This window comes from Lacticaseibacillus chiayiensis, from assembly GCF_004123795.1.
GTDB lineage: Bacteria > Bacillota > Bacilli > Lactobacillales > Lactobacillaceae > Lacticaseibacillus > Lacticaseibacillus chiayiensis.
The window spans coordinates 57,672-109,266 of the sequence record NZ_MSSM01000006.1 but is presented as its reverse complement, the minus strand read 5'-3'; the positions used below and the strand labels follow the sequence as shown (position 1 = coordinate 109,266).

General features: G+C 48.7%; 49 protein-coding genes, 1 tRNA gene and 1 pseudogene (1 of these 51 running past the window's edge). 34 read left to right on the top strand and 17 right to left on the bottom strand.

Going from position 1 to position 51,595, the window contains the following annotated elements; genetic code table 11:
* Nucleotides 1-206 (top strand): ISL3 family transposase (locus tag BVJ53_RS03945; RefSeq protein ID WP_016371970.1); only part of this gene is annotated, 206 nt, incomplete at its 5' end.
* A gap of 94 nt (nucleotides 207-300) precedes the next feature.
* Here the strand turns inward: BVJ53_RS03945 and BVJ53_RS15045 are convergent.
* From BVJ53_RS15045 to BVJ53_RS03935, 3 genes are all read right to left on the bottom strand, one after another.
* Nucleotides 301-471 carry a hypothetical protein gene (locus tag BVJ53_RS15045; RefSeq protein WP_167470162.1) on the bottom strand — a complete coding sequence of 57 codons (171 nt, stop codon included), beginning with the start codon at nucleotides 469-471 and terminating at the stop codon, nucleotides 301-303.
* Between the two features lie 84 nt (nucleotides 472-555).
* Nucleotides 556-1,752 (bottom strand): zinc-ribbon domain-containing protein, encoded by a 1,197-nt coding sequence (locus tag BVJ53_RS03940; RefSeq protein WP_129301250.1) that lies wholly within the window; start codon nucleotides 1,750-1,752, stop codon nucleotides 556-558.
* 3 nt (nucleotides 1,753-1,755) lie between these two features.
* Nucleotides 1,756-2,541: an SGNH/GDSL hydrolase family protein gene (locus tag BVJ53_RS03935; RefSeq protein WP_129301249.1), complete on the bottom strand. Its 786-nt coding sequence runs from the start codon at nucleotides 2,539-2,541 to the stop codon at nucleotides 1,756-1,758.
* Between the two features lie 287 nt (nucleotides 2,542-2,828).
* On the opposite strand from BVJ53_RS03935, the gene pcrA reads away from it, so the two are divergent.
* The 10 genes from pcrA to BVJ53_RS03885 all read left to right on the top strand — a co-directional run bounded on the left by pcrA (nucleotide 2,829) and on the right by BVJ53_RS03885 (nucleotide 16,548).
* Nucleotides 2,829-5,081, top strand: coding sequence for a DNA helicase PcrA (gene pcrA / locus BVJ53_RS03930; protein WP_129301248.1), 2,253 nt, complete (start codon nucleotides 2,829-2,831; stop codon nucleotides 5,079-5,081).
* Between the two features lie 45 nt (nucleotides 5,082-5,126).
* Nucleotides 5,127-7,151, top strand: coding sequence for an NAD-dependent DNA ligase LigA (gene ligA / locus BVJ53_RS03925; RefSeq protein WP_129301247.1), 2,025 nt, complete (start codon nucleotides 5,127-5,129; stop codon nucleotides 7,149-7,151).
* 12 nt (nucleotides 7,152-7,163) lie between these two features.
* Nucleotides 7,164-8,315 carry a CamS family sex pheromone protein gene (locus tag BVJ53_RS03920; RefSeq protein WP_129301246.1) on the top strand — a complete coding sequence of 384 codons (1,152 nt, stop codon included), beginning with the start codon at nucleotides 7,164-7,166 and terminating at the stop codon, nucleotides 8,313-8,315.
* A gap of 52 nt (nucleotides 8,316-8,367) precedes the next feature.
* Nucleotides 8,368-8,664: an Asp-tRNA(Asn)/Glu-tRNA(Gln) amidotransferase subunit GatC gene (gene gatC, locus BVJ53_RS03915; protein ID WP_129301245.1), complete on the top strand. Its 297-nt coding sequence runs from the start codon at nucleotides 8,368-8,370 to the stop codon at nucleotides 8,662-8,664.
* A 3-nt stretch (nucleotides 8,665-8,667) separates the two neighbouring features.
* Nucleotides 8,668-10,122 carry an Asp-tRNA(Asn)/Glu-tRNA(Gln) amidotransferase subunit GatA gene (gene gatA, locus BVJ53_RS03910; protein WP_129301244.1) on the top strand — a complete coding sequence of 485 codons (1,455 nt, stop codon included), beginning with the start codon at nucleotides 8,668-8,670 and terminating at the stop codon, nucleotides 10,120-10,122.
* A gap of 1 nt (nucleotide 10,123) precedes the next feature.
* Entirely contained in the window at nucleotides 10,124-11,554 is a 1,431-nt protein-coding gene (gene gatB / locus BVJ53_RS03905; RefSeq protein ID WP_129301243.1) for an Asp-tRNA(Asn)/Glu-tRNA(Gln) amidotransferase subunit GatB, read from the top strand.
* A gap of 216 nt (nucleotides 11,555-11,770) precedes the next feature.
* Complete coding sequence (locus BVJ53_RS03900; protein ID WP_129301242.1) at nucleotides 11,771-12,805, top strand: diacylglycerol kinase; 1,035 nt, start codon at nucleotides 11,771-11,773, stop codon at nucleotides 12,803-12,805.
* Nucleotides 12,798-14,168 (top strand): 23S rRNA (uracil(1939)-C(5))-methyltransferase RlmD, encoded by a 1,371-nt coding sequence (gene rlmD / locus BVJ53_RS03895; protein WP_331250552.1) that lies wholly within the window; start codon nucleotides 12,798-12,800, stop codon nucleotides 14,166-14,168. The genes BVJ53_RS03900 and rlmD overlap by 8 nt, the downstream gene beginning before the upstream one ends.
* Before the next feature lie 235 nt (nucleotides 14,169-14,403).
* Nucleotides 14,404-15,627: an MDR family MFS transporter gene (locus tag BVJ53_RS03890; RefSeq protein ID WP_238150131.1), complete on the top strand. Its 1,224-nt coding sequence runs from the start codon at nucleotides 14,404-14,406 to the stop codon at nucleotides 15,625-15,627.
* A 105-nt stretch (nucleotides 15,628-15,732) separates the two neighbouring features.
* Complete coding sequence (locus BVJ53_RS03885) at nucleotides 15,733-16,548, top strand: Cof-type HAD-IIB family hydrolase (RefSeq protein WP_129301240.1); 816 nt, start codon at nucleotides 15,733-15,735, stop codon at nucleotides 16,546-16,548.
* A 71-nt stretch (nucleotides 16,549-16,619) separates the two neighbouring features.
* Here the strand turns inward: BVJ53_RS03885 and BVJ53_RS03880 are convergent, their stop codons facing one another.
* On the bottom strand, nucleotides 16,620-17,495 hold the full coding sequence (locus BVJ53_RS03880; RefSeq protein ID WP_129301239.1) for a PPK2 family polyphosphate kinase: 876 nt from the start codon (nucleotides 17,493-17,495) through the stop codon (nucleotides 16,620-16,622).
* Nucleotides 17,496-17,621: 126 nt separating this feature from the next.
* Here BVJ53_RS03880 and BVJ53_RS03875 point away from each other — a divergent pair.
* Nucleotides 17,622-17,873 (top strand): annotated as a pseudogene (locus BVJ53_RS03875) (M13-type metalloendopeptidase); the annotation flags it as partial.
* 82 nt (nucleotides 17,874-17,955) lie between these two features.
* Here BVJ53_RS03875 and BVJ53_RS03870 read toward each other — a convergent pair.
* The 4 genes from BVJ53_RS03870 to BVJ53_RS03855 all read right to left on the bottom strand — a co-directional run bounded on the left by BVJ53_RS03870 (nucleotide 17,956) and on the right by BVJ53_RS03855 (nucleotide 20,754).
* A complete protein-coding gene (locus tag BVJ53_RS03870) occupies nucleotides 17,956-18,411 on the bottom strand; it encodes a GNAT family N-acetyltransferase (RefSeq protein ID WP_129301238.1) in 456 nt (151 codons plus the stop codon).
* A 115-nt stretch (nucleotides 18,412-18,526) separates the two neighbouring features.
* Nucleotides 18,527-19,399: a DegV family protein gene (locus BVJ53_RS03865; protein ID WP_129301237.1), complete on the bottom strand. Its 873-nt coding sequence runs from the start codon at nucleotides 19,397-19,399 to the stop codon at nucleotides 18,527-18,529.
* Nucleotides 19,400-19,598: 199 nt separating this feature from the next.
* Entirely contained in the window at nucleotides 19,599-20,522 is a 924-nt protein-coding gene (locus BVJ53_RS03860) for an SPFH domain-containing protein (RefSeq protein WP_129301236.1), read from the bottom strand.
* A 37-nt stretch (nucleotides 20,523-20,559) separates the two neighbouring features.
* Complete coding sequence (locus BVJ53_RS03855) at nucleotides 20,560-20,754, bottom strand: hypothetical protein (protein WP_129301235.1); 195 nt, start codon at nucleotides 20,752-20,754, stop codon at nucleotides 20,560-20,562.
* 347 nt (nucleotides 20,755-21,101) lie between these two features.
* Between BVJ53_RS03855 and BVJ53_RS03850 the strand changes: the two genes are divergently transcribed.
* Both BVJ53_RS03850 and BVJ53_RS03845 read left to right on the top strand, forming a co-directional pair.
* Nucleotides 21,102-21,827, top strand: coding sequence for a GH25 family lysozyme (locus BVJ53_RS03850; RefSeq protein ID WP_129301234.1), 726 nt, complete (start codon nucleotides 21,102-21,104; stop codon nucleotides 21,825-21,827).
* 130 nt (nucleotides 21,828-21,957) lie between these two features.
* The gene (locus tag BVJ53_RS03845; RefSeq protein WP_129301233.1) at nucleotides 21,958-22,314 is read left to right on the top strand and encodes a YxeA family protein; all 357 of its coding nucleotides are present in this window, start codon (nucleotides 21,958-21,960) and stop codon (nucleotides 22,312-22,314) included.
* A gap of 257 nt (nucleotides 22,315-22,571) precedes the next feature.
* Here BVJ53_RS03845 and BVJ53_RS03840 read toward each other — a convergent pair whose 3' ends face one another.
* The gene (locus BVJ53_RS03840) at nucleotides 22,572-22,928 is read right to left on the bottom strand and encodes a DUF4828 domain-containing protein (protein ID WP_129301232.1); all 357 of its coding nucleotides are present in this window, start codon (nucleotides 22,926-22,928) and stop codon (nucleotides 22,572-22,574) included.
* A gap of 209 nt (nucleotides 22,929-23,137) precedes the next feature.
* Here BVJ53_RS03840 and BVJ53_RS03835 point away from each other — a divergent pair, with 209 nt between their 5' ends.
* The 4 genes from BVJ53_RS03835 (at nucleotide 23,138) to BVJ53_RS03820 (ending at nucleotide 26,786) form a co-directional block, all read left to right on the top strand.
* Nucleotides 23,138-24,091, top strand: coding sequence for a Gfo/Idh/MocA family protein (locus BVJ53_RS03835; protein WP_129301231.1), 954 nt, complete (start codon nucleotides 23,138-23,140; stop codon nucleotides 24,089-24,091).
* A gap of 14 nt (nucleotides 24,092-24,105) precedes the next feature.
* Nucleotides 24,106-25,410, top strand: coding sequence for a DEAD/DEAH box helicase (locus BVJ53_RS03830; protein WP_129301230.1), 1,305 nt, complete (start codon nucleotides 24,106-24,108; stop codon nucleotides 25,408-25,410).
* A 37-nt stretch (nucleotides 25,411-25,447) separates the two neighbouring features.
* Complete coding sequence (locus tag BVJ53_RS03825; RefSeq protein ID WP_049173021.1) at nucleotides 25,448-25,777, top strand: PTS lactose/cellobiose transporter subunit IIA; 330 nt, start codon at nucleotides 25,448-25,450, stop codon at nucleotides 25,775-25,777.
* Nucleotides 25,778-26,084: 307 nt separating this feature from the next.
* Nucleotides 26,085-26,786, top strand: coding sequence for a histidine phosphatase family protein (locus tag BVJ53_RS03820; protein WP_129301229.1), 702 nt, complete (start codon nucleotides 26,085-26,087; stop codon nucleotides 26,784-26,786).
* Here BVJ53_RS03820 and BVJ53_RS03815 read toward each other — a convergent pair.
* Together BVJ53_RS03815 and BVJ53_RS03810 are read right to left on the bottom strand one after the other, a co-directional pair.
* Nucleotides 26,783-27,460: a YoaK family protein gene (locus BVJ53_RS03815; RefSeq protein WP_129301228.1), complete on the bottom strand. Its 678-nt coding sequence runs from the start codon at nucleotides 27,458-27,460 to the stop codon at nucleotides 26,783-26,785. The genes BVJ53_RS03820 and BVJ53_RS03815 overlap by 4 nt on opposite strands.
* A gap of 404 nt (nucleotides 27,461-27,864) precedes the next feature.
* Complete coding sequence (locus BVJ53_RS03810; RefSeq protein ID WP_010490883.1) at nucleotides 27,865-28,128, bottom strand: hypothetical protein; 264 nt, start codon at nucleotides 28,126-28,128, stop codon at nucleotides 27,865-27,867.
* Nucleotides 28,129-28,335: 207 nt separating this feature from the next.
* Here BVJ53_RS03810 and BVJ53_RS03805 point away from each other — a divergent pair, with 207 nt between their 5' ends.
* The 3 genes from BVJ53_RS03805 (at nucleotide 28,336) to BVJ53_RS03790 (ending at nucleotide 31,006) form a co-directional block, all read left to right on the top strand.
* Nucleotides 28,336-28,680, top strand: a complete 345-nt coding sequence (locus BVJ53_RS03805; protein WP_129301227.1) for a hypothetical protein — start codon at nucleotides 28,336-28,338, stop codon at nucleotides 28,678-28,680.
* Nucleotides 28,681-28,842: 162 nt separating this feature from the next.
* Nucleotides 28,843-29,655 (top strand): Cof-type HAD-IIB family hydrolase, encoded by an 813-nt coding sequence (locus tag BVJ53_RS03800; RefSeq protein ID WP_129301226.1) that lies wholly within the window; start codon nucleotides 28,843-28,845, stop codon nucleotides 29,653-29,655.
* 346 nt (nucleotides 29,656-30,001) lie between these two features.
* On the top strand, nucleotides 30,002-31,006 hold the full coding sequence (locus BVJ53_RS03790) for an aldo/keto reductase (RefSeq protein ID WP_129301225.1): 1,005 nt from the start codon (nucleotides 30,002-30,004) through the stop codon (nucleotides 31,004-31,006).
* Nucleotides 31,007-31,077: 71 nt separating this feature from the next.
* Here BVJ53_RS03790 and BVJ53_RS03785 read toward each other — a convergent pair whose 3' ends face one another.
* Both BVJ53_RS03785 and BVJ53_RS03780 read right to left on the bottom strand, forming a co-directional pair.
* On the bottom strand, nucleotides 31,078-33,606 hold the full coding sequence (locus tag BVJ53_RS03785; protein ID WP_129301224.1) for an excinuclease ABC subunit UvrA: 2,529 nt from the start codon (nucleotides 33,604-33,606) through the stop codon (nucleotides 31,078-31,080).
* 153 nt (nucleotides 33,607-33,759) lie between these two features.
* Nucleotides 33,760-34,176 carry a MarR family winged helix-turn-helix transcriptional regulator gene (locus tag BVJ53_RS03780; RefSeq protein WP_129301223.1) on the bottom strand — a complete coding sequence of 139 codons (417 nt, stop codon included), beginning with the start codon at nucleotides 34,174-34,176 and terminating at the stop codon, nucleotides 33,760-33,762.
* A gap of 136 nt (nucleotides 34,177-34,312) precedes the next feature.
* Between BVJ53_RS03780 and BVJ53_RS03775 the strand changes: the two genes are divergently transcribed.
* The 4 genes from BVJ53_RS03775 (at nucleotide 34,313) to BVJ53_RS03760 (ending at nucleotide 37,139) form a co-directional block, all read left to right on the top strand.
* Nucleotides 34,313-34,957, top strand: a complete 645-nt coding sequence (locus BVJ53_RS03775) for an HD domain-containing protein (protein WP_129301222.1) — start codon at nucleotides 34,313-34,315, stop codon at nucleotides 34,955-34,957.
* Nucleotides 34,958-35,106: 149 nt separating this feature from the next.
* A tRNA-Thr gene (locus tag BVJ53_RS03770) sits at nucleotides 35,107-35,179 on the top strand.
* Nucleotides 35,180-35,361: 182 nt separating this feature from the next.
* A complete protein-coding gene (locus BVJ53_RS03765; protein WP_129301253.1) occupies nucleotides 35,362-36,009 on the top strand; it encodes a CPBP family intramembrane glutamic endopeptidase in 648 nt (215 codons plus the stop codon).
* A 158-nt stretch (nucleotides 36,010-36,167) separates the two neighbouring features.
* Nucleotides 36,168-37,139, top strand: coding sequence for a TDT family transporter (locus BVJ53_RS03760; RefSeq protein WP_129301221.1), 972 nt, complete (start codon nucleotides 36,168-36,170; stop codon nucleotides 37,137-37,139).
* A 24-nt stretch (nucleotides 37,140-37,163) separates the two neighbouring features.
* On the opposite strand, the gene BVJ53_RS03755 is transcribed toward BVJ53_RS03760, so the two are convergent.
* Entirely contained in the window at nucleotides 37,164-37,988 is an 825-nt protein-coding gene (locus BVJ53_RS03755; RefSeq protein ID WP_129301220.1) for a LysR family transcriptional regulator, read from the bottom strand.
* Between the two features lie 72 nt (nucleotides 37,989-38,060).
* On the opposite strand from BVJ53_RS03755, the gene BVJ53_RS15445 reads away from it, so the two are divergent.
* On the top strand, nucleotides 38,061-38,189 hold the full coding sequence (locus BVJ53_RS15445) for a hypothetical protein (RefSeq protein WP_263932526.1): 129 nt from the start codon (nucleotides 38,061-38,063) through the stop codon (nucleotides 38,187-38,189).
* Between the two features lie 33 nt (nucleotides 38,190-38,222).
* On the opposite strand, the gene helD is transcribed toward BVJ53_RS15445, so the two are convergent.
* Complete coding sequence (helD, locus tag BVJ53_RS03750) at nucleotides 38,223-40,511, bottom strand: RNA polymerase recycling motor HelD (RefSeq protein WP_129301219.1); 2,289 nt, start codon at nucleotides 40,509-40,511, stop codon at nucleotides 38,223-38,225.
* 153 nt (nucleotides 40,512-40,664) lie between these two features.
* Between helD and BVJ53_RS03745 the strand changes: the two genes are divergently transcribed.
* The 7 genes from BVJ53_RS03745 (at nucleotide 40,665) to BVJ53_RS03715 (ending at nucleotide 49,027) form a co-directional block, all read left to right on the top strand.
* Complete coding sequence (locus tag BVJ53_RS03745; protein ID WP_129301218.1) at nucleotides 40,665-42,197, top strand: ABC transporter permease/substrate-binding protein; 1,533 nt, start codon at nucleotides 40,665-40,667, stop codon at nucleotides 42,195-42,197.
* On the top strand, nucleotides 42,197-43,153 hold the full coding sequence (locus BVJ53_RS03740) for an ABC transporter ATP-binding protein (protein ID WP_129301217.1): 957 nt from the start codon (nucleotides 42,197-42,199) through the stop codon (nucleotides 43,151-43,153). The genes BVJ53_RS03745 and BVJ53_RS03740 overlap by 1 nt, the downstream gene beginning before the upstream one ends.
* 5 nt (nucleotides 43,154-43,158) lie before the next feature.
* Entirely contained in the window at nucleotides 43,159-44,484 is a 1,326-nt protein-coding gene (locus BVJ53_RS03735) for a dihydrolipoyl dehydrogenase family protein (RefSeq protein WP_129301216.1), read from the top strand.
* A gap of 320 nt (nucleotides 44,485-44,804) precedes the next feature.
* Nucleotides 44,805-45,821, top strand: a complete 1,017-nt coding sequence (gene trpS / locus BVJ53_RS03730) for a tryptophan--tRNA ligase (RefSeq protein WP_129301215.1) — start codon at nucleotides 44,805-44,807, stop codon at nucleotides 45,819-45,821.
* Between the two features lie 138 nt (nucleotides 45,822-45,959).
* Nucleotides 45,960-46,568: a LemA family protein gene (locus BVJ53_RS03725; protein WP_129301214.1), complete on the top strand. Its 609-nt coding sequence runs from the start codon at nucleotides 45,960-45,962 to the stop codon at nucleotides 46,566-46,568.
* Nucleotides 46,569-46,576: 8 nt separating this feature from the next.
* Nucleotides 46,577-47,437, top strand: a complete 861-nt coding sequence (locus tag BVJ53_RS03720) for a TPM domain-containing protein (RefSeq protein WP_129301213.1) — start codon at nucleotides 46,577-46,579, stop codon at nucleotides 47,435-47,437.
* A gap of 234 nt (nucleotides 47,438-47,671) precedes the next feature.
* Nucleotides 47,672-49,027, top strand: coding sequence for an MATE family efflux transporter (locus BVJ53_RS03715; RefSeq protein WP_129301212.1), 1,356 nt, complete (start codon nucleotides 47,672-47,674; stop codon nucleotides 49,025-49,027).
* Between the two features lie 79 nt (nucleotides 49,028-49,106).
* Here BVJ53_RS03715 and BVJ53_RS03710 read toward each other — a convergent pair whose 3' ends face one another.
* Entirely contained in the window at nucleotides 49,107-49,613 is a 507-nt protein-coding gene (locus BVJ53_RS03710; protein WP_129301211.1) for a GNAT family N-acetyltransferase, read from the bottom strand.
* Between the two features lie 25 nt (nucleotides 49,614-49,638).
* Complete coding sequence (locus tag BVJ53_RS03705; protein ID WP_129301210.1) at nucleotides 49,639-50,463, bottom strand: class I SAM-dependent methyltransferase; 825 nt, start codon at nucleotides 50,461-50,463, stop codon at nucleotides 49,639-49,641.
* Nucleotides 50,464-50,913: 450 nt separating this feature from the next.
* On the opposite strand from BVJ53_RS03705, the gene BVJ53_RS03700 reads away from it, so the two are divergent.
* On the top strand, nucleotides 50,914-51,595 hold the beginning of the coding sequence (locus BVJ53_RS03700; RefSeq protein ID WP_129301209.1) for a Ppx/GppA phosphatase family protein. 848 nt of this gene lie beyond the right edge of the window; the window shows 682 of its 1,530 coding nt (coding positions 1-682); it begins with the start codon at nucleotides 50,914-50,916; its stop codon lies off the right edge, out of view.

The window sequence follows — 51,595 nt, the reverse complement described above, 5'->3', positions numbered from 1 at the left end:
CTTACGAGCCAAACGGTACGGCAATGGACATGACGATCGCGACGCTTAAGCGACACAAAGTCGCTGTTCTCGCCGCTGTCACCAGCCCTTATTCCAACGGTCCGATCGAAGGGGTTAACCGCCTCATCAAGTCACTCAAACGATCCTGTTTTGGCTTCAAGAATCAGCTGAACTTCTTCAAACGAATCTACCAAATCACGGCATAACATGACAAAGACGGCTCCCCAAATGGAGAACCGCCTCAAATGATAAATTTATTCTTCAACACCAGTTGACGCAGAGCCTCAAAATGTAAACCATTTAGCGCATGCAACCGCCCATGTGCCAGGACGAAATGCCGCGCATCATGCTGCCGTGGCCAATACCCATGCCGCCACTGTTGTTAAAGACTTCCAAGATGAACAAGGCGGCAAAGATGGCGGCAATGACGATTAACGTGACCACTAATGGCCGCCACTTATCTGATGTCATACTATCCGCCTCCTAACTAATTAAATTCGGATGCTGCCACTAGTATAACACCTTGGCATAAATGACAAAGGGGATGAGGACGAATCAGTCATCGCGTTCCCATTTGATTTTGAGATTGGTCTCAATCAAGTCGTCATCGTCGAGTGCAAAAGGTTCAACGATGCTGCCGCCATCAGACTTAGTGAACTTAATATTGAAGATATTGCCGTCGCGATAAACGACTTCCCACTTACCGTTGCTTGGTGTGCCATTATTGGTCGCTGTATAGGTGCCATCACTATTAAAAGTGAACGTTGCCTGGTCGCCTGATTCCCAGCGTCCCACAATGCCACTAGTGGAATGATTGTCGTTACGTTTTGATGTATCGGAAGGATACTGGCGGGTTGTCTTCGTGACGCCATTGTCATCATAATCGTCATCGTTATCATCGGCATGTGTATCGCTAGCCGGATGTGAATTTTGTGATGCGGTGGCACTGGAAGAGGGAGCCGTCGCGGCATCTAAAGTCAGATCCGATGCTTGGCCTTTTAGCGGGATCACCACTTCCCGCGTGAAGTCTTTGGTTGAGCCGTCATGCGTGCCGCTGAGTTTAAGCGTATAGACGCCTGGCAGTTGGCCGGTGATGATATATTGACCGTCATGCGCCTTAACCTGAGCCGGCGTGCCGTTCAAAGTGAGCGTGGCATTTTTAAGGTTGGTTTTGACGACGGCATCAGCTGTTCCCAGCTTGATTTTATATTTTGGAAAAATAAGTAGCTCATGGCCTGCTTTGACAATCTGAACCATGCCGCTGGTCGACTTGGCCATAATCATGTTATGCAGAAGGCCGCGATCGCTGCGGTTTTTGATGAGTTGCGCAAGTGGCTTCAAATCGTCCTCATGCAACGCCGTACCATCGCTGGCTACCGCGACTTCCGCCATATCATCGGCATCACCACTGGTCATTTCTTCGGCCAGCTCGGTTACTTGACGATCTTGACTGTAATAAGCAGCGCCCGCAAAATAAGCGATTCCCAGTATTAAAATCACGGCGATACCCGTGACGAGCAGCCAGCGCCGCGGTGACCGCGGTGATCGGGGACGCCCAGCAGTAGCCAATGTTGCAGAAGCGGTGGACGAAGGGGTGGCAGGTGACGATTGTGACTTGGCTGATTCTTTTTGACTGGTGTTTTGTGCCTGTTGCCGAGCAGTACGAAGATCAAAGCCACAGTTTGGGCAAAAGTCATCATCAGGGCCAATCGGTTGACCGCAGTTAGGACAAAATCTTAAGGATGCTTGCATGGATCATTCCTCCAAAGTTTTGATGAGTAGGGCAGCGATTTGATCATGCCCCCGTTGATTAGGATGAAATGTGTCGCGCGGACCATTAGCCGCAAAATCGGGAATGGCGGTACCAGCTGGGCCGGTCACATCATCATGGCCTTGCCAGATCGTCGCTAAGTCGGCCACCGGCACATGGTAGGAGCGGCCAATCTCTTTGACAACAGCGTCAAATTTTAAATCCGCGGCGGCATATGGCCCGTTGTTCGGCGACCAAGTTGTCATGAGGATCAATTGGGCGGTGGTCTTTTCCTGCAGTGTTGTCACAATGGTTGTGAAGGCTTGGTGGTAAGCGTTGAGCGCTGAGGGGGACGCGCCTCCCACAGCATCATTAGTGCCAAATTCGATCGTCACCACGTCTGGCTGCTGCGACACTAAGCTTGATAACGCCGGGATGCCGAGATTGGTGGCAGTTTTACCGACTTCCGCAATGCCTGCCTCAGTAACGGTTTTGCCGGTTAACTGTCCTAATTGCCGGGCAAAGAGTGAGGTGAAACGGCTGGCCTTTTTATCTGCAAAAAGCCCGACAGAAAGGCTGTCACCAAAAGGTGCATAAACTAAAGTGTCTTTTGAGCGAGCCTTTAATTTAGCTAACGGCGTCAGTGGTACCGATGATGCCTGTGAGGTACTTACTTGGCGCGAACTTGCGGCTGTCGATGCGCGAATAGATTTAGCTGTATGCCGTTGAACCCCGCAACCAGCAGCTAACAATAGTAATAAAAGTCCCAGTCCCAACCAAAGCTTTTTCATAAAACCACCTTTGTTGAATCAATGTGAGGCCGATTCATGTTTCTCCGACTGTTTTCTTTAAGTGTAGCAGAGTGACTCGCTGACGCAATGAATATGCAGTGCTAATAACAAGCTGTGTGTCATCATGAAGGGACAAATTGTTGTCATTTGTAAATTCAAAATAGGCTTACAAGCGCGGTGGTTTTGGCCAATACGGATCTTTGCCGACACTCACGCTCAGGCCCAAAGTTTGGTACAATAGGTCAAGGAATTTTTCACTTGGTTTTTCTGAAAGGACGATTCGTTAAATGGTAATGGATGCCGCATTAAAGGGTATGAACGATAAGCAGGCCGAGGCGGTTCTGGCCACTGAAGGATCGGTTTTGATTATGGCTGGCGCCGGTTCCGGCAAGACACGGGTGTTGACGCACCGGATTGCTTATTTGGTAGAAGAAAAAAACGTCAATCCATGGAACATCCTTGCCATCACCTTCACGAATAAAGCAGCTCGTGAGATGCGTGAACGGGTAGGGAAGCTCGTTGATCCCGAAATCGCTCGGGACATTTGGGTCTCGACCTTCCATGCGCTTTGTGTCCGAATTTTACGGCGGGATATTGACAAGCTCGGCTATAATCGCGCCTTTACGATTGCGGATCCAGCTGAACAGCTGACGTTGGTCAAACACATTCTGGCAGATTTCAATTTAGATCCCAAACGCTACGACCCTAAGTCGATCCTGGGAGCCATTTCGAACGCCAAAAATGATTTGATCGATCCACAGACTTATGCGGATGAACAGGCCAATAGTCCATTCACCAAAATTGTCGCGGAAGTTTATGCGGAGTATCAAAAAAGGCTCCGTAGCGATCAGGCCCTGGACTTTGACGATCTGATCATGCAAACCATCGTGTTATTTGAAAAGGACAAAGAAACGCTCGCGTTTTACCAACGTAAATTCCGTTACATCCACGTTGATGAGTATCAGGATACGAACGAGGCGCAGTATCGGCTTGTGCACATGTTGGCAGAAGGTTATCACAATCTTTGTGTTGTTGGGGATGCTGATCAGAGTATTTATGGCTGGCGCGGTGCCAACATGCAGAACATTCTGGATTTCAAAAAGGATTTTCCTAAGGCACGCGTAATTTTGCTTGAGCAGAATTACCGCTCGACGAAGACCATTTTAAGTGCGGCTAATGATGTGATTAAAAACAACCTGAATCGTCAGGTAAAGACGTTGTGGACCGAGAATGCTAAGGGCGACAAAATCACGTATTATCGAGCGCAGAGCGAAACTGACGAGGCGATTTTCGTCATTCGCCGCATCGAAGAGGAAATGGCTGAGCATCATCGCCACTATGGTGATTTTGCGATTTTGTATCGAACAAATGCCCAGTCGCGTGCGATTGAAGAAGCATTCGTTAAGTCCAGTATTCCTTACAAAATGGTGGGAGGCCACAAGTTCTACGATCGTAAGGAAATTCGGGATGCGCTTGCGTATTTCCGGTTAGTCGTCAATCCCGAAGACGATATGAGTTTCACGCGGATTGTTAACGAACCCAAGCGTGGCATTGGCAATACCAGTGTCGAAAAGTTGGAAGCATTTGCCAGCCAGCACGGTTGGTCGTTGTTGGAAGCAGCAGCCAATGCCGAACTCAGTCCCATTTCCGGTAAAGCTCGCGGTAATCTTGCAAAGTTTGGCAAAATGATTCAGGAACTCGGCACGCGTCGTAAGGATTTGAATGTCACGGACATGATGCAGGCTATTCTGGATGAGAGTGGCTATCTGGACGCCTTGCGGGCAGCGCACACACTGGAAGCCGATACCCGGATTGAAAACCTTGAAGAATTGCTATCGGTGACGCAAGGATTTGACGAACGTTATCAGCCGGAAAATGAGGACAGCGATATTTTTGTCGACTTTCTGGCTGAGTTGGCGCTGCTGTCGGATCAAGACGAAGTAGAAGAAGATGCTCAGGAAGTTACTTTAATGACGTTGCATGCGGCTAAGGGACTGGAATTTCCTGTTGTCTTTTTGGTTGGCATGGAAGAAGGACTCTTCCCGCTGAGTCGGGCGGCCATGGACGAAGGCGAGCTTGAAGAAGAGCGGCGCCTCGCTTACGTCGGCATCACGCGCGCTAAACAGAAACTGTACCTGTCCAATGCCTATGCCAGGATGCTGTATGGCCAGCGGCAAAACAATCCGGCTAGTCGTTTTATTGAAGAAATCGATCCGGATTTGCTTGAAGTCGTTGGTGGCAATCAGCCGAAAAGCGATATTCCGTTTATTAACCGAACCGATCGGGCGTTTAGTTCGCCATATAGTCGTCATGCCGATACTTCCGCAACGCCGGTGACGGTTAAACCGGCACCGACAACCGGCGCTGGTCAAACCAGTTGGGAAGCTGGCGACAAGGTAACGCATCGTAAGTGGGGAACAGGTACCGTCGTCAAGGTCACTGGAACAGGCGATGATCAGGAATTGGACATTGCCTTTAAAGCGATGGGGATCAAGCGGTTGCTAGCAGCGTTTGCTCCGATCAAAAAAATCGAATCTTAATGATTGGCTCGTGAGAAAGAAGTATGGTGTTCAAGGAGGTTCGCCGTGTTAACAAAACCAGCTGCTCAATTTACACTTGAAGAAGCCGAGGCGGAAGTCGCCAAGCTGCGTAAGCAATTAAATCAATGGCGTCTGGAGTATTACACCAAAGACGCACCGACCGTGACGGATAACGTTTATGACGATCATTATCGTGACTTGCAAGCGTTAGAAGTGGCATTTCCTAAATTGATCACCCCTGATTCGCCAACGCAACAGGTAGGCGATGTGATCAACTCGGACTTTGCCAAAGTTCAGCATCCGATTCCTATGTTATCAATGGGTGATGTTTTTTCATTTGAAGAACTTAGTGAATGGGATGCGCGAATGCAGGCCAATGTTGGGCATCCGGTTGATTACAATGTGGAGTTAAAAATCGACGGACTTGCCTTATCGCTTATTTATGAAGATGGTAAATTGGTCCAAGGTTCGACGCGCGGTGATGGTAACATTGGCGAAGATGTCACCAAGAATGTGCTGACGATTGATTCAGTTCCGAAAACCTTGAAGAAGCCGCTGTCACTCGAAGTGCGTGGTGAATGTTATATGCCTAAAGCGGCGTTTGCCAAATTGAACGCTCGGCAGGAAACTGAAGGCAATCCGCCATTTGCCAATCCGCGCAATGCGGCCGCGGGTTCTTTGCGTCAACTGAATCCTCGGGTCACGGCCGGACGCGAACTGGACACGTTTATTTACACATTAATTGATCCTGATCGATTTAACGTAAAGACACAACATGAAGCGATTGCGTTTATGCGCGACTTGGGTTTTACCACGAATCCCAGTTCTGAGGTCGCCAGTGATATGCAGGCGATTGACGCGTACATTACCAAATACACAAGTGATCGTGATGCGTTGCCGTACGGAATTGACGGGATCGTTTTAAAGGTCAATGATTTAGCGCTGCAAACCCAGTTAGGTAATACCGTTAAAGTGCCGCGGTGGGAAATTGCGTATAAGTTTCCGCCTGAAGAAGCCGAGACAGTGATCCACGAAATTGTTTGGACAGTCGGCCGAACCGGTGTTGTCACGCCAACTGCGGTGATGGATCCCGTTCAGCTGGCGGGGACAACGGTTTCACGGGCAACCCTGCACAATGCGGACATGATTCATGATAAAGATATTCGCATTGGCGATACGGTTATGCTGCATAAAGCTGGCGACATTATCCCGGAAGTTTCGCGGGTGCTGGTTGCCAAACGCCCAGCGAATACGCCGCCGACACCCATTCCGGAAAAGTGTCCATCGTGCGGTCAGAAACTAGTGCACCTTGACGATGAGGTTGCGTTGCGGTGCATTAATCCGATGTGTCCAGCACAGGTGCAGGAACAGTTGACCCATTTTGCTTCGCGTAACGCCATGAACATTGATGGCTTAGGCCCTAAAATCATTGCGCAGTTGCAGGCTAAACACCTGGTGCGGGATGTCGCCGATCTTTACCGCTTGACGGCTGCTGATCTGGCTCAGCTGGACAAGTTCAAAGAAAAATCAATTAATAATTTATTAAGTGCGATTCATAACAGTCGGCAAAATTCCTTGGAACGCCTAATCTTTGGATTGGGGATTCGTCACGTTGGCGGGAAAGCCGCGCGAATTCTTGCGGAACATTTTGGCAACTTGGATCACCTGATGGCTGCCAGTCAGGAAGACATTGCGGAGATCCCTAATATTGGGCCGACCATTGCCGAAGCAGTTGTGACTTATTTTAAGACTGATACAGTACGAAAACTGATTGATCAATTGCGTTCTGCGGGGGTCAACCTACGTTATACCGGTCCCACTCAGCCAGCGGTGAAAGATAGCTTTGTTTCCGGAAAAACCGTGGTTATTACGGGCAAATTTGCCGAGTTTTCCCGACCGGATCTGACAAAGCGGCTTGAAAAATTAGGCGCCAACGTTACCGGATCGGTTTCAAAAAAAACAGATTTGGTGATTGTCGGTGATGCCGCTGGCAGTAAACTGGCGAAGGCCCAGAAATTAAATGTTCCGACGATGAATGAAACAGAATTGTTGGCGAACTTGAAGAATTGAGGAACTTCATCAATGAAGAAATTTTTGACGTTAACCTTACTGACAGGTGCGGTTATGCTGTTGGCAGCGTGTGGCAAGTTGAATTTGGACAGCAATAGCAGCAGTACAGGCGGCACTAAAACAGGAAGCTATCAAACAACGGGTACTGTTGATAACAGTATGTATCAGGGAGTTATCAAAAATGGCCGATACCAGACAAGCAGTGCGCGCGGCTTGATGCTGCAGCAAAATAATCAAGGCGAAAACACCTTCAATATCAGGAGTATGGAAAGTGGCTTGCAGACCTTGGCGAAGGCTCAGTTTCCAACGGACAAGTATTCTTTTGAAGAGGGACAGCTTTTAAGCACCGCCACGGTCAAAAGCTGGCTAGCACGTAAATCAAAATCCAATGCAGAAGGTCTTAATCCGCCTAGCAATGGTAAAACGGATCCTGATACCCGTAATCCGATTTACCTGCAACAAATTCTTGAACAGGATTTTATGTTACCAGACGGTAATAGCATGAAATTAGGCGGTATTGCGATTGCTTTAGGCATGAACAAAGTCGACTATTATACAAAGACAGAGTACGGAGCCCAATATCAAACAGAAATTTCTAACGAGACTATTAAGAAACAAGGCGAGGAGATGGCAGCAAAAGTGGTCTCCCGTTTACGCAGTATGGGAAAAGTGCCAAACAATATTCCGATTGTGGTCGGCATCTATAAAAATGCTGAGCAGGATAGTCTGGTCGGTGGCGTTTATGTCGAACATGCGACCAGTAAGAGCGGCACCGATCTTGGTTCATGGAAAAAGCTTGATCAACAGAATGAAGTTTTACCGGTTGTTGACAATCACAAGCCGATTAACACCGCCGTCGCAAATGATTTTTCCAATTTTACAAATCAGGTGAAAGGCTTTTTCCCGACTTTAGCAGGGATTACAGCACAGGCACATTATGAAAATGGTAATCTAGCCGGACTGAATATCACAGTCAATACCCAGTTCTATGGGTTAACCGAAATTCAAAGCTTTACTCAATATATTTCGACTGCTGCCAACAAGTACCTGCCCTCAGGTGTACCAATTGAAATAACCATTCAAAGTACGCAAGGCACCCAGGCTTTTATCTCGCGCAATTCCGGTGACAAGGGCTTTTATACGCATGTATTTGGGAGTTATTGAGCTAATCTTATGGTAAACTACGAATGAAAAAGAAAATGAAAGCGGGGATTGCATGATTTCTAAAGACAGTGTTGCGCATGTGGCCAGTTTGGCCAAACTGCAATTTTCTGAAGCTGATTTGGAGAAGTACACCGATCAGCTTGCGGAGATTCTGGATATGGTCGAACAGTTGGAGCAGGTTTCGACCAAAGATGTACCGGTCACCACGCAAAGTATTCATCTGGAGAACGTAATGCGTCCAGATGTTGCCAAGCCAGCGGAACCGGTTACTGAATTGCTCAAGAATGTTCCGACCAAGAAAGGGACCTTGATTCAAGTGCCGGCGATTATTGATAAGGAGGACGATTGACGCGTGGATTACTTTAAGACCAGTCTCGATCAGCTTCATGAACAGTTGCGTGCTGGACAGTTAACCAGTCAGCAATTAGTTGATGAGACATTAGCCGGCATCGACAAAATCGACCCTAACGTTGCGGCTTTTCTTGCTGTGAATGCGGATGGAGCCAAGAAACAGGCAGCCGCTGTAGACGCTGCCGGGATTGATGCAGACCAACCGTTATCCGGGGTACCGATTGCCATTAAAGACAACATCGTGACTAAGGGTGTGGTGACGACCGCAGCCTCCAAGATTCTGGCTAACTTTAATCCGATTTATAATGCAACCGTTGTCGAAAAACTCGCAGCAGCAGGTGCGATCAATGTCGGGAAAACGAATCTGGACGAGTTCGCCATGGGTTCTTCAACTGAAAACTCGGCCTTTAAGACAACCAAAAATGCGTGGGACTACACCCGCGTTCCCGGTGGTTCTTCAGGTGGCTCTGCGGCTGCTGTTGCTGCTGGTGAAGTGGTTGCGGCTTTGGGTAGTGATACCGGCGGATCGATTCGCCAACCGGCCGCCTTTAACGGGATTGTTGGGTTCAAGCCGACGTACGGCCGGGTTTCCCGGTGGGGACTTATTGCCTTTAGCTCAAGCCTCGATCAAATTGGGACGTTAACTCGTAATGTCAAAGACGCGGCGCAGGTTCTGAATGTGATTGCCGGCCATGACGAACGGGACAGTACAACTGCCGATAAACCGGTTCCTGACTATACCGAAAAGATTGGCCAGGCGATCAAAGGCATGAAGATTGCGTTGCCTAAGGAATACTTAGGTAAAGGGGTCGATCCGGCAGTTGCCGACAAGATTAAAACAGCGGCCAAGCAGCTTGAAGACATGGGCGCAACAGTGACTGAAGTTTCGCTGCCACACACGCAATACGCCGTCCCGGCTTATTACATCATCGCCAGTTCTGAAGCTAGTTCGAACTTGCAGCGATTTGATGGGATTCGTTACGGGTTCCGTGCCAAAGACGTTCACAACATCGAGGACGTTTATGTTCGTTCCCGTTCCGAAGGCTTTGGACCAGAAGTTAAACGGCGGATCATGCTGGGTACTTTTAGTCTGTCTGCAGGCTTTTACGATGCCTACTTCAAAAAAGCCGGACAGGTGCGGACTTTGATCACTCGCGATTTTGAAGCCGTTTTTAACGATTACGATTTGATTATCGGACCAACAACACCAACAGTTGCCTTTAAGATTGGCGAAAAAGTTACCGATCCGGTCACGATGTATATGAATGATATTTTGACAATCCCTGTTAATTTAGCTGGCTTACCGGCGGCCTCCGTACCGGCAGGCTTCGTTGATGGGATGCCGGTTGGGTTGCAACTCATTGGCAAGCCTTTTGCTGAAAGCACGATCTTCCAAGTTGCCGCAGCTTTTGAAGCGCAAAACGACTACTTAGCACAGATCCCGGGAGGCAAATAAGATGAATTTTGAAACGACAATCGGACTCGAAGTCCACGTTGAATTAAAAACCAAGTCAAAAATGTTCTCGCCAGCGCCGGTGACTTATGGTCAGGAACCTAATACCGAAACCAATGTCATTGATTGGGGCTTCCCGGGTGTGCTGCCAAGCATCAATCGCGGCGCTTACCAACTTGGCATTATGGTTGCCTTAGCATTGCATGCGGATGTCACCCGCGAGACTCATTTTGATCGGAAAAACTATTTTTATCCGGATAACCCAAAAGCATATCAGATTACCCAAAGTGAGAAACCACTTGGAACAAACGGTTGGGTTGAAATTGAAGTTAATGGTAAGAAGAAAAAAATCGGTATTGCCGAACTGCACGTCGAAGAAGATGCCGGCAAAAACCAGCATGAAGATGACGGCTATTCCTATGTTGACTTGAATCGGCAAGGTACACCTCTGGTCGAAATCGTCTCCAAACCGGATATCACCAGTCCAGAAGAAGCGTATGCCTACCTTGAAACGCTTCGCCAGATAGTCCAGTTTACCGGTGCTTCTGACGTTAAAATGGAAGAAGGCTCCATGCGGGTCGACACTAACCTCTCCATTCGGCCGATCGGACAAAAACACCTTGGTACCAAAACCGAAATCAAGAACTTGAATTCGTTTGTTCATGTTCGCGATGGGCTGGCATTTGAAGAAAAACGCCAGCAGTCAGTGTTGCTTAGTGGTGGTGAAGTGCGTCAGGAAACCCGCCGTTGGGATCCGGACGCAAAAGAGACCATTTTGATGCGGGTCAAAGAAGGCGCCGATGATTATCGGTACTTCCCGGAACCGGACTTACCGCCTGTTACGGTATCACAACAGTGGATTGACGAAGTTCAGGCATCGTTGCCGCAACCACCGGCAGAGCGGCGTGAGCATTATATCAAAGACTGGGGTATTCCAGCGTATGATGCTGGCGTTTTGACCCAGACCAAGGAAATGTCGGACTTCTTTGAAGCAACCGTGGCGCAAGGTGCTGATGCCAAGCAGGCGTCTAACTGGCTGATGGGTGAAGTTTCTGGCTATCTTAACGCTAAGCATATGGAATTGGGCCAAGTTGCGCTGACACCGGAGCATTTAGCTGGTATGATCAAATTAATCGGTGATGGGACGATTTCAAGCAAAATGGCTAAGAAAGTCTTTAAGGAAATTATTCAACACGATACCGATCCCGATCATTGGGTCCGCGAAAAAGGCTTGATTCAACTGTCTGATCCGGCGAAACTAACTCCGATTATCAGCGCGGTGTTGGATAATAACCAACAAAGTATTGATGATTTCAAAGCCGGCAAAGATCGAGCAATTGGTTTTCTTGTCGGTCAGATCATGAAGCAAACCCATGGTCAAGCAAATCCTAAAGTCGTCAATCAGATTTTGATGACAGAAATCAAGAAGCGTTAATCGGCGTTTCAGCACAGCTGTGATCCAGTTGTAGGTTGGACACACACAATTGGTAAAGGTTGACGGCGACCCGGGATGACATCAAGGGTCGCCGTCTTTTAGGTTTAGACTAACCTAAATCATAGATTGATTCTGATGCTGGTCAATGCCAGCCGAATAAAGAAAGTCCATAAGTTTGCGGTAGGACGCTAACTTGTGGGTAGAGGTGTAAGAGTCATGCAAAAACGGGCGCGTTTGATTTACAACCCCACATCCGGCAACGAAGGGCTAAAGCGTTTCGTTCCTGACATTTTGAATATTATGGAGCAGGCAGGCTATGAAAGCTCAACGTTTCAGACAACGCCAAAGCCTTTTTCTGCTCGCGATGAAGCAAAACGTGCAACGGAGGCTGGTTTTGAACTGATTGTTGCTGCTGGTGGCGATGGAACCATTAATGAGGTTGTCAATGGGATTGCCCCAGCCAAGAAACGCCCGAAAATGGCAATCATTCCCGCTGGTACGACGAATGATTATGCGCGGGCATTGCGAATTTCCCGAGATAATCCCGTTGAAGCAGCGCGGGTCATTTTAAAAGGGCAGACGTTGGGCATGGACATTGGTCAGGCAAACCAACATTACTTTATGAACATCGCGGCAGGTGGCTTATTAAGTGAACTCACTTATTCTGTTCCTTCTGAAGTCAAATCGATTTTTGGTTATTTCGCCTATGTCATCAAAGGTGCGGAAATGTTGCCTGCTGTTCGGACGATGCCGATGAAACTGGAATATGACGGTGGTGTTTATGAAGGACCGGCTAGCATGTTCTTTCTTGGTTTGACAAATTCGGTTGGCGGCTTTGAACAGATTGTGCCTGATGCTGCCTTAGGTGACGGCAAGTTCTCGCTGATTATCGTCAAAACGGCGAATATGGCAAATTTACTGAAATTGATGGCTCTTGTGTTCAACGGCGGGCGACATGTTGACGACCCGAACATTGTTTACACCAAAACTAAGAAGCTGAAAGTCAAGACCGGTGGCAATGAAACGCTAAAGATCAATTTAGATGGTGAATATGGCGGCGATGCGCCGATGACGTTTGTTAATTTGAAGCAACATATTGCGATGTATGCTAATCTAGATGAAATCCCGACCAAGAATCTTGGAACGGATGCGCAGAAGCAAAAGGATTACATGGCAGAAGTCGAATCGATCTCTCATCGTGATATTGATGGTGATGGTCAAATCGGCTCACAAGATGAAAAGGATGACTAATTTGGCCCAACCAGCTGTTATCAAGAACCAGGATCTGGAAGTTACCATTCAAGATCTCACTTATGAAGGCATGGGCGTCGCAAAAGTTGCTGGCTTCCCGTTGTTTATCGAGGATGCCTTGCCTGGCGAAAAGATGCAGGTGCATGTGCTCAAGGTTCAAAAACAATACGGCTTTGCTAAGGTGGTCAAACGTCTGACCGATTCGCCTGATCGAGTTGCGGGGGCAGACGGTGCTTACATTCGCACGGGGATTGCTCCGTTATCGATTTTGGCTTATCCGGCGCAGTTGAAGTTCAAACAGCACCAAATCGAAGAACTTTATAAAAAAGCCCACTTAGCGATTGACGTCCTGCCCACTATTGGCATGAAACATCCGCTCGGTTATCGAAACAAAGCGCAGGTACCGGTTCGCATGGTTAACGGTGAATTGCAAACCGGTTTTTATAAAAAACACAGTCATGATCTTGTGCCAATTGAGGATTTTCTGATTCAGGATTCTAAAATTGACCACGCCATTGTGGTTGTTCGGGATCTTTTACGAAAATACAAGGTGCCGGCATATGATGAGCGGACCAACCGCGGCGTTGTTCGAAACATCATGGTTCGCCGCGGCCGTGCCACGCACCAGATGATGATCGTCTTGGTATCACGCACGTGGCAGGTGCCGCACCTTAAAGATATTGTTGAAGAAATGACGCTGGCATTGCCGGAAGTGACAAGCGTTGTGGTGAATTTAAACGATAAACGGACTAATGTTATCCTTGGTCACAAGTCAAAAACGATTTATGGACAGGATTATCTTTTGGATAAACTGCTAGGCAGCGAGTTCCAGATTTCGCCGGTTAGCTTTTATCAAGTGAATCCGGTTCAAACCGAAGTGCTTTATACGCAAGCCATTGAAGCTGCAGGATTAACCGGCAAAGAAACGGTTATCGATGCTTATTCCGGTATTGGCACCATTTCGCTAACCATGGCGCGTCATGCCAAACACGTTTACGGCGTCGAAGTGGTTGAATCAGCGGTGCGCGATGCTCAGGCAAACGCCGCTCGCAACCACATTAAGAATGTGAACTTTGAAGTCGGCAAAGCAGAAGATGTGATTCAGAAATGGAAAGACGCTGACTTACCGGTAGATGTCCTGATGGTTGATCCGCCGCGTAAGGGTTTGGACAGGAGCTTCATTGATGCGGTGGGTTACATGAAACCACCAAAGATCGTTTATGTTTCTTGCAATCCGGCAACATTGGCGCGGGATTTGCAATTGTTGGCAGGATTCGGTTACACCCCCAAGCAGACCCAGCCAGTGGACATGTTCCCTCAGACGCAGCATATTGAAAGTATCACGGCTATGACGCTTAATTGATTTAGCGTGTAAGCTTGTTAGCAAGTATTTAAGGTACAAGTATTCTAAAAAGCCGATCTTAGCGACGAAATTCTTTAAACTAAGATCGGCTTTTTTGATGGTGTGGGCGATTTATCGAGATTTCTTCGTCACCTCCTCTTATTCGACTTTTGGGCAAACCATGATAGCCGCCTAAATATTTGCTCATTCGAGTTGCTATTTTCGGCTCGTTTCTATTATCATCAGTAGCAGTGACATGAAATGGGGGAGCATTGTGCAACATAAGACCTTGGCCATGAAGTGGTTGTTTTTGGGATCACTGATTACCAATACAGGTATTAGCCTGATTTGGCCATTAACAACGATTTACATGCATGAATATTTGGGTGAGTCGCTGACCGTGGCTGGCGTCGTTTTATTTTTGAATTCGATGTTTATGGTTGTGGGCAATAGTCTCGGCGGCTGGCTGTTCGATCACTGGCAGCCTTATGGCACTATTTTGGCTGGAATCGGCTTGAATCTTGGCGCGACCGCTTTGTTAATATTCTTTCATGGGTGGCCGGCATATCCGTTGCTGTTAGTCATCTCTGGTTTTGGCAGCGGGGTGACGGCAACAGCCATTAATTCTTATGCGACACGCATTCAAGATAAGCGCCCAAGTGTTGTGTTTAATGTACTCTATTTTACGTCAAACCTTGGCCTTGTTATCGGCACATTGATTGTCGGCTTTGTTTTACCTTATGGCATTGCCACTGTGTTTGCGTCGGCAGCAGGCTTATTTGCCATCTTTTTGTTGGTCGCACTCTGGCACTATCGCATTGAAAAGGTGCCAATCACGGCGTCCGCCAAGCAAGTGACCCAGGAAGCACGGAATCCTGCGCGACCACGTCTGGTGATGTTGATGGTGACGTTGTTTGTGACATGGTTGATGTACGAACAGTGGCAAAGTAACATTTCTGCCTTTATGTTAAGTGAAGGATTAACCATTAAAGATTACAGTTTCCTATGGACGATCAACGCGTTATTGATTGTGGTGTTCCAGCCGGTTTTGACAGCATTTGATCGGTGGTTGTTGAAACATATTCGACTACGCTTGATCGTTGGCTTTATCTTGTTTGCCGGATCTTTTTTGATTTTGTTGAATGGTTCTGGGGCCTACCCGACGTTTATTGGTGCGATGGTCGTTTTGACGGTAGGAGAAGTTCTGGCGTTGCCGGCTGTTTCGACTTATGTGACGTTGTTTACGCCACTTGTGCAACAAGGTCGTTATCAGGGACTGATTCAGGGATTTGCTTCCGCGGGCCGGGCTCTGGGACCGTTGTTGGGTGCGATGATTATTGAAGGAACCAACAGTTACCGTTTGCTTTTTGTCGGTGCGACGGGTTTAATTCTCTTGGCAACGTTAGGTTTTGCCTTTGCAGTTCGGGAGAGCATTCCTGCGCTGAATGATCCGCTACATCCAGCGGCGCATAGCAGATAGTACTTGACAAGGTCAGTTGCCTCTTGAAATGATGAGGGTATGATGCTTCCAGTTACCTTTTTGAAAATATCTGGTTCATCCTTATCTGGAAGGGAGATTTTTTTCTTGCGCTATCGTTTGATTTTGAGTGATATTGATGGCACGCTGCTGAATTCGCAACATCAGCTGACGGCGGGTGTTAAACAGGCAATTCAGGCTTATGTTGCTGCAGGCGGAGTTTTCGTCTTGGCGTCGGCACGCCCTCCTTTAGCGATGACCGCATTGGCCCGCCAAATGGGACTGGCCATGCCGCTGGTCAGTCTGAACGGTGCTTTGATTGGCCAGTCAGAAGGTGAACAGCTTCGGATATTAGCGGCAACCTCCTGGCCGGAAGGAGTTGGACCCCACGTCTATCACGCCTTATCGACGCTTCCTCTGAGCTTGAACATATTCAGTGGCACGCACTGGTATGTCGTTGCTTTTGATAAATGGACCGATCAGGAAGCTGTGATCACTGATATGAAGCCGACAACCGCACCGATCTGGGACATGCTAATCAATAATTTGTCGGTGCAGAAAATGTTATGCATGGGCGATCCGGCTATGGTGGATAAAGCCGAGAAAATCATTTTGGCGCATCCGGAATGGCAGCTGGTTGCCAGCCGATCAAAGTCGACCTATCTGGAAATTGTGCGGCAGGGGGTTTCAAAAAAATCGGCTTTACAAACCCTCAGCTCGTTGTACAACGTCCCGATATCGGAAACGATGGCGCTTGGCGACGGGGAAAATGATCTGCCTATGTTACAGGCAGCAGGGCTAGGCGTGACCTTAGCTAATGCCTTGCCACAAGTATCAGCAGTCATTAAAACAGTTGTACCTGATAATGATCACGATGGCGCGGCCGTTGCGATTCAGCGGTATGCCATGGGCGAGGCGCAATAAAAAGTCCCTTAACTTCAGAGGTAATGAAGTTAAGGGACTTTTTATCTGAAACTGTTTCAAACAAAATAAATTTAATCTTTCAAGTCAGCCACGGCCTGAACCAAACCTTGCTTTTGCGCTGCCGAGATAACCGGATACTTGAGCGGTAGGGCGGTTACTTCGCGATTGATAATCTGCGAAACGGCTAGGCGCGAGTACCATTTGTCATCAGAAGGAATAATGTACCACGGATTTTTCTTGGTGGCGGTGTGCTGAATGGCTTCTTGGTAAGCCTTTTGATAATCGTCCCAATAGCGCCGTTCCCGAATATCAGCTAGCGAGAACTTCCAGTTTTTCTCCGGAATTTCGATGCGCTTGAGGAAGCGGTCTTTTTGCTCGGCTTTGGAGATATGCAGGAAAAACTTTAAAAGTAAGATGCCATTACGGCGTGCGTACGATTCAAGTGCCTTAATGTCATTAAAGCGCTCTGTCCACAAGTTATCGTGCACATCGGAAACCGAATCAATGCCAGGAAGATTTTCCTTCAACAACAATTCCGGATGCACGCGATCAACGAGCACTTCTTCGTAATGTGAGCGATTGAAGACTGTTAATTCGCCGCCAGCGGGAAAAGCATTATGAATCCGCCACAAAAAGTCATGGCTCAGTTCTAACTCAGTAGGTACCTTAAACGACACAACCGTTGTTCCTTGGGGATTGATTCCAGACATCACATGCTCAATCATGCTGTCTTTCCCGGCTGCATCCATCCCCTGAAAAATAATCAAAACGCTATATTGCTTCTGTGCAGCCAAATGTTCTTGCACCTTCGATAGTTTCTTGATGTTATGCTCGATATCTTCCTTGATTTTGTCCTTTTTGTCCTTGAATTCATCTGGTGGTGCCGTTGTGAATGCTTTAATGTCAAACGTGCCTGTGCCGTCAAAGCAACATTTTTCTAATGTCATTTGATCACCCTCACTATCCTACTTATTTTCAACATAGTGGTTTCAGACGCGATGTGCAAGTGATTGACGCCTTTTGTTTTTAAAAATATGCTGAACTTACGATCAAGAAACGAGGGGATTTCAATGGCTTTGCTCGGCGACCACCCTGATGTCAAGGATCTGCAGGCATTTTTCATGACCTATGCCCGTTCATGGGCCGCCAAAATGTGGCCGGAGCGAGTTAAAACCGTATTACGTCAGGATGTCCATGCGCCAGCTACGTTACGCGTGAATGTGCCAGTCCAGAATTTTCCGGCTTGGTGCCAAGCTTTCCAGGTACAACCGCAAGATGGGATGTATCGGCAGCCGAAGAAGCGGCTTACCATTTGGCATCGGTAGTGTGTAAGTAAAAGTGTTTTAAATGAAAGAAATTAGTTTAAAAATCTGGCTCTCATCACTGATGACAAGAGCCAGATTTTTTCTATACGTTAGGAATCGCATGATGGTAGTGTAGCCACCCGGTTTCCCGTTCGCCAATCTGGTCGTACAAATGCTGGGCGCCAAGGTTACTGGTGCGGGTCTGCCAGTTGGCACTCGCAAAGCCTTCATCGGTTGCCAGACTGAACGCCGCGGTCATGAGTTGACGAGCCAGTCCATGGCGGCGGAACTTAGGGGCGACATAGACATCATTGATGATAAGCAGCGGCTTTAGTGTCCGGGTATCGAAACTGCGATATAAAATGGCAAAACCGGCCAACTGCTCATTGCGTTCTGCGACTAACAAATAACCGAGCCCAGCATCGGTACGTAAGCGCTCAAGGTGTGCTGCCATTACCGGCGGATCAATAGTCAGCGGCACCGGACTATCGTGATAATAGCCTTGGATAAGCGGCAATAGATGCGGAATATCTTGTGGCAGTGCGCGTCGTGTCGCCATAACTGGGTAGCCTCCTTATTGAAAAATAGAGCATTTTCAGATTTGTGATCAATGAAAGTGCTTGAGAGCTATTGTGGGGCTTTTTGAATGTAAACATACGTGGCTTTTACGTGAATTACTGTCGATCTTCCGTTGCCATTGAGAAAACCGCGACGCAGCCGAAGCCGGTGTGGCTGGCAATTGTCGGACCGATATTACCGATTTGCAATGGGGTTTGCGGTGAGGCTTCGTGTAATCGATCTTTGATAAAGTTTGCTGCTTCCCGATCACCGGAAGTGGAAATGATGACGCGGTGTTGAGGATTTTCCTGAATGGCTTTTAAGGTTTCGTTAGCTAAATCAACGAGTGAGCGCTTGCGGGCGCGGACTTTGCGAACAACCCGTAATTTGCCAGCGGTATCAACATCCATTACTGGTTTGATGTTCAACATGGTGCCCAGTGCCGCCGACGTTCGGGAAACCCGGCCGCCATGGTACAGAAAATCGAGTTTATCCACGGTGAACCACATCCGATATTGCAGACGCCGATCAGTCAACCACTTCGCTAATTCATCAATTGCCATGCCGGCATCGCGTTTATCAATGGCGTCAAGGACAAACTGGCCTTCACCAGCACATGCGGCCAAGGTGTCAACCAAATAAATCTGCGCGTCCGGATACTTCTCTAGCAACATGGTTCGTGCTTGGGTGGCTGAGTTGAAAGTTCCGCTCAGACCACTGGAAAAGCCAATGTAGAGAATGGGTGTCTTCGTTTTGACGTAAGGCGTGAAGAAGTCAACAAACTGGCCGACGTTAACCTGCGTGGTGGTCGGCATAACATTCTGTTTGAGCTGCTGATAAAAGGCGTTGATATCATAATGATTTTCACCAAGATCGTCTTCGTATTCCACGCCATCAATCGCAAAGTGCATCGAAACGAAATCGACATGATGATCATGCAGCGTCTGATAAGGCAGATCACAACAAGAATCGGTTAAGAGTTGATACATGGACTCACCTCAAAATGCCCGATGAATAACGGGCTTATTTAAATCAAGACTGCGCTATTTGGCCTCGTTACGAAAGTGAAAGGGCTGCTAGCAACATAAAATAGCCAAGTTGTTTAAAGATTCAGGTGCGCTGTTGGAAGCTAACGATACCCAGAACTAGAAAGTCGAAGGGCAACTCGTGCGATTCGACTTAAAAGGCTTAATTTTCTTTCGTATCTGGCTTTTGATTAAACAACGTGCCGAGCGCAGGCAAAGTGCCTAATGAATCAATAGCCGTGCTTGGTAAAACAACCGTGTTGGCAGTGCCTTTAGCCAATGCTTCGATAGCTTCAACGTTCTTATACTTCAAATATAAGTCGCCATTGTCGATCAGACCGGCATTGATTGAATTGATCTGATCCTTGACCGCAGCCGCGATTAATCGTTGACTTTCCGCGTGGCCCTGAGCCTGGAGAATCTGGGTTTGCTTATTGGCCTCGGCTTCCAGGATAGCCGCCTGTTTTTCACCTTCAGCCTTGGCAATGGCAGCTTGTTTGTGCCCTTCCGCTTCCATGATGTTGGCTTCCTTTTCCCGTGAAGCCCGTAGCAGTTTGTTCATGGAATCCTGAATCGTGGCATCTACCTGAATGGAATCAATGTTGACCCGATCGACATTCAAGCCATAACCGGCAGTTGTTTCGGCAATTTGCTGGAACAAGGTTTGGTTAATGGTTTCGGTGCCGTTCAAAACATCGTTCAGATCCATATTACCAATAATGCCCCGCAAGTTAGCCCGAGTATCCTGGACCATTGAAAGAACGGAATCCTTGTTTTGGTATACATAGGCGTTGACATCAGTAATGTGATATTTAAGTGTTTCGGAAATTCGCACAACAACGTTATCTTTTGTGATGACCTCTTGCTCGTCAACTTTTAACGGAATCTGCTTCATGTTGACAATTTCGGTGATGCGATAGATAAACGGCGGTACCACATGAAAACCGGGTTGCAGGGTTGCCACATACTTACCAAGTCGCTCGACAATGCCAACTTCACCAGTATGGATAATGGCAACGCTGGTGAAAAGCACAGCGATAACGATGACTAAAACAATCACTGCGATTGAAATAAGAACAACATTCATATACAAGACCCCCCATGAGTCGAAATCAAGCGATGGCTTAATACTTTAATCGATGTTCCGGTTTAACGACGCCGAGGAACAAAGGTGAAACTGTACTCACTACGACTATATCGCCAGCCACGGCATCATCATTGACGCGATAGTGATAATGAATGCCATACAGCGTTATTTCGCCTTGCCCTGTCGAGGTTGGCAAAATAAAAGTGGTTCCTAAAAGCCGATCATCAAGCATTGGCGTCGCCCCTTCCCAAACGTCTCCTGATTGATAATGGTAGTTGCCCCTAACCATTATCATCACAAACTAATTCTAAAGCACGGTTGATGGAAAGACAATCGAGACGGCTCGGCATCGAGAGGCTTCTTGGCCTGAATCGTTGCGGGATTGACGAAGCCCAAATCGGGGTTTTGACATTCGCCGTAAAATAATGGATTACCTTAGCAAAAATGCCCGTTTGTGCGCTGATGGCCAAGACTTCTCTAACCCTATTATCCGAAAAGCGTTTGATTTTGTTACAATAGAACCAATCAAAGTGACCGTTTGCCTTTAAAAAGAGCATGCGGCGATAAGGGAGGATGTTTTTGCGAAGTCGGCGTGTCATTTATGCAGACACTTATCGCCATCGATGGCATCGGTGGTTATTCATCGCAGGTTGTATACTGGTGAGTTTGCTGCTGTTAGGATGGTGGCTGCAACGCAATCCGCGACCGGATCCGGCAACGTATCCCATTTTGGGCGTGCGGTTAGACCAGACAGACGGTGTTCAGGATTTTTATCGTTTACGTTCCAGCAAAGTCAGCTTTGTTTACCTCAAAGCAACGGAAGGCAGCAGTTATTTCGACGACAATTTCAACACCAATTTTGATCAGGCGGCTGGCAGTCGGTTAAGCATTGGTGTCTATCATGTTTTTAGTTTTGAAACCACGCCACAAGCACAGGCGCTTCAATTCGAGCGAAAAGTCGGATCAAATATTGGTGATCTTCCTATCGGTATTTTTTTGAGTTATTACAGTGAGCGAAAGCCGAGTGCTGCATGGCTGACTCAGCATTTGAATGCGTTTATAATGGCCATTCAGCAACGATATCATCGGTCCGTACTATTGATGGGAAGTCCTGATATTTTGGCAAAGGTTAAAACAGTTGTACCTCAAGCGCCACGGTGGATCGTAAGTAACAAGCGACCAGCACAAAGCGGCAATTTCTGGCAGTATACCAATGGTGCACGGATTCCCAACGGTCCGCAAGCCGCATATCGGGCCGCCGTTTTTTTGGGAAAGCGAAGCAGCTTTTTGAGGCTGGCGCATTAGGCGCTCAAGTTGCACAATGATCCCGTACATTCGCCAAATGCGCCGATCTAACAAAACTGTTCGTTAAATGTTCGCTGAAACTATCCTCGATTGTGGCATATTGGGCCATACTAATGACGAGGTGAACAGGATGAAAAAAGTACTGATCGGCCTGGTCGTGCTGGTTGTACTCGTTTTTGGCGGTTTAAAGATTTTTGAAATTACCAATTATGGTGCTACCACGTACTACACAAAAATTACCAACACTGGTCAGCGGGTCACCAATCGTGATGATGAAGGTAACAAGCACACGATTTATGCTTACGATCTTCCCGGCTTTGATAAGCGAGGCGCCTTGCAGCAGTTGAAGTTTAATGCGAATCGAGATCGTCCGTTAAGAAAAAATACATTTCTGAAAGTCACTTATAATGATAAAAAAGGCGTCATCAGTTGGGAAAGCATTTCACGTTCACAGCTTCCCAAAGCAGCTTTGGCCAAGCTTGAGTAGGCTATCAAAAAGACAGTCAAGGGTGGGCATAATTCACAGCTATAAGAAGAATGCGAACAACGCACCGTTTGCGGTGCGTTGTTCGCATTTTGTTTTCCCATGGATAATTTGCAAGAAGTCTTAAGATACTAGTGCCAAGGCGGAGCAATCGTAGGCCGGATGGCACAACCTGTTTTAACAGAGTTGTGAACTGGCGCGGTTAAGCGTGTTTAGCAGTGCGTCAGTTTACTGCTGTAAGAGCAGCTATCTAATGCTGGTCACGCCCTTGGAATAATAATGGCATATGTGGCGTCTTCAGCTTCATCATAGATGGTCTGCGGGCCATTATCGTCTGCTGTAATCACTAGTTTATACCCGTAATGATCAAGAAATGTCAGCTCGTTAATGGTAATCCCGACAACTTGTCCTGGCAGGATTTTATTGTCGATTGCGATCTGCAATTGCGGCGAGATCGCCAGCGAGTGGGTCTTGTTGGTCTGTTCATCAAGAAAAGCAAAGTTCCCCGTAAAATTCTTTGCTAATGCCATTGCCGGATTCGGTGCTTTACCCTTGTCCTTGTGATGATGACCGCGGTGCGCGAGTGCATATTTCAACCCGCGTAAAAAACTCGCCATGTTTTTCGACCTCCCATTTTTGTCTATGCTTAGTCTACCATGAGATTTTTATTTAGTGGTTACAGTGGTGCTGTTTTTCTGTTACTTGGCTGTTACAATAATCATGAGAGGTTCTAATGGTCTTTAATTTAGGCCATGGTTGAATTGAAAAAGAACGTGCACAGTCGCGTATAAATGCGACTGTGATCATGTTTGAAGGAGGAAGTCACATGTTGAAACTCGGCGTGATCGGAACGGGATGGATCACCAAGCAATTCGTGGCTGCAGCAAAGGCAACCAATGCCTTTGAGCTAACGGCAGTTTATTCGCGACACGAAGAGAGTGCTCAGTCATTCATCAATCAGACAGCACCTGCAACTGCATATACGAAGATGGACGATTTTCTCGGCAGCGATGTGGACGTGGTGTATATTGCTAGTCCTAATAGTCTGCACGCCTCGCAAGCACTGGCGGCACTTGATGCCAATAAACACGTGATTGTGGAAAAGCCATTGGTCGCAACAGCCATGGAATTCGAGAAGTTGGATGAAGCGTTGCACAAAAAACCGTCACTATATCTTTTTGAAGCTGCGCGCCATGTGTATGAGCATAACTTCCAGGTTGTTAACGACTTCACCCACCGTCAGCAAATCGATGGTGCGACTCTCACGTATATGAAATATTCGTCTAAGTATGATGCCTTTTTGGCTGGCAAATTACCGAATGTTTTCAATCCTGAGTTCGCAGGTGGGGCCTTAATGGATCTGGGCATTTATCTGGTTTACGATGCCGTTGCATGGTTTGGGGTGCCTGATAATGCCGTATACCTGCCACATTTCCTGAAAAGCGGCGTTGATGGCGATGGCGTAGCGCGGTTGGATTATGGCGACTTTTCTGTTACATTAATCACCGGCAAAACGACCAATAGTTCGCTACCATCAGAAATTTATTCTGGCAGACAGACACTGACGATGGACAATGCAGCGGAACTTGAGACGATCAAACTCGACGATCAGGTTTTAAGCACCGAAAAGCTGGCTAACCCTATGGAAGCAGAAGCTGCTTACTTTGCTAAGGCAATTACCGGCCAGGATCGGAATGCCTTTGATAAAGCATGGCAACTTGCCAAGGAAGTACACCAAGTTATGTCGATTCTGCGGACTTCCGCTAATCTAGACTTTTAGTGAGGATAATCATTTTGACAATTGCAACCCCGTTTCAAAAACGGTGGCAGGCTGATGGCTTCATTGAACAAACGCCGATTCAAGCTGCAGTTTATCAGCCGTTAAAAACCGATGAAGATGTCATTGGCTTGGCCCCAACCGGATCGGGCAAAACGCTGGCATTTGGCTTACCGTTATTAGAAAAAATTGTACCGGGTGATGGCCTTCAGCTGCTCATTTTGGCACCTTCGCAGGAGTTGGCTATCCAGACGCGTGACGTGTTAACGCCGTATGCGCAAGATATCCGTGTCACCGTTCAAGGCATCATCGGTTCGGCGAATGTGAAGCGCCAGTTGACGCGACTCAAAGAAAAGCCGGAAGTGATTGTGGCAACAGCTGGGCGTCTATTGGAACTGATTCAATCACGCAAGCTAAAGCTGGCCGGTTTGCAAACACTGGTTGTTGACGAAGCTGATGAAATGTTGCGGGATCCCGGCTTTGCACAGGTTCGGGAAATCGCTACGGCAGCTCCGGCCGAAACGCAACTGGCATTTTTCTCCGCCACGCCAAGTCCTTATTTCAAGGAAATGTCTAAGTGGTTTGGAAAAACGCCTAAATTGATTGATGTCCGTGCCATCGATAAAACGCAAGGAACGGTTCAGCATTTATTCTTGCAAACCGATCGCGCGCATCAAATCGATTGGTTGCGTACGCTGGCCCACACCGATGGTTTCAAGGCATTGGTTTTTTTCAATCAAAATGCATCGTTAGAACGGGCAGCCGGTATTTTGCGCCATCAGGCCGTACGGTTTGCCGTGCTATCCCGGGAAGGGCGTCAAACCAGCCGGCAGAAAGCATTAACCGATTTTCGGAACGGTCGTGTGACTTTGTTGTTAGTGACAGATATGGCTGGCCGCGGGTTGGATATTCCTAAGCTGCCGGCAGTGGTGAACTTTGATCCGCCAAAGCGAGCCGAAGTGTATATTCATCGCGCCGGGCGTACCGGACGCATGGGTGAGTCAGGGATGGTCGTGACCTTGGGGGATGATCATGATCGCCGTGACCTGGCCAAATTGGTACCACAATATGGTATTCACCGGGCGTATATGGTCGATGGAAAGCTAGTCGACACGCCACCTACACCCTCGGCAAGTATGTCAAAAGACAACGCCACCACTGATTCAGCAGCCCAAGAACCTAAGCAAAGATCAGCACGAAAAATGCTTAAGAAAGAACAGCCAGCTGGAGTAACTGTTCCGGGCGAGAAGCCGCATCGCAAGCATAAAAAAAATCGTTTACGGGATCGGCGTAATAAAGGTAAGCATAAAAAAGGATCATGAGACGAAATCAGCGGTATGATAAGGACGGAGGGCAGTCATGGAAAGTATGAAGGCAGAACAAATGGCTGCTATGATGACGCTGATGAGTGCAGCCGGAGATGCGCAGAAAGCGACGATGGCAGCAATTGATGCAGCCAAAGCCGATCAAATCGAACGTAGCCGCAAGCTTTTGAAACACGCGGATGCGAAGCTCAAGCAGGCTCATCAAGCCCAGACCCAAATGCTGACCTACGAGGCACGAGGTCAAAAAGTTGACGTCACTTTATTAATGGTGCACAGTCAGGATCATCTTATGAGTGCCATGACTATTCGTCGACTTGCCGATGAGATTATTGATCTTTACCAGCAAGTCCATGCCCAAAAGTAAAGCGTGCGGCTGTGGCAAGCATCAGCATCATCGTCTTCACCATAACGCGTTCCCCGGCGCAGGGTCTGCATGTAAGAACTTTGGTCGCAATGGCCTAAGACCGGGCCATCCCGCCCAAGGTCACTTACACTCCGACCCCTAACCGCGCCGGCTCACGCTCAACCATAACACGTTCGCCAGCCCAGAAACCTGCGTGTAAGGACCTTGGTCGCAATGGCCAAGACCGGGCCATCCCGCCCAAGGTCACTTACACTCCGGTTTCTAACCGGGCTGGCTCACGCTCACAGAAAATTAGGGGATTGTAATCATGACAATGCTTTATCTTGTCCGTCACGGGCAAACCGAATTTAATGTTCAAAAACGAGTTCAGGGGATGGCTGATTCTGCCTTAACCCCTAAAGGCATTGCAGATGCCAAAGCATTGGGATTGGGGTTTAAGACAGCAGGCATTCGATTTAATGCGGCATTTGCCAGTGATTTGACCCGCGCAATCGACACGGCCCATTTTATTTTAAGCGGTCTTGGCGAACCGATACCGGTGACGACGCTGATGGGCTTGCGTGAAGAAAACTACGGCAAGTTTGAAGGACAGCTGGCCAATGATTTTTCATTGGCGACCATGGGTGTTGCCAATTTTCACAAAGCCTTGGCCAACCGCGAAATCACCTTGGCGCAAACGGCTGATGCGGCATTTGCGGCTAATATGGATCAACATCCGAATACTGCCGAGACGAATCGCATGGTTCAGGAACGGCTCGATCGTACTTTACGCGCGATCGCCGTGGAAGCAGATGCAAAGGGTTGGCAGCGGGTTGTGGTGGTGACCCACGGGACCGCTGCGTTGATGTGGTTGAATTACGTCCACTACAACATTGATGGACGGGAAATGCTCGACAATGCCAGTGTTACTGAATTATCGTGGAATAATGAACGTTTTCGGGTCACCGATTTTAATGACTTAAGGTTCCTGCATCAGGGCCAGAAAGTGGCTGGGCGAACCGGCGCTTAATGCAGTTTAATCTGATCTTGCCAGAAAATACCGTCAATGGCGATTAGGCACAGTGCCGCGCCGGCCAAAGCATAGGTACCGATATAGTGGGTCAGGATGCTGGTAATGCCAGCGCCAACCGCAAAACTCAGGATAATGGTACCGATCACAGCTGCGGATTCGCGGCTTTTTTGCTGCCCACGAATGAAACCGTCATAGAGATTCTGAGCTGCTGTCCGGAGGTTGCCAGTCATCATTAATGAAGTAAACGGGCCACCTCGTAGCCGGCGAAACTCCTGAAGTTGGGCGGCAGCAATGAGCGAGACCATGGCGCTGGCGACTAGGTCAGGTAACCAACGGCCTAGCAGACTTACAAGCATAATTAGCCCAATTTCGTACTGAACGATCCAGCGTTGTTCGCTCAAAGGATGTTGGCGCTTATCGGCTTGCAGCTGAATGGCTCGTGCCACCATCGTGCCGAACATGAAGGCGATAATTGGCACAATATAGCGAATGGCCGTATACCATTGTGCTTGACTAAGATGCACGCCTAACAGGATGACATTCCCGGTTTGTAAGCCCGCAAAAACTTCGCCATGCAGCAAATAGGTAAACGCATCAAAGCTGCCAGCAGCGCCGGTAAGCAACGTACCGATTAATAGGCTTTCGTGGATAGGTTGATCCTTGGTTTGCATATGGATTGGCCCTCTTTTAACTAAATGGGTGATAACTTATTGTAACGCCCTCACAAGTCCAGAAACCTCCACATAAGGAGAATAAGGTAAGGGTTCAGCCATTCATGCCCGAGGACAGTTCTGCACTGATTTCTAACTGGACTGGGTCACGCGCACTTATTGTACCCACTTCTGGTTGTTTGACAACGAAAATGTCTCGTTGACCCAGCTATCGGCGATAATGGAGGTTTTTCCTAGCGCAGCAGATCAAATTAAAGTCACTAAAACCCCCTACTAGCCGAGTTTCCTGGCTGCCGGGGGTAGTTTGTTTTATTGGAATGCGACTAAGTAAATAATAACAGCCGGCATGACCACAGTGTCAGTGAGCCATGCTTGGCTGATTGTTACTGATTGTTATTAGGTGATTATTTTTTATGGTCCTCGGCTGATTCTGGTGGGAATGCCAGGACAGTGCCGCCGCCAAGGTTTTTGGTCATGGCGTGGAAATTTGTCACAATTTTAAAATTCAGCTCTGAAGCATTCTGTCGGTCTTGCTCTGCATAGTCAGTAATGGTCAGTAACGCAGAGTTTTCGTAAACTTTTTCGATTTTCCCGGTGAAAGGCGCTTCCATGTCTTCCTTAACCTGACAAACAACAGCGTCTCCGAGATGTAATTTTTCTTTTTCCATAATGCCTCCAGCCTTTCAAAAATTTCCAATATAAGTGGCATATTATAACATCCGTTCTCTAATAGCAAGGTACTAGAGGCGGAAAGTTTCAAAATTCTAAAAATAATTCTTTGTTTTTTGAAAACGGCGCCGTTGCCGGTAGAAGGCTTTTCAAAAACGGTCAAAAAGTGTTTATAATGGAATAAAATAGAAAGGACGAAATTAGTCATGGCAGCAAGCAACACAACAATTGATCAATTGAATGAAGCGGCACAACAGACCGCACTGGAAACTTTTGCAAAATTTTACCTTAACCGGTTCTTTGGAGCGGGGTTAGACGTTTTCTCCCAACTTGATAAGCAAGGTGATCTGGCGGACATTAACCATTATCTTCTTGACAACCGTACCTTAACGCGCGAGGAATTGACGAACGGCTTGTTAACGCATCGTTCAGGTAATCTACTGGATCTTCTGAAGCAGGTTAAGGTTAATTACAATGCACAAGGCGCTCCGGAAACACCATGGCAAGAATGGTATGCTGCGCAGATTGATAAACTGCCGCAGGGACTTTAAGCAACGGTTGCGATAAGCGATGGCGTTAAACGGTTATCGGAAGCGTATTGAAATGATTGATAGATGAGTGTTAAGGGGAGTCGGTCATAGAAACTTGTACTGTTTTTATGGCCGATTTCATGTAGTTTTTACGCACGCTCAGCCAAAAGAGAGGAAGTACCCATGGCCAAATACTTAATCGTAAGTGATATTGACGGGACGTTAACGGCCAATCATCATGACGTCACAGCAAATACGTCTCAGGCATTGTCAGATGCGGTGGCGGCCGGCGCAGCTTTTTATGTTGCGACCGGGCGTATGCATGCGCTGGCAGAAGTTGTTGCCAAACAGTTTCAACCCGATGCCAACATCATTGCTTCTAATGGCGCCGTGTATGATTTTTCCGGTGAACGGGTGCATCATACACTTGGTAAAGAAGCATTGACGGCAGTTGAAGAAGTCAGTGCCGATTTGAATCTTAACGCCTTATACTTTAGCGATGATACCGTTTATTTCACCGGAACACTGCCACCCGCCATTGAAGCAGCTGCGCGCAAGTTCGCGCCTAAATCGGTTGAAATTAAGGTAGTTGGTGTGCCGTCTATAAAAGAATTGTTAACTCATGCCGCGGTGATTACGAATGGTATTATTTTTGGCCCCAATGATACGAAAGCTTTGGATGCCGGAAAAATGGCTTTGGAAGCGCGTGATGTTTTGCATGTCTCAGCTTCGGAGCATACCAACCTGGAGTTGATTCCCAAGCATGTCGATAAGGCTAATGCCGTTCGCGAACTACAGGAAAAGACCGGCATTGCACCCGAGCACACCATTGCTTTTGGCGATGGGCTTAATGATTTAGGGATGCTGCAGTCGGCCGGAATTAGCGTGGCGATGGGAAATGCTGTTCCCGAAGTCAAACGTGTTGCCCACTATGTCACAGACACGAATGTTGATGACGGCGTGGCCCATTTCTTGACTGAATTTTTAAAAAAATAAATATTTATGGAGAAAACAGGGTTTCCAGTTGCTTGTTTGTCGAACGTTTGCCACCATAGAGATGGTAAAGGTTTTGTGAGCGTGAGCCGGCGCGTTTAGAGGTCGGAGTGTAAGCGGCCTTGGGCGTGATGGCCTGGGCTTAGGGCCATTGCGACCAAGGTCCTTACATGCAGACCTCTGCGCCGGCGAACGCGTTATGATGGAGCGTGAGCCGGCGCGTTTAGAGGTCGGAGTGTAAGCGGCCTTGGGCGTGATGGCCTGGGCTTAGGGCCATTGCGACCAAGGTCCTTACACGCAGACCTCTGTGCCGGCAAACGCGTTAATGACAACTAGGAGGGGTCTGTTTATGTATCATGCAGCGACTGATCGTTATGCTAAAATGCCGGTTCGTCATGCCGGTAAGACAGGATTGATGTTACCGGCGATTTCATTGGGATTGTGGCAACATTATGGCAATCTGGATCCTTTTGATTCGCGGCGTTCGGTGATTCTGGATGCGTTTGACCACGGTGTCTTTCATTTTGATGTTGCCAATCATTATGGTGATGGCGATGTTGATCCGGGATATGGTTCGAGCGAAACGCTGTTGGGACAGATCCTGGCCACTGATTTGAAAGATTACCGCGATGAATTGGTGATTAGCACGAAGGTTGGCTATGAAATCCACCCTGGACCATATGGCATCGGCACTTCACGTAAAGCGGTGATTCAGGGACTGAATGACTCACTTAAACGGTTGCGTCTGGATTATGTCGACATTTATTATGCGCATCGTTTCGATGATACGGTGGCGTTGGAAGAGACCGTCAATGCACTGGATCAAACCGTGCGGGATGGCAAGGCTTTGTATATCGGCATTTCCAATTATGATACGGAGCAGACCAAAGAGGCCATTGCGATGTTTAAAGACCTGCATACCCCGTTTGTTTTGAACCAGTTCAGTTACAACATGTTCAATCGCGAGGCGGAAACTTCTGGCCTGACGGATGCACTTAAGGCGAATGATGTCGGATTGATTGCGTATGGTCCATTGTCTGAAGGCTTATTGTCTGATCGCTACCTAAAGGGCATTCCTGACAGTTTCCAGATCCACCGCACCAATAAAGGCACTTTTGCAAAAGGTAAAGATGTCGTGGTTAAGAAGCTCAATGATCTGAACGAGATTGCTCAAGGTCGCGGCCAGACATTGTCACAAATGGCGTTGGCATGGCTCCTGCGTGATCCGGTTGTTACCAGCGTGATTATCGGTACGACATCGGTTGAGCATCTGGAAGATAATCTCAAGGCGACTGAGCATTTGGCGTTTACGGCTGAAGAAATTCGGCAAATTGATAATATTTTGAACGCATAGGGCGCGAGCGTTTTGCGTTGGATATAAAAATTGGCTCTAGAGATTATCTCTGGAGCCAATTTTGTTTGTCCTCATTTAACTTGAAAAGCCGCCAGATGTGCCGCTAAATATTTGGCGGTTTCGCCTTGGCCTTGGCGGGCGATGGCTTGCGGCGTTCCGGCAGCCATGATCCGGCCGCCTTCAGCCCCGCCTTTTGGCCCTAAGTCCAAAACATAGTCGGCGTTGGCAATGACATCTAGGTCGTGCTCAATGGCAATGACGGTTGCGCCGGTTTTTAAAAGTCGTTGGAAAACCGCCACCAGCGTTTGGACATCAAGGGGATGCAACCCAACGGAAGGTTCGTCGAAAACGAATAACGTATCTTTTTGGGAACGGCCCATGTGTGCAACCAGTTTGAGTCGCTGCGCCTCACCACCTGATAGTGTGGGCGTGCTTTCGCCTAAATGCAGATAGCCAAGCCCCATGTCGTGAAGTGTCTGCAGCGTGTGGACGATTGCCGGTTCATCCTTGAACACCTTGAGTGCGGTATCCACGTCGAGATCCAGCAGGTCGGCAATGTTGCGGTCGTGCCATTTGATTTTCAAGACCTCAGGATTGTAACGTCGACCATGACAGGTAGGGCAGGTTTGCTGCATATCCGGCAAATATTGAATGTCCAGATTAATCACACCGGTGCCGCCACAAGTGGGACAAGCACCCGCCTTGACGTTATAGGAGAAGTGACTGCTGGTATAATGCTTGGCTTTGGCATCTGGCAAAGCTGCGAACAGATAACGCAGGTGATCGAGAATGTCAGTGTAGGTGGCAACAGTTGAACGCACATTCTTGCCAACCGGCGTGGCATCAATGGCGACCACGCGTCGGATGCCGCCATTTTTGAGATCGCGGACAAAAGTCGGGCCCGGCTGCTTCTTCGTTGTCGACAATGCCGGGACTAACGCGTCGAAAATGAGCGTTGACTTGCCAGCGCCGGAGAATCCTGATACCACGGAGAAGCAGTTAATCGGGAAGCCGACATGCAAGTTGTGGAGGTTGAAGCGATCGGTCACGGTCAGCTGTAACTGCTTGGCCTTGGAAACCGCTTCGGCACCAGCTTGCGGGCGGACAATGAGTTTGGTTTTGCCGGTTAAAAATGGTGCAATTAGTGACTTTGGATTACGGCTGATCTCGGCTGGATCGCCTTGATCGAGAATGCGCCCGCCGTCAACGCCTGCACCCGGACCGATTTCAACGATGTGATCGGCAGCGTTGATGATCGCCGTGTTGTGATCCACGACAACCAGTGAGTTACCTTGATCAACCAAGCCATGCATGACTTCCAGTAAACCGGCAACATTGGCAGCGTGTAACCCGATGGAAGGCTCGTCGAGAACATAAAGAACGCCGGTCGTTTCGGTACGCAACGTCCGGCTGAGTTGAATGCGCTGCAATTCACCGGTGGATAGCGACGCGGCGGCTCGGCCTAATGTCAGGTAGCTCAGACCCAAATCCATGATTGGCTTGAGCAGCTGCGTCAATTCCTTAATGATATCGTGCGCCAGCGCCTGCATATTTTCAGGTAGCCACTGGTAGATTTTCGGGATAAAGGCGGAAAGCTGCGTCAGGGTCATATTGCTGACCTGTGCGATGTTTTGATCAACCAAAAGTTGTGACAACAGTTTTGGCGCGAACCGGCTACCATGGCAGGTGGGGCAGACACCGAATTCATAAAACCGATTCAGGCGCTGGATCGCGCGTTCATTCTTGGTGGTGGCTAAGGAGTCTTCGACCGCATTGAAGGCATTTTCGTATTGTGCATGGTCCATGTGGAAAACTCTGCCTGTTTTGCTGGGAATGTTAATGGCATACTTTTTGCGAGGCCCGTGCCATACCTGTTCCTGCTGGTCTTTGGGCAGATCCTGGAAGGGGGTATCGATGTCGATGCCGATTGCTTGGACAACGTAAGGCATGAAGTTCCGGCCGGGCAGTCGCCATGATGCAACGGCGCCTTGGCGAATCGTCAGCGTTTGGTCGGGGATAAGACGATTGGCCGCCAGCGTCCGCGCTTGACCCGTGCCGCCACAGGTTGGGCAGGCGCCGGTTGAGTTGAAGGCAAAATCTTCTGCCGCAAAGGCCATAAAGTGAACCCCGCAAGTCGGGCAGGTAATCATGCCCATCCCGCTTTCACCATCATTAGGAAGATCCATGGCTTTGGCAATATCAAGTGTCGGCGGAACGCGGTGGCCATTTGGGCAAACGGGTGAACCGAGACGGGAAAACATAAGCCGAATCACATTTAAGGCTTCCGTGGCAGTGCCGACGGTTGAGCGAATGCCAGGCACAACCGGTCGCTGTCTGAGCGCGATCGCACTGGGAATATGCTTGACCGAATCGGCCGCCGCCGGACTCGTCTGACCTAACCGCCGACGCGTATAAGTCGATAAGGCGCTCATATACCGCCGCATGCCTTCTGCGTATAAAACGCCCATCGCCAGCGAACTTTTACCAGAGCCTGAACGACCGGTAATCGCCACGAGTTTGTTTAAGGGAATATCTACGTTAAGGTGCTTCAAGTTATTGACATAGGCACCGCGAACACTGATATGATCTGGAATTGCCATCGAATCAGACTCCTTTGCGGGATTTAGTAAACTGCTTAAGGTTGAGTGAGATATCACTATGAGTTCATTGTAACGCAGTTGAGAAAATACGAAAAAAGCCTCACGCAAGCACTGCGTAAGGCGGACTCAGATTGTCAAACGCGACCGATTGGCTTATTCTTCGACTGCAACACCGGTGGCCTGGCTGAGCAGTTTGATGAGTCTCAGGTATTTCTTTTCACCCAGTTCATTGTACAGACGCTTAAGGTTCTCCATGTATTCCGGACCTAGATCTTCGACCGCATCTTGTCCCGCCTCGCTGAGGACGAGTTTAAAACTGCGGTAATCGTCTGGGTCAGGCTGCTTATCAAGCAACCCGCGGTCAATCAGCGGTCCACTGGCTTTAGTGATGGCAGCTTTGGTGACATGCATCTCCTTAGCCAGACTCGTTGGTGTTTTCGGTGTCAGATCCGTGGCCATCCAGAATAGCAGGTTTTGCTGATTCAATGGAATGTCCGAAGATGACACAGGCGAGAAAAGTCGATGGAATTGGTTAACCGATTGACTCGCCGACAAACAATGCTTTTTCATTTTAAAGTTCCCCCTTTTGCATAACCTCTTTATACTTTTAGTATGAACTCTTGAGGTTAAGCCACGCAACAAATAGGGTAGCTTATCGGTTAATTAGTTCAGGTAATCACATTCAAAAAATTGGAAGGTGCGTAACATGATTGATTGGCAGGCGTTGACAGCCTATGCGCGCTCCGTTTCCGCCCAGGATCACAGTGGTCACGGCTTTGACCACATTGAGCGGGTGATCGTGATGGCAAAGCGGTTGGCCGCCGAAACGCCAGGCGTTGATTCGGCCGTCGTTGTCGCGGCAGCCACGATGCATGACACTTATGACGACAAACTGGTTGACAATGCTGCTACGGCAAAATCAGCGGCGAACCATGCGATGGCTGCAGCCGGTTTGACGGACGAACAGATTCAAGCAGTTATCGCAATTATTGACCACATGTCCTTTAAAGCTAACTTAGGAAAGCACCAAGCATTGTCTTTAGAGGGGCAGCTTGTCCAGGATGCAGATCGATTAGATGCGATTGGCGCCATCGGGATCGGCCGCGCGTTCATGTACGGCGGTGCCCATGGTGGTCGCATGTATGATCCGGCGCTGGCACCGCGAACCGCCTTAACGCCAAGCAATTATCGGGACAAGGATAGTACGGTTATCAATCATTTTTATGAAAAGTTGCTGAAGCTGAAAGATCAGTTGAATACCTCGGCGGCCAAGCAACTCGCCGAACATCGGCAGCAGGTTATGGAAGATTTTTTGGCGGAATTTAAGGCTGAGTGGGGTGGGGAGCGATAACTGGCAACAGTGATCACGCTTGGTTGTTGCTGAAGGCCGGGATAAGAATGAGCAGCAATCCAGACGACTTTTTCCAAAAAAAGGCTTGCGGGTGCTTGAGATTTAGTGTACATTAATTAGGCAGTTGTTTTTAAACAACCGAAACATTTGCCGTCTTAGCTCAGTCGGTAGAGCGCATCCATGGTAAGGATGAGGTCGTCGGTTCAAGCCCGATAGACGGCTGCAAATGAAGTTGCCTGACAGGTCAGTTGATCTGTTGGGCTTTTTTTCTACCCTTACAAGGGTGGAACACGAATACCCCTTATGAGAACCTGCGCGGCTTTGCAAAAAGCCAAGATTTTGGTAACTCAAGAATTACTGGTATCATGAAACAGCAACGACTCGCCCCAGAAAGGACGTTAACTTTGAAAATATTCCATTCTTTTTTACAGGTATTAGGTGTCGGCATTGGGTTTATTTTGTACTCATTTGCTGAATTGGCACTAGTTCGCGGGGAAGCGGCTTGGGGTGCTTATGGCGCCATTGGGGCGTTTGTCATTTCGTTTGGGGTTTTGATTGGCCTGTTAATGTTGGTTTATCGCCGCTGGTATCGGCAGCAAGGCCCCTTGACGGTGAAGCATCCAGCTGCCGTCATTTGGCAGGGAATCGGCTTGCTGTTCCTCATTCAGCTAACCAATTCGCTGCTGATGAACTTTTTGCATACCCCGCAGGCAGCAAATCAGAGCAATTTGCTTCATCTGGTGAAGACTTATCCTTTGGGCATTAAGTTACTGGCTGTGGTCGGAGGGCCGATTGTTGAAGAGTACCTTTTTCGCGGCTTGTTGATGAACAGCTTCGGCTCGTTGCGGAAACGTGTCTGGCAGTGGGTCAGCATTTTAGTTAGCGCCTTTACGTTCGGTTTTGCGCACGTTGTCGGGTCACGGATTGACTACAACCTTTTCATTTACGCAGCGCTTGGTGGTGTCTTGGCCTGGACCTATCTGCGAACCCGCGATATGCGTTATTCGATTGGGTTACACATGCTTAACAACGCCACGATCCTACTAGTTTGAATTGTGTGCAGACTGAAAAACGTTGACGGTCGGTTTTGCGGCTGACCGTCAACGTTTTTTCAATGTCATTCAGTTTCTGAATATTAACGATGCAATAGATTCATTTAGCTGTCGCCGGCTATTCTTGTTAGACTCAATGGCATGCAAAGGAGGCTGACATGAGAACATTTTTGAAAAAAGTACCGTTACCAATGGCCGGCTTGACATTAGGTCTGGCATCATTAGGAAATTTATATAAACTAGCTGGGTGGCAACTGGTGGGGGATGTCACCGGCGTTGTGGCGCTTTTGCTGTTTGCAGTGATTTTACTTAAACTTTGCCTAACGCCGCTTCATGCTGTCAAAAGTTTACAAGATCCGATTATCGCTTCGGTGTCGCCGACATTTTCGATGACGCTCATGATTTTGTGCACCTACTTCACCGCCTGGGGGATGCCGGTACAAGTGGCGACGATTGTGTGGATGATGGCGGTGCTTATTCATTTTGGCTTGATGGCATTCTTTCTGTCCCGGCACTTGCTCACGCAACAAAAAGCCTGGCACATGATTTACCCGAGTTGGTTCGTCACGTTTGTCGGATTAGGCGTTATTCCGGTGACCAGTGCCCAATTTGTGCCTGCTTTGGGGCAGCGGCTTTTCTGGATTGCATTTGTCCTGTATGCAGCGTTATTTCCCGTGGTCGTGCATCGCGTGCGTGTGGTGCCATTACCAGAGGCTACCCAACCGTTGCTGACCATCATGGCGGCACCGGCCTCGCTGTGTTTGACCGGTTATCTCGCCAGCTTTAATCAGCCTAGTTTTTGGTTTGCGCTTGACATGTTGATCTTTGCCCAGAGCTTATATTTTGGCACGCTATTCAGCATTCGCCAGTACACCCGGTTGTCGTTTTATCCAAGCTTTGCCGCGTTTACGTTTCCGCTAGTCATCTCCGCGACGGCGTTAACACGTTTTATCGCCATTTTTGCGAGAACGGGTGCTGCTCATAACCTGTTAAGCGTGGTGCAGTGGAGTGAATGGCTGGTTGCGACGTTGATGCTGGTATTCGTCACGGGTCATTACCTACGCTTTTTGCACTTAAATGTTCGCGCTACCTGGCAGACCCAGCGAGCGCCGCGGAATACGACTGATTAATCAGCTAGTGGTGATGGCGGTTGTTTAGTCGACCTTGTTGGCTAAACGCTGGATCGTGTCCAGCATAGCTTGCTTGTGCGGCCAGTGAGCATCAGGGTTTTGCAACAGATAAAAATGCCGGCGAAACTTTGCACCGATAGTTTGCTGCGGCACTTCTTGGGGGACGATTCGATCCGAAAGCAACGCCTGACCGACCTTGTTTTGCACTAGTGCTCGCAGCATGCTGTTATTGTTAACGGTCATAAGGTGATCCGGCGTGATACCAGCTTCTTGGAGATAGGCAGTTGTGTAATAGCGCATGCCGGAGCCTTCCTCGCGCGTGAGCCAAGTACCGGTGGACCAACCTGCCACCACCAATTGATCCGCACAAAGCGTGGTTCTAGTTGCACCTTTTAACGTCAACGGTTGTTCGATGAACCCCAAATCGAGCCGCCGTGCCTCCATCTGCTTGACTACTTGGAGCGAGTTCAAAACAGCAACATTAAATTCTAGAAAAGGGAAGGCTGCTTTCAATCCGCGTGCCAAGTCAGGGAACAAAACAACGGCGACACTTTGTGAAATGCCGATATTCAATTCAACCGAAGCAGTTGCAGTGGTGTTTTGCATGGCTTGCTTAGTTTTATCCCAGTCAGCAAGCATGTTGCTGCTGAATTCATAGAGGATATCAGCCGCCGCTGTCGGAATGGTGGCACTGCGTTTGTTACGCTCAAAAAGCGAAACATTCAGCTCATGCTCCAGTTGGTGAATGTGATGTGAGACAGTCGGCTGACTGGAAAACAGCTGCTCGGCTGCCAAAGAAAAGCTGCGGGTTTCATAAACCGCCATGAAGGTTCGAAGCAGATTGAACAAAGCATTGCCTCCGGTTTTTTTATTTAGAACGTTGATTAAAGAGCTTTCATTGATAAGCTAGCATAATATTAGTTGCAAAATCAAATCGGCGCTAACGATCAGGATCAGTCATCGTTAGTGCCGATTCTTGTAAGTATTACAAAGTTGGTGGAACAAGATCTTAGTGCCAAGCCGGAGATTGCGGAGTTTGGTGCGGCATAGAACTCTGAGCCCAGCCATGGACAGTCGAAGCTACTAAACCCTTGCCTCCGATGCATCGCCAGCGTGCCGATAAAGATCAGTCGGCAATGCCGTGATCAGCGGACTGGGCTCGTCCAGCGCGACTAGGTTTAAATGGTGCAACGCGCGGGAGCAGAGGGTGTAGAGAATATCGCGATCAGCTTCATTTTGGTAGGTCGATGCAGAGACATCCCAACCCACGACCGCATCGAATTCAAGTCCCTTGGCCAAGTAAACCGGCAGAATGACACAACCGCTTTTGAGGCTGTGATCGTTTGCGGACAATAGCGTAACTGGCGTATCGAGCTTGAGCGTCGTGTAAAGCTGATCGGCGGTTTGGGCGTCCTTGGTTAAAATCGCCACGGTACCGTCAGCGGTTAACAGATGCGTGACCAGCTTGGACAAAGCCGCGGCTGCATCCGCGCGCGGAACCGTCAGCACTTCCGGTTTGTCGCCAGCGCGATTGAAGGATTGAATATGCTCGTGTTCAGGCAACAGAGCCTTGGCAAAATTAGTGATTGGCTGTGTTGAACGATAGCTCTTGTTTAATGTGATGAGCCGAATTTTGTACCCCGCAAAGACATCTTTGATTTCGTGAATGAAGTCACTCGGCTGATAGTTGCTGGTAAAGACATCCTGCTTGGCATCGCCCAGCAAGGTTAACTTGGCTTTAGGGAAAGCGTGCTTCAGATACAGCAACTGCGCCATACTGAAATCCTGCATTTCATCGACAAAAACATACTGAATGAGACTGTTTTGGCCGCTGCCAGTGCTAAGATCGCGCAGGTACAGCAACGGTGCCGCATCCTCCAAGCGCAGGTGATGCGATTCAATCCCATCGGAAAAGGCCGTGATCATGGTTTGCCAAATCGCGTCACTGACCGGGGCGTCAAGCTGCGCCATGAAGTGCTGATAGTCTTGGAATACATCATAAAAGTGATCGTTGTATAGCGCATCATAAATTGGCGCGAACGCCTTGGATACAATGGCCTCCGACACAAACTGTTGCTCGTCTTCACCGGTCGCGAATTCATGCTCGGCGGTCAGGGTTTCCAATTCGCTTTGCGATAAGTCAGAAACCTGAAGTTGTGCCCAATCTGCCTTGGCTTCTTCGTGAATGCGTACGTTCAGTCGTTTGATCAAAGCATTTTTAGTCGCTGTGAACTTATCGACCGGCTGCATCAATGTCGGTTGGGATTGGTAGATTTTAGCAATCTCAGTGGCAGAGAAGAAAGTTTCGCCATTAAATTCAACATCAATGAAGTGCGGTGTGCGATCCGGCTTTTTGGCAAAGTCATAAATGGCTTCCAAGTAACTCGGAGCTTCCTTGAAGCGGCGAATGGTTTCGGCAGCTTTCGGCAACCCCGCCGCGTCGTGCTCATACCGTTCAAACAGTGTTTCGACATGCAGGCCGGTGAAGCGGTTGGCCAAGAATTCAAACAATGTTGCCTGGCGCATGTTCTTTTCACCGAGACTCGGCAGCACTTGCGAAATATAATTGGCAAATAGGCGGTTAGGTGAAAAGAGCACCATTTGGTCGGCATCCAGATCTCTGCGGCTGTGGTACAGCAGGTAGGCAACTCGCTGCAGCACAGCACTGGTTTTGCCGGAGCCGGCGACACCTTGGACGACGAGTAAATCGCTTGACGTATCGCGGATGATGTCGTTTTGCTCGCGCTGGATCGTAGCGACGATGTTTTTCATGTATTCGTCCGATTGATCGCCAAGGACAGATTGTAGAATTTCATCGCCCACGGTTTCGTTGGTGTCAAACATAGTTTTGATATGACCGTGTTCAATCTGAAATTGGCGCTTGTTTTTCAAAACCGCATGCTGTTCTCCGGCAGGCGTGTCGTAGGTGACATCGCCAAGTGTGCCATTGTAGTAAATGGAACTGATCGGCGCGCGCCAGTCATACACCAGAAAATCGCCATTTTCATCAATGAACGTTGCTGTTCCGATATAGAGGGTGTCAGGCTCGCCGTCTTCATCGATGTCAATGCGGCCAAAATAAGGATTGTCCGCCAGTAATGTCAGCCGATCGCCCTCGTGTTTGAGGATCGTTTCGTTTTCAACGGCCCGCGCAACCATAACCTTTTGCTGCTGAACGGCGGCATTGGTTTCCATTTGATCATCGACTTCGGTGACGTTGACTTTCGTGTTTTCACCATAAGCCCGTTCGATGCGGCTGGTCTCGCGGTGCGCCGCTTCGATTTGCTCATGAATAGCCGCTAACCTTGCCTTTAGCTTCTCGATAACCGCCGTAACGCGTGCTTGTTCTTCCGCTTTGGTTGCATTTTTCATCAAACGGCGCTCCTCTCTGTGTTTAAAATAGTGTGGATAATCTTACGCCCGGTAGCCCGAAAAGTAAAGTAAAGCGGTATAACGGACGCGTGTTGTTGTAGCGGAAATCAAGGTGGTACACTTAGACATAATCGAGTGAAATGGAGGTAAGACATGGCTGATTTATGGCGGACAGTTGCCGAGCGCCACGGCGAATTGCTTAATGCTTTGGGACAACATATTGAAATATCCTTGACTGCACTTATTATAGCGGTCGTGATTGCTATTCCGCTGGCTGTTTGGGTGCAGACACATTCAAAAATCGCGGCAATTTTACTTCAGGTCACTGGAGTTTTGCAAACAATTCCTTCGTTAGCTTTGTTAGGATTATTGATTCCTTTCGTCGGTATCGGCACGGTGCCGGCGATCATTGCTTTGGTCGTTTACGCACTGCTGCCGATTTTTCAAAATACCTATATCGGGCTGCAGGATATCGATCCTTCATATGAAGAAGCTGCCGATGCATTTGGGATGAGTCGCCTGCGCAAACTGTTTAAAGTCGAGTTGCCGATTGCGTTGCCAGTCATTTTATCTGGCGTGCGCACGGCGATGGTGTTGATTATCGGAACTGCCACGTTAGCCGCTTTGATCGGTGCAGGTGGACTGGGAACGTTTATTTTGCTGGGAATCGATCGCAACGATGCTGCGCTGACCTTGATGGGCGCACTGGCTGCGGCTTTGTTGGCCATCGTCTTCTCGTGGTTGTTAAATCTGATGCAAAAAGTGAATTGGAAACTGAGCGTGGGGGCTGTGGCCATTGTTGTTTTTGGCTTAGTCGGCACGCAGGTATACAACTGGGCGACGGCGCCTAAAGAAACGATCACCATTGCCGGTAAGCTAGGCAGTGAGCCGGATATTCTGATTCACATGTACAAGGATTTGATACAACAGGCTGACCCTGATGTGCAGGTGACGTTGAAACCGAATTTTGGCCAGACGAGCTTCTTGTACAACGCGCTGCGAACCGATAAGATCAACATATACCCTGAATTTTCCGGCACCGTGCTGGAAAGCTTGACGAAGCCGACTGCCGCCCAACAGAAGCAAGTGGCAGCAGGCAAGAATAATTATCCGCTGGCCCAGCAACTGCTCGCGAAGCAAGGGTTACGCTATCTAAAACCAATGGCTTACAACAATACTTACGCGTTGGTTGTCAAGGCCAGTTTTGCTAAACGCTACCAGTTAAAGACCATCAGTGATTTAGCCAAAATTGCTCCGTCGATTCGTGCCGGCTTCGACTTGGAATTCATTGATCGCCAGGATGGGTATAAAGGCATCAAGCAGAAATATGGCCTCCAGTTTAAAGTCGATTCAATGGATCCGTCGCTGCGATATCAGGCATTGGACCGCGGACAGATTAATTTAACTGACGGCTACACGACAGATGCGCAATTGCGCCAGTATCACCTTGTCGCTTTGAAGGATGACAAAGGCTTGTTCCCGATTTATCGCGGTGCGCCGCTCATGCGCAGTCGTTTTGCCGAGGATCATCCGCATCTGGTCAAGGCGTTAAATAAGCTGGCGAACCACATCACCGAAAAGCAGATGCAAGATATGAACTATGCGGTCAGTGTCCGCCGCGAAAAAGCCGCCACGGTGGCACATCGTTACCTTATCCGGCATGGTCTGTTAAAGGAGGCACGCTGATGGCACTGATTAGCTTGGAACACGTGACCAAAGCCTACGATGGCAAGCCGGTGGTTGACGACTTGAGCCTGAATGTGGAGCAAGGCGAGCTATTTGTCTTGGTCGGAACCTCTGGGAGCGGCAAAACCACCACGTTGAAAATGATTAATCGCCTGGTTGAGCCAACTAGCGGCACCATTAAATTTGCCGGCAAGCCGCTCACCAGTTACCCGATTCGCGATTTGCGGTGGAATCTAGGCTATGTTTTGCAACAAATTGCGTTGTTTCCAACCATGACCGTTGCGCAAAACATTGCTGTGATTCCGGAAATGAAAGGATGGTCGCGGCAAAAAATTCGTCAGGCAACCGATGAACTGTTGACCATGGTTGATTTACCGCCAGCCGAATATCGCACTCGGATGCCTAGTGAGCTTTCAGGTGGCCAGCAACAGCGGATCGGGATTTTACGCGCGTTGGCATCACGGCCTAAAGTCGTGTTGATGGATGAACCGTTTTCCGCTCTTGATCCGATTTCACGAACCCAACTGCAGGACATGTTACTGCAGCTGCATCGTGCTATGAAAACGACTGTCATTTTTGTCACCCATGATATGGCGGAGGCAATGAAGCTAGGCGATCGGATCGGTGTGATGCACAGCGGGAAGCTCTTGCAGGTCGACACGCCAGAAGCGATTGCGACCCAGCCGGCGAATGATTTTGTGGCCGATCTTTTCAAGGGAGCGCAGGCCAATCAAGGATTGCAGGTAACCCTCAGTCAGTTGGCCCCGTTTGCGGTCAAAGTGACAGCCCGGCATACGGTCGGCGGCAACCTGACCTTAGCGGAGGCGCTGCCGCTGTTAGACGCACATGAAACGTTGCAGGTGCATACTGACCACGGTTCGTTTGTGGTCAATACGCATAGTGTGGTTGCTTATCTGGCAAGCGCATTTGTTGATCAAAATACAGAAACGGAGTGATCGTAATGGCATATGATTATGACACGATTGTCATTGGCGGTGGCCCGGGCGGCTTAGCGGCTGCTTATGGTCTCGCGGCGCAACAGAAGGTATTAGTCATTGAAGGCGATTTATGGGGTGGCACCTGTCCCAACTACGGCTGTGATCCGAAAAAGATGCTGTATCGTGGTGTCGAAGTGAAAAATGCCGCCTTGCGGATGAACGGCTTGGGGATTAGCGGAACGGCAAAAATCGATTGGCCGTCCTTGATGGCATTTAAGCGTGGCTACACAAGCGGTATTCCGGCCGGGACATTGAACGGCTTAACCCGCACCGGCATTAAAACGTTATATGGCCGGGCACAGTTGCTCGGCGAACACGCCGTTAAAGTCGGCTCCCAAAATGTCACCGGTGAACATATTGTCATCGCAACGGGTCACACGCCGCGCTTTCCGGATATCCCCGGAGCCAATTTGTTGAAAACAAGCCGCGATTTTCTGGACTTAGATGAGCTGCCGACCAGCATCGCGTTTATCGGCGCCGGTTATGTTAGCGTCGAGCTTGCTAATATTGCAGCCGCTGCTGGTGCGGAAGTGCATATCATCGGACACTCCGATCGTCTGTTGCGGGCTTTTCCAAAAGTCGCCACCGAAGCGTTGAAGCAGCTGTTGATCAAGTCTGGCATTCATTTTCACCCTAATGTTGAACTCACGAAAATCAGTCCGCTCGGTACGATGACGCATCTGCATGCGGATGATTTTGACATGAATGTCGATATGGCGATTACAGCCATGGGTCGCATTGCTAATGTTGCTGACCTCGGTCTCGCCAATGCCGGTATCAAGGCTGATACTCGGGGGATTCCGGTTGATGATCATTTGCGTACGGTCGTTCCTAATATCTATGCGCTTGGCGATGTGAACTTGAAACCGCAACCGAAATTGACGCCAGTTGCCGGATTTGAAGGGCGTTATGTGGCTAGCCAGATCTTGGGTAGCCAGGAACCGATTCATTATCCTGCGATTCCGACAATTGTCTTTGGACCGACCGAGCTTGCCAAAGTTGGCGTAGCGCTTGAAGACGCAGAAGCTGCGCCTGATCGGTATCAGGTGGTTCATAACGATACCACTCAATGGTACACATATCATCGGCTGCAGGATCCGGATGCACAAGTATGGACGATTGTCGACAAAACAACCGGCAAGCTCGCCGGTGCCGTCGTACTCGCCAGTTTGGCAGAAGATCTAATCAACACCTTCGCAGCAGCCATTGATGCGGGTAAAAAACCGGCTGAACTTAATCAGATTTACGCTTACCCGAGTGCGCAGAGTGACTTGCAGTATTTGTTTTAAGCTAGCGCTATGAGTTGACATTGTATTTATAGTTGGCTAATCTAAACTCATATTCACACAAGCGATGAGTAGCCTATCTAAAAGGTCTCCAGAGAGTCGGCGGCGTTGTGAAGTCGATGGCCGGGATAGGTGAAGTTGGGTCGCTTGCGTTTTGTTCGGTGGGTGCGCCTTAAGCCAAGAGAGGTCCGCAAGTCGGACAAGTTAGGTGGTACCGCGCTCAGGCGTCCTATGTTGCAATGACATGGGGCGTCTTTTTTTACACGTTCTCCGGCTCCTAACCGCGCCAGGTCACGCTCATTTAATTCAAGGAGGTAGCTAGTATGGTAAAAAAAGTGATTTTAACTGGTGATCGACCAACAGGACGGTTGCATATTGGTCATTACATTGGTTCATTGAAGAATCGAGTTGAGCTGCAGAACTCAGGTGATTACGAAACTTTTGTGATGATTGCGGATACGCAGGCATTGACCGACAACGCAAATGATCCGGAGAAAATCCGGCATTCGTTGTTGGAAGTGGCGCTAGACTATCTGGCTGTCGGGATTGATCCTGACAAAACAACGATTTTGATCCAGAGCCAGATTCCAGCACTTTTTGAGTTGACGGCGTACTATCTCGACTTGGTGACCGTCAATCGCTTGGAACGCAATCCGACCGTGAAGTCTGAAATTAAGCAAAAGGCTTTTGGTGATAGTGTTCCAGCCGGTTTTTTCATTTATCCGGTCAGCCAAGCAGCTGATATCACGGCGTTCAAGGCGACAACCGTTCCGGTCGGGGATGACCAGGAACCGATGCTGGAACAAACCCGCGAAATCGTGCGGACTTTTAATCGTACTTATCACAAAGATGTGTTAGTCGAACCAGAAGGCTATTTCCCACCAAAGGGGTTAGGCCGACTTCCTGGCATCGATGGCAATGCCAAAATGAGTAAGAGTCTCAACAATGGTATCTATCTGGCTGATGATGCAGACACCGTTAAGAAGAAGATCATGTCGATGTATACCGACCCCAACCACATTCATGTCGAAGATCCGGGCAAGGTCGAAGGCAATGTCGTGTTTACTTATCTAGACATTTTTGATCCGGATAAAGCACAGGTTGCCAAGTTGAAAGAGCAGTATCAACATGGTGGCTTAGGGGATGTCAATATTAAACGCTACCTGATCGATGTTATGGAGGCCGTGCTTGAACCGATTCGCACACGGCGGGCTCGTTACGCGGAGGATATGGGTGCGGTTGCGGAAATGCTCAAACAGGGTTCGGCTAAGGCCAATGTGGTTGCCAATCAAACCTTGCAGGAAGTTCGTGATGCCATTGGGTTTAACTACTTTAAGTAACAGATCCGTCTTTAGCCGGATGTTGATTGGTACCGGCATGGTAAAATAAAAAGGAAGTGAAAAACTTGATTACGGACGCGAATTGGCCTAGCAACGTTTTTTTTTGCTGCTGAGGTGCGTCCCAGAGGAGAATTGATGATGAAAACGAAACGACTAAGTCCAGTTGCAGTTACAAGTATTGTGCTCGGCGTGATTGTGGCCATCTGCCTGATTTTTGGGATTGGCACGTATAACTCATTAGCAAAGCAGAATCAGGCGGTTGAGGCACAATGGAGCCAAGTTGAAAATGTCATGCAGCGGCGTGCGGATTTGGTGCCTAACCTGGTGAATGCCGTTAAGGGCCAGATGGGTCAGGAACAAAAGGTCTTCGGTGAGATTGCCGAAGCCCGCAAGTCCTATGCAAACGCGAACACAACAACTGGCAAGGCTAAGGCTGACGATCAGTTGAACAAGAGCGTAGGTACCTTAATTAACGTTATCAAGGAAAACTATCCGAGTTTGCAAAGCAGTAACCAGGTGAACACGTTGATGACACAGCTTGAAGGCAGTGAGAACCGGATTTCGGTTGAACGGAAACGCTATATTGACAAAGTACGTGATTACAATCAAAGCGTGGTGACGTTCCCGAAGAACATTTTTGCCAGTATGATGGGCTTGGGTAAGAAGGATACCTTCAAAGCCACCCCGTCAGCCCAGACAGTGCCAAGCGTTGACTTTTCAAGTAATAGCTCCAGTACCGGGAAGTAGGTGGCGCCATGCGCAGGCATTTAGCGTGGTTATTAGCCGCGCTGACAGGCTTGCTGCTGTTTGCCGGTGCAGCTCATCCGGTGGCAGCGGCTGAGAATCTGCCGGCACGACCGACTGACCATTATTACCTGGATCAGGGCCATTATCTTGACGATGAAACCAAGCAATTAGTTGATCAAAAGAATCGCTACTACCAGGGGACAAAGCAGCAGCCGCAAATTGCAGTCGCTGCTTTAAAGTCCACCCACGGCGATCCGCTGTCAGACTATGCCCCGGATTTGTTTCAAAAGTGGGGCATTGGCAAAAAGGGCACTGATAATGGTGTCCTGATTCTGTATGCCGACAATAATGGCAAACAGAATCTGCGGATCGAAGTGGGTTATGGCCTTGAAGGTGATTTGCCGGATGCCTTGGCTGGGCAGATTCTTGACAGCAATCTGAAGTCGATTAAGTCACATAACAAGGCAGATTTAAACCGAGCGTTGCGTAAGGTGTTTAATGCCGTTGCGACTGTGATTGATAAGAAATATAAATTTCCAAAAGACCAGAACACAGTATCCGATGACACCATGAATCAATACCGCAGCACAGGCCACAATCAAGGTGGCAGCCTCTTGGGAAAAATTATTTTAATCTTCCTGGCGGTTGTTGTCGTTGCGCTTATCTTTGGCGGCCGTGGCGGTGGTGGCCGCGGAGGTCGCCGCCGCGATGGCGATAGCGGCTTCTGGCTGTGGCTGATCATCGACGCCTTGCTCTCTGCAGGCCGAAGAGGCGGCGGAGGCGGGTTCGGCGGTGGTTTTGGCGGCGGATCCGGAGGCGGCTCAAGCTGGGGCGGCGGCAGCTCCGGTGGTGGCGGCGCCGACGTTTGATTGCAAATATATTTCATTTACCAGACAGTTATTCAGCTGTCTGGTTTTTTGTGCTATGGTGGAAAAATTGTTGAGCGCGAACCGGCGCGCTTAGGAGTCGGAGTGTAAGTGGACATTGCGACCAAGGTCCTTACACGCAGACTCCTGCGCCGGTGAGCGCGTTATGGGAGTAAGAAAGAAGCTTAGCCTTTCCCCACCCGCAGTCACACAAACACAAAAATTTTGGAGGTTAATATGCGCAATTTAACAATTGGCAAACCATTGAAACTGATCGTGTTGTTTACGATCCCACTGTTAATCGGGAATCTTTTTCAACAGCTTTACAGTTTTATGGATGCGCTGATTGTTGGCCGAACGATTGGCAAAGATGCTTTGGCAGCTGTCGGTGCAACATCTAGTATTGTTTTTTTAATTATCGGCTTTGCCCAAGGAACAACGGCAGGATTGTCGATCTTAACGGCGCAAGCTTATGGTGCCCATGATTATCGGCGGGTGCGGCGGAGTTTTGGGACGAGTGTTTGGATTACGCTTGGTATTTCCTTGATCCTGACTGTCGGCGCGGTGAGCATGACGCGACCATTGCTTGCGCTGATGCAGACGCCACCGGACATCATGGACGATTCGATTGCCTTTGTGCGGGTCATTTACTTTGGCATTATTGCGTCGATGGCGTTCAACTTGTTGAGCAATATGTTACGGGCACTGGGTGATTCGCGAACGCCACTGATCTTCCTGATTATTGCGACCATTATCAATATTGCATTGGACTTTTGGTTCATTCTTGGTTTTCATTCCGGGGTTGCCGGTGCCGGTTACGCAACCGTCAGTGCCCAAGTCATTGCGGCACTTCTTTGCTGGGTGTATATCCGCATGAGAATTCCGTTGTTAGTCATCCGACGCAGTGACCTACGAATCGATTGGCGGGATATTTTGCGCCATCTAAAAGTGGGCCTGCCGATGGGCTTTCAAATGTCCATCATTGCTATTGGGGCGGTGATTTTACAGGTCATGCTCAACACGCTTGGCACCAACGCGGTCGCGGCGTACACGGCGGCCGGACGGATTGACCAGCTGGCGACGTTGCCTTCTTCTTCGTTCGGGGTAGCCATGGCCACGTTTGCGGCACAGAATCTTGGTGCAAAAGCTTATGGTCGTATCCGTCGCGGAGTTTACCAGACGCTGGTTGTCAATGTCGGCTTGTCATTGGTGCTAGGAGCCTTGATTATTTTCTTCAGTAAACCACTCGTCAACTTATTCCTTGGTCCGAATCAGCCAGCGGTTACGGCTTTGGCCCAGACGTATTTCCATTACAATGCCAGCATGTATTGGTTGTTAGCGATTCTGTTCACGATTCGCAATTTGCTGCAAGGATTGGGCCAGACTTTGGTACCGACCGTTGCGGGCTTCTTCGAACTCGGCATGCGGGCGTTTGCGGCCATTTTCCTAGTGGTGCCTTTCGGCTTTGCCGGCGCGTCCGCCGCCAACCCTTTGGCATGGTTCGGCAGCGTGCTAGTACTGGTCAGTTCCTATGTCCGCACTATGCGGCGTATTAGGCAGCAGGAAGACACCCTTGCCGGTGAGCAAGAGTGAGTTACTGCTATTCACGGGTTACAAAAAAACAGACAAATGAGTTTCGCAAATACTGCGGCTGAGACTCATTTGTCTGTTTCTATTTACTGGCCGATATTACAAAATGCTTACCATAAACCTCCAGATCTGCGTGGCCTTCTGGCAAAGTCGCGATGGCCGGTAAGTGGCCCCACTGGTCGTAGCCAAATTTCTGAAATAAATGGCGGCTTGTCTGGTTGTGACCAAAGATGCGGGCGATGACGGTGGTCAGGCCGTGGGCAGGGGCCTCGTGATCAACGAAGGCCAGTGCGGCGCTGCCGACGTGATGACCACGGGCAGCTCGATCGAGATACAAACTGATCTCGGCTGTTTGGTCATACGCCGCGCGGTCGCTGTAAGCCGAGAGTGTCAGCCAGCCAACTGTTTCGTGGTGGTTTTGGATCACCCACGCCGGGAAATGGTCGTTGTGCGCGGCGAACCACGCGGATTTTTGCGCAACGGTTTGTGGCTGTAAATCCGCAGTTGCCTCATGGGTAGGGATCGTTTCGTTATAAATGGCGACTATTTTAGGCAAGTCGGCGGCAGTTGCCGGTACAAATTCGATCATCGTTCATCATCAGCTTTCTTGGCGGTTAAAACGTGATGCGGCCGGTAAAAGTTGGCAGAGTAGCGGTGCCATTGTGTTGCATCGCTTCCAGTTGCGGCTTCACACGATCACGTAAATCGGTACTTAACTTCAACTCTGTCAGCAAAGCGTTGGTGGTTGCGATTTCCCAGCGAGCATCATCCAAATCCGGGTCTTCGATCAGTTGGCCTGCCGTATAGGTCCAGGTATGGTCATGTGCCATTTGGGTCAAAGTGTCCGGCGTGATCAGGGTGCGGATGTTAGCAACATCACTAGGAGCGATTGCATAAAGCAGTCCTTGGATCATAGCTGCCTGCAGATGACCGATTTGATTAAGCGCAGTAGGCTGCAGTGACCATTCCGCAACATCCACAAAATCGCCAATCGTCCGCAAGTTGTTTAAGAGCAGCGCCAATGCATTGGCGGACTCAAAGTACCAAAGACTGTGAGCCATGACGATTCGGTCAAAATGTTGATCGGCAAGTGAGCCAAGTCCGTTTGTGAGGTTGGTATTGAAATGTACCGTTAAGCGTTTGGCTAATGGACCATTAAATAAGTGATCCCATGCTTGGCCCAATGTCAGTGGTGCTCCGTACTCGCGCGGCGCAATATCAATGCCGGTGACATGGCCGCCGGGGCCGACACGATCGGCCAAAACTGTGCTCAAGTCACCTTGACCACAGCCGATTTCGAGAATGTTTTCATCGGGTTGAACCTGCCACGTGTCGGCAATGGCGATGCGGTGGGCGGTTTGTCGACGCTGGATAGCATAACTATCAGCAGTAGGCGCGAGTGCCATAAGTTTGGTGATGTCATCAAGGTGATTCTTCATGATTGACTTCCTTTTCGCAAGATTAAAGACGCGTGTTTCAGTAAGATTGATTGTAGCTGAGACGGAAGGCCGCCAAAGTCGGTTTTCCCTGAATGACCAGCATCGAGCACGATCCAAAGTGAGACTTCTTTTAGCTTTGTTTCATGCTGGCCTAAGATTATCACAAAAATTTTGGGGATAGCGTAAAAAGCGCTCTTTTTTTCGGAAATGGGGTCCGCTGTGACTCATATTGGTCCAGTCTCCATATGATAGCTAAATAATTGGAAGAAGTTGTGAATCCGTGCGAAATTCGGCGAAGTATCACCCAAATTTTTGGTAAACTTAAATTGGATCGGTGAGTCGGTCAATACGGCTTGACTAAAAACTCATGCAACCAAAATGAGCCGTGCTATCATGACATTAGATGCATCAAACGGCTTGGGGAAACTAGAAAGAATGGACGGAACGGACATGGCAAACAATATACAGGGATTCGCGATGATCGGGGCACAATCCATCGTTTTCAGCATCACCAATTTACGGACACTCAAAACAATTGAACGCGGTAAATATCCAGTTGCCATCGGGGATGATTTTTATGCTGAACATGAAATTCTCCCGGAAACCGTTGATACCATTGTTCAGGCTTTTGATGCGATCAATCAGATTTTTAACGACTATGGGGTAACAACGGTCAATGTTTATGCCAGTACCAGTTGGGCTGAAGCGGATAATGCCGAATTTGTTCGGGACCAGCTTTATACCCGTACCGGTTGGCTGATCCGAACAACCTCGTTATCGGAAGAGGCGTTTTTCCGGACCCAAGCCATTATGGTCAAATTTCCGCAATTTGCCGAGATTACCCAAAAAGGCACGGTGTTAATTGACATCAGTTCTGGCTCAGTCGAATTGACAACGTTTTGTCAAGGCACGTTTGGCTTTTCCCGGAATTTGTCGTTAGGACCGTTGCGAGTCTATGAAATCATGAGTGATGTGCAGCGTTCGGTGACTAACTATGTTGAAGTCATGCGGGATTATATTGATAGCCGCTTACTGGATTTCATGCGTTTGCTGCCGCATGGGGTTGAATACACCAACATGATTTTGATGGGCAGCAGTTTATCGATTTTTCAGAATTTGATCCCTGAAGGCA

Coding starts and splice junctions, on each gene's coding strand:
- BVJ53_RS15045 (WP_167470162.1), bottom strand. CDS start 471: ATGACATCAGATAAGTGGCGGCCATTAGTGGTCACGTTAATCGTCATT.
- BVJ53_RS03940 (WP_129301250.1), bottom strand. CDS start 1,752: ATGCAAGCATCCTTAAGATTTTGTCCTAACTGCGGTCAACCGATTGGC.
- BVJ53_RS03935 (WP_129301249.1), bottom strand. CDS start 2,541: ATGAAAAAGCTTTGGTTGGGACTGGGACTTTTATTACTATTGTTAGCT.
- pcrA (WP_129301248.1), top strand. CDS start 2,829: ATGGTAATGGATGCCGCATTAAAGGGTATGAACGATAAGCAGGCCGAG.
- BVJ53_RS03920 (WP_129301246.1), top strand. CDS start 7,164: ATGAAGAAATTTTTGACGTTAACCTTACTGACAGGTGCGGTTATGCTG.
- gatC (WP_129301245.1), top strand. CDS start 8,368: ATGATTTCTAAAGACAGTGTTGCGCATGTGGCCAGTTTGGCCAAACTG.
- gatB (WP_129301243.1), top strand. CDS start 10,124: ATGAATTTTGAAACGACAATCGGACTCGAAGTCCACGTTGAATTAAAA.
- BVJ53_RS03900 (WP_129301242.1), top strand. CDS start 11,771: ATGCAAAAACGGGCGCGTTTGATTTACAACCCCACATCCGGCAACGAA.
- rlmD (WP_331250552.1), top strand. CDS start 12,798: ATGACTAATTTGGCCCAACCAGCTGTTATCAAGAACCAGGATCTGGAA.
- BVJ53_RS03890 (WP_238150131.1), top strand. CDS start 14,404: ATGAAATGGGGGAGCATTGTGCAACATAAGACCTTGGCCATGAAGTGG.
- BVJ53_RS03880 (WP_129301239.1), bottom strand. CDS start 17,495: ATGACATTAGAAAAATGTTGCTTTGACGGCACAGGCACGTTTGACATT.
- BVJ53_RS03870 (WP_129301238.1), bottom strand. CDS start 18,411: ATGGCGACACGACGCGCACTGCCACAAGATATTCCGCATCTATTGCCG.
- BVJ53_RS03865 (WP_129301237.1), bottom strand. CDS start 19,399: ATGTATCAACTCTTAACCGATTCTTGTTGTGATCTGCCTTATCAGACG.
- BVJ53_RS03860 (WP_129301236.1), bottom strand. CDS start 20,522: ATGAATGTTGTTCTTATTTCAATCGCAGTGATTGTTTTAGTCATCGTT.
- BVJ53_RS03855 (WP_129301235.1), bottom strand. CDS start 20,754: ATGCTTGATGATCGGCTTTTAGGAACCACTTTTATTTTGCCAACCTCG.
- BVJ53_RS03845 (WP_129301233.1), top strand. CDS start 21,958: ATGAAAAAAGTACTGATCGGCCTGGTCGTGCTGGTTGTACTCGTTTTT.
- BVJ53_RS03840 (WP_129301232.1), bottom strand. CDS start 22,928: ATGGCGAGTTTTTTACGCGGGTTGAAATATGCACTCGCGCACCGCGGT.
- BVJ53_RS03835 (WP_129301231.1), top strand. CDS start 23,138: ATGTTGAAACTCGGCGTGATCGGAACGGGATGGATCACCAAGCAATTC.
- BVJ53_RS03825 (WP_049173021.1), top strand. CDS start 25,448: ATGGAAAGTATGAAGGCAGAACAAATGGCTGCTATGATGACGCTGATG.
- BVJ53_RS03820 (WP_129301229.1), top strand. CDS start 26,085: ATGACAATGCTTTATCTTGTCCGTCACGGGCAAACCGAATTTAATGTT.
- BVJ53_RS03815 (WP_129301228.1), bottom strand. CDS start 27,460: ATGCAAACCAAGGATCAACCTATCCACGAAAGCCTATTAATCGGTACG.
- BVJ53_RS03810 (WP_010490883.1), bottom strand. CDS start 28,128: ATGGAAAAAGAAAAATTACATCTCGGAGACGCTGTTGTTTGTCAGGTT.
- BVJ53_RS03805 (WP_129301227.1), top strand. CDS start 28,336: ATGGCAGCAAGCAACACAACAATTGATCAATTGAATGAAGCGGCACAA.
- BVJ53_RS03800 (WP_129301226.1), top strand. CDS start 28,843: ATGGCCAAATACTTAATCGTAAGTGATATTGACGGGACGTTAACGGCC.
- BVJ53_RS03790 (WP_129301225.1), top strand. CDS start 30,002: ATGTATCATGCAGCGACTGATCGTTATGCTAAAATGCCGGTTCGTCAT.
- BVJ53_RS03785 (WP_129301224.1), bottom strand. CDS start 33,606: ATGGCAATTCCAGATCATATCAGTGTTCGCGGTGCCTATGTCAATAAC.
- BVJ53_RS03780 (WP_129301223.1), bottom strand. CDS start 34,176: ATGAAAAAGCATTGTTTGTCGGCGAGTCAATCGGTTAACCAATTCCAT.
- BVJ53_RS03775 (WP_129301222.1), top strand. CDS start 34,313: ATGATTGATTGGCAGGCGTTGACAGCCTATGCGCGCTCCGTTTCCGCC.
- BVJ53_RS03760 (WP_129301221.1), top strand. CDS start 36,168: ATGAGAACATTTTTGAAAAAAGTACCGTTACCAATGGCCGGCTTGACA.
- helD (WP_129301219.1), bottom strand. CDS start 40,511: ATGAAAAATGCAACCAAAGCGGAAGAACAAGCACGCGTTACGGCGGTT.
- BVJ53_RS03745 (WP_129301218.1), top strand. CDS start 40,665: ATGGCTGATTTATGGCGGACAGTTGCCGAGCGCCACGGCGAATTGCTT.
- BVJ53_RS03740 (WP_129301217.1), top strand. CDS start 42,197: ATGGCACTGATTAGCTTGGAACACGTGACCAAAGCCTACGATGGCAAG.
- BVJ53_RS03735 (WP_129301216.1), top strand. CDS start 43,159: ATGGCATATGATTATGACACGATTGTCATTGGCGGTGGCCCGGGCGGC.
- trpS (WP_129301215.1), top strand. CDS start 44,805: ATGGTAAAAAAAGTGATTTTAACTGGTGATCGACCAACAGGACGGTTG.
- BVJ53_RS03725 (WP_129301214.1), top strand. CDS start 45,960: ATGAAAACGAAACGACTAAGTCCAGTTGCAGTTACAAGTATTGTGCTC.
- BVJ53_RS03720 (WP_129301213.1), top strand. CDS start 46,577: ATGCGCAGGCATTTAGCGTGGTTATTAGCCGCGCTGACAGGCTTGCTG.
- BVJ53_RS03715 (WP_129301212.1), top strand. CDS start 47,672: ATGCGCAATTTAACAATTGGCAAACCATTGAAACTGATCGTGTTGTTT.
- BVJ53_RS03710 (WP_129301211.1), bottom strand. CDS start 49,613: ATGATCGAATTTGTACCGGCAACTGCCGCCGACTTGCCTAAAATAGTC.
- BVJ53_RS03705 (WP_129301210.1), bottom strand. CDS start 50,463: ATGAAGAATCACCTTGATGACATCACCAAACTTATGGCACTCGCGCCT.